This window comes from Neobacillus drentensis NBRC 102427 (genome assembly GCF_001591445.1).
In the GTDB taxonomy this organism is placed as follows: Bacteria; Bacillota; Bacilli; order Bacillales; family Cytobacillaceae; genus Neobacillus; species Neobacillus drentensis.
Window position 1 is genome coordinate 1 of record NZ_BCUX01000032.1, and the last position, 57,671, is coordinate 57,671.

At 37.6% G+C, this 57,671-nt stretch carries 48 protein-coding genes; 32 read left to right on the plus strand and 16 right to left on the minus strand.

Translation table 11 applies throughout. The features are described from left to right. Positions 1-341: 341 nt before the first annotated feature. Together BDR01S_RS25405 and BDR01S_RS16060 are read right to left on the minus strand one after the other, a co-directional pair. Positions 342-485 carry a hypothetical protein gene (locus BDR01S_RS25405; RefSeq protein WP_157406190.1) on the minus strand — a complete coding sequence of 48 codons (144 nt, stop codon included), beginning with the start codon at positions 483-485 and terminating at the stop codon, positions 342-344. 175 nt (positions 486-660) lie between these two features. Beyond that, a complete protein-coding gene (locus BDR01S_RS16060; RefSeq protein WP_235846586.1) occupies positions 661-1,875 on the minus strand; it encodes a HupE/UreJ family protein in 1,215 nt (404 codons plus the stop codon). A 246-nt stretch (positions 1,876-2,121) separates the two neighbouring features. Between BDR01S_RS16060 and BDR01S_RS16065 the strand changes: the two genes are divergently transcribed. After that, positions 2,122-9,498, plus strand: a complete 7,377-nt coding sequence (locus tag BDR01S_RS16065) for an Ig-like domain-containing protein (RefSeq protein ID WP_157412937.1) — start codon at positions 2,122-2,124, stop codon at positions 9,496-9,498. 82 nt (positions 9,499-9,580) lie between these two features. Here the strand turns inward: BDR01S_RS16065 and BDR01S_RS16070 are convergent, their stop codons facing one another. From BDR01S_RS16070 to BDR01S_RS16080, 3 genes are all read right to left on the minus strand, one after another. After that, positions 9,581-12,577 (minus strand): DEAD/DEAH box helicase, encoded by a 2,997-nt coding sequence (locus BDR01S_RS16070; RefSeq protein WP_066248532.1) that lies wholly within the window; start codon positions 12,575-12,577, stop codon positions 9,581-9,583. 579 nt (positions 12,578-13,156) lie between these two features. Continuing rightward, complete coding sequence (locus tag BDR01S_RS16075; protein ID WP_066259513.1) at positions 13,157-13,450, minus strand: RNA polymerase alpha subunit C-terminal domain-containing protein; 294 nt, start codon at positions 13,448-13,450, stop codon at positions 13,157-13,159. Between the two features lie 139 nt (positions 13,451-13,589). After that, on the minus strand, positions 13,590-15,248 hold the full coding sequence (locus tag BDR01S_RS16080) for a hypothetical protein (RefSeq protein ID WP_066259512.1): 1,659 nt from the start codon (positions 15,246-15,248) through the stop codon (positions 13,590-13,592). A gap of 308 nt (positions 15,249-15,556) precedes the next feature. Here BDR01S_RS16080 and BDR01S_RS16085 point away from each other — a divergent pair, with 308 nt between their 5' ends. After that, positions 15,557-17,542 carry a hypothetical protein gene (locus BDR01S_RS16085; RefSeq protein ID WP_066248530.1) on the plus strand — a complete coding sequence of 662 codons (1,986 nt, stop codon included), beginning with the start codon at positions 15,557-15,559 and terminating at the stop codon, positions 17,540-17,542. Positions 17,543-17,730: 188 nt separating this feature from the next. Here BDR01S_RS16085 and BDR01S_RS16090 read toward each other — a convergent pair whose 3' ends face one another. Both BDR01S_RS16090 and BDR01S_RS25810 read right to left on the minus strand, forming a co-directional pair. Continuing rightward, positions 17,731-18,561, minus strand: a complete 831-nt coding sequence (locus tag BDR01S_RS16090; protein ID WP_066248528.1) for a DUF4352 domain-containing protein — start codon at positions 18,559-18,561, stop codon at positions 17,731-17,733. 524 nt (positions 18,562-19,085) lie between these two features. Continuing rightward, positions 19,086-19,223 carry a hypothetical protein gene (locus BDR01S_RS25810; RefSeq protein WP_169801450.1) on the minus strand — a complete coding sequence of 46 codons (138 nt, stop codon included), beginning with the start codon at positions 19,221-19,223 and terminating at the stop codon, positions 19,086-19,088. 639 nt (positions 19,224-19,862) lie between these two features. Between BDR01S_RS25810 and BDR01S_RS16095 the strand changes: the two genes are divergently transcribed. Both BDR01S_RS16095 and BDR01S_RS26520 read left to right on the plus strand, forming a co-directional pair. Next, entirely contained in the window at positions 19,863-21,143 is a 1,281-nt protein-coding gene (locus tag BDR01S_RS16095) for an SH3 domain-containing protein (RefSeq protein ID WP_066248525.1), read from the plus strand. Positions 21,144-21,221: 78 nt separating this feature from the next. After that, a complete protein-coding gene (locus BDR01S_RS26520) occupies positions 21,222-21,350 on the plus strand; it encodes a hypothetical protein (protein WP_268874686.1) in 129 nt (42 codons plus the stop codon). A gap of 154 nt (positions 21,351-21,504) precedes the next feature. Here the strand turns inward: BDR01S_RS26520 and BDR01S_RS16100 are convergent, their stop codons facing one another. After that, the gene (locus BDR01S_RS16100; RefSeq protein ID WP_066248522.1) at positions 21,505-23,037 is read right to left on the minus strand and encodes a multicopper oxidase family protein; all 1,533 of its coding nucleotides are present in this window, start codon (positions 23,035-23,037) and stop codon (positions 21,505-21,507) included. A 131-nt stretch (positions 23,038-23,168) separates the two neighbouring features. Continuing rightward, entirely contained in the window at positions 23,169-23,297 is a 129-nt protein-coding gene (locus tag BDR01S_RS24970; protein WP_082797457.1) for a YjcZ family sporulation protein, read from the minus strand. Positions 23,298-23,611: 314 nt separating this feature from the next. Between BDR01S_RS24970 and BDR01S_RS16105 the strand changes: the two genes are divergently transcribed. Further along, positions 23,612-23,950, plus strand: coding sequence for a hypothetical protein (locus BDR01S_RS16105; RefSeq protein ID WP_066248519.1), 339 nt, complete (start codon positions 23,612-23,614; stop codon positions 23,948-23,950). 446 nt (positions 23,951-24,396) lie between these two features. Here the strand turns inward: BDR01S_RS16105 and BDR01S_RS16110 are convergent, their stop codons facing one another. Beyond that, positions 24,397-24,909 (minus strand): GNAT family N-acetyltransferase, encoded by a 513-nt coding sequence (locus BDR01S_RS16110; RefSeq protein WP_066248516.1) that lies wholly within the window; start codon positions 24,907-24,909, stop codon positions 24,397-24,399. Between the two features lie 147 nt (positions 24,910-25,056). Here BDR01S_RS16110 and BDR01S_RS16115 point away from each other — a divergent pair, with 147 nt between their 5' ends. Beyond that, on the plus strand, positions 25,057-25,698 hold the full coding sequence (locus BDR01S_RS16115; RefSeq protein WP_235846587.1) for a hypothetical protein: 642 nt from the start codon (positions 25,057-25,059) through the stop codon (positions 25,696-25,698). A gap of 264 nt (positions 25,699-25,962) precedes the next feature. Here BDR01S_RS16115 and BDR01S_RS16120 read toward each other — a convergent pair whose 3' ends face one another. Next, on the minus strand, positions 25,963-26,136 hold the full coding sequence (locus tag BDR01S_RS16120; protein ID WP_066248513.1) for a Fe3+ hydroxamate ABC transporter substrate-binding protein: 174 nt from the start codon (positions 26,134-26,136) through the stop codon (positions 25,963-25,965). A gap of 565 nt (positions 26,137-26,701) precedes the next feature. Here BDR01S_RS16120 and BDR01S_RS16125 point away from each other — a divergent pair. The 4 genes from BDR01S_RS16125 to BDR01S_RS16145 all read left to right on the plus strand — a co-directional run bounded on the left by BDR01S_RS16125 (position 26,702) and on the right by BDR01S_RS16145 (position 29,496). Beyond that, entirely contained in the window at positions 26,702-26,968 is a 267-nt protein-coding gene (locus BDR01S_RS16125; RefSeq protein ID WP_066248510.1) for an AbrB/MazE/SpoVT family DNA-binding domain-containing protein, read from the plus strand. Positions 26,969-26,974: 6 nt separating this feature from the next. Beyond that, positions 26,975-27,388: a type II toxin-antitoxin system death-on-curing family toxin gene (locus BDR01S_RS16130; RefSeq protein WP_066248503.1), complete on the plus strand. Its 414-nt coding sequence runs from the start codon at positions 26,975-26,977 to the stop codon at positions 27,386-27,388. 305 nt (positions 27,389-27,693) lie between these two features. Next, the gene (locus tag BDR01S_RS16135; RefSeq protein ID WP_174523457.1) at positions 27,694-28,134 is read left to right on the plus strand and encodes a hypothetical protein; all 441 of its coding nucleotides are present in this window, start codon (positions 27,694-27,696) and stop codon (positions 28,132-28,134) included. 594 nt (positions 28,135-28,728) lie between these two features. Continuing rightward, positions 28,729-29,496, plus strand: a complete 768-nt coding sequence (locus tag BDR01S_RS16145; protein WP_066248501.1) for a YhfC family intramembrane metalloprotease — start codon at positions 28,729-28,731, stop codon at positions 29,494-29,496. A gap of 208 nt (positions 29,497-29,704) precedes the next feature. Here BDR01S_RS16145 and BDR01S_RS16150 read toward each other — a convergent pair whose 3' ends face one another. Beyond that, complete coding sequence (locus BDR01S_RS16150) at positions 29,705-29,956, minus strand: hypothetical protein (protein WP_066248498.1); 252 nt, start codon at positions 29,954-29,956, stop codon at positions 29,705-29,707. Between the two features lie 757 nt (positions 29,957-30,713). On the opposite strand from BDR01S_RS16150, the gene BDR01S_RS16155 reads away from it, so the two are divergent. From BDR01S_RS16155 to BDR01S_RS16165, 3 genes are all read left to right on the plus strand, one after another. After that, positions 30,714-31,148, plus strand: coding sequence for a hypothetical protein (locus tag BDR01S_RS16155; RefSeq protein WP_066248496.1), 435 nt, complete (start codon positions 30,714-30,716; stop codon positions 31,146-31,148). A 15-nt stretch (positions 31,149-31,163) separates the two neighbouring features. Beyond that, positions 31,164-32,153 (plus strand): DUF3231 family protein, encoded by a 990-nt coding sequence (locus BDR01S_RS16160; RefSeq protein ID WP_066248491.1) that lies wholly within the window; start codon positions 31,164-31,166, stop codon positions 32,151-32,153. 311 nt (positions 32,154-32,464) lie between these two features. After that, entirely contained in the window at positions 32,465-33,091 is a 627-nt protein-coding gene (locus tag BDR01S_RS16165; RefSeq protein ID WP_066248489.1) for a cysteine hydrolase family protein, read from the plus strand. Positions 33,092-33,289: 198 nt separating this feature from the next. On the opposite strand, the gene BDR01S_RS16170 is transcribed toward BDR01S_RS16165, so the two are convergent. Next, a complete protein-coding gene (locus BDR01S_RS16170; RefSeq protein ID WP_066248487.1) occupies positions 33,290-33,877 on the minus strand; it encodes a hypothetical protein in 588 nt (195 codons plus the stop codon). A gap of 321 nt (positions 33,878-34,198) precedes the next feature. On the opposite strand from BDR01S_RS16170, the gene BDR01S_RS16175 reads away from it, so the two are divergent. From BDR01S_RS16175 to BDR01S_RS26525, 5 genes are all read left to right on the plus strand, one after another. After that, on the plus strand, positions 34,199-34,720 hold the full coding sequence (locus BDR01S_RS16175; protein ID WP_066248485.1) for a GNAT family N-acetyltransferase: 522 nt from the start codon (positions 34,199-34,201) through the stop codon (positions 34,718-34,720). Between the two features lie 177 nt (positions 34,721-34,897). Then, positions 34,898-35,155 (plus strand): hypothetical protein, encoded by a 258-nt coding sequence (locus BDR01S_RS25815; RefSeq protein WP_066248483.1) that lies wholly within the window; start codon positions 34,898-34,900, stop codon positions 35,153-35,155. A 122-nt stretch (positions 35,156-35,277) separates the two neighbouring features. Further along, entirely contained in the window at positions 35,278-35,661 is a 384-nt protein-coding gene (locus tag BDR01S_RS16185) for a type II toxin-antitoxin system MqsR family toxin (RefSeq protein WP_066363249.1), read from the plus strand. Positions 35,662-35,783: 122 nt separating this feature from the next. Continuing rightward, positions 35,784-36,830: a type II TA system antitoxin MqsA family protein gene (locus tag BDR01S_RS16190; RefSeq protein ID WP_066248477.1), complete on the plus strand. Its 1,047-nt coding sequence runs from the start codon at positions 35,784-35,786 to the stop codon at positions 36,828-36,830. 374 nt (positions 36,831-37,204) lie between these two features. Next, on the plus strand, positions 37,205-37,339 hold the full coding sequence (locus BDR01S_RS26525) for a hypothetical protein (RefSeq protein WP_268874690.1): 135 nt from the start codon (positions 37,205-37,207) through the stop codon (positions 37,337-37,339). Positions 37,340-37,893: 554 nt separating this feature from the next. Here BDR01S_RS26525 and BDR01S_RS16195 read toward each other — a convergent pair. Together BDR01S_RS16195 and BDR01S_RS16200 are read right to left on the minus strand one after the other, a co-directional pair. After that, positions 37,894-38,244 carry a DUF805 domain-containing protein gene (locus tag BDR01S_RS16195; RefSeq protein ID WP_066248475.1) on the minus strand — a complete coding sequence of 117 codons (351 nt, stop codon included), beginning with the start codon at positions 38,242-38,244 and terminating at the stop codon, positions 37,894-37,896. Between the two features lie 116 nt (positions 38,245-38,360). Further along, a complete protein-coding gene (locus BDR01S_RS16200; RefSeq protein ID WP_066248471.1) occupies positions 38,361-39,593 on the minus strand; it encodes a C40 family peptidase in 1,233 nt (410 codons plus the stop codon). Between the two features lie 489 nt (positions 39,594-40,082). Between BDR01S_RS16200 and BDR01S_RS25410 the strand changes: the two genes are divergently transcribed. The 14 genes from BDR01S_RS25410 to wecB all read left to right on the plus strand — a co-directional run bounded on the left by BDR01S_RS25410 (position 40,083) and on the right by wecB (position 56,813). After that, on the plus strand, positions 40,083-40,238 hold the full coding sequence (locus tag BDR01S_RS25410; protein WP_157406192.1) for a YwzD family small protein: 156 nt from the start codon (positions 40,083-40,085) through the stop codon (positions 40,236-40,238). 333 nt (positions 40,239-40,571) lie between these two features. Beyond that, entirely contained in the window at positions 40,572-41,321 is a 750-nt protein-coding gene (locus BDR01S_RS16205) for a YveK family protein (protein WP_066248468.1), read from the plus strand. Further along, positions 41,311-42,012 carry a CpsD/CapB family tyrosine-protein kinase gene (locus BDR01S_RS16210; RefSeq protein WP_066248466.1) on the plus strand — a complete coding sequence of 234 codons (702 nt, stop codon included), beginning with the start codon at positions 41,311-41,313 and terminating at the stop codon, positions 42,010-42,012. Before BDR01S_RS16205 ends, BDR01S_RS16210 begins: the two co-directional genes overlap by 11 nt. An 87-nt stretch (positions 42,013-42,099) precedes the next feature. After that, the gene (locus tag BDR01S_RS16215) at positions 42,100-42,864 is read left to right on the plus strand and encodes a tyrosine-protein phosphatase (RefSeq protein ID WP_066248462.1); all 765 of its coding nucleotides are present in this window, start codon (positions 42,100-42,102) and stop codon (positions 42,862-42,864) included. A 322-nt stretch (positions 42,865-43,186) separates the two neighbouring features. Then, positions 43,187-44,080: a UTP--glucose-1-phosphate uridylyltransferase GalU gene (gene galU / locus BDR01S_RS16220; RefSeq protein ID WP_066248460.1), complete on the plus strand. Its 894-nt coding sequence runs from the start codon at positions 43,187-43,189 to the stop codon at positions 44,078-44,080. Positions 44,081-44,096: 16 nt separating this feature from the next. Continuing rightward, a complete protein-coding gene (locus BDR01S_RS16225) occupies positions 44,097-44,774 on the plus strand; it encodes a sugar transferase (RefSeq protein ID WP_066248457.1) in 678 nt (225 codons plus the stop codon). Between the two features lie 75 nt (positions 44,775-44,849). Then, positions 44,850-46,760, plus strand: coding sequence for an alginate lyase family protein (locus tag BDR01S_RS16230; protein WP_066248455.1), 1,911 nt, complete (start codon positions 44,850-44,852; stop codon positions 46,758-46,760). A 26-nt stretch (positions 46,761-46,786) separates the two neighbouring features. Beyond that, positions 46,787-48,073 (plus strand): glycosyltransferase family 4 protein, encoded by a 1,287-nt coding sequence (locus BDR01S_RS16235; RefSeq protein ID WP_066248452.1) that lies wholly within the window; start codon positions 46,787-46,789, stop codon positions 48,071-48,073. Beyond that, the gene (locus tag BDR01S_RS16240; protein WP_235846589.1) at positions 48,063-49,232 is read left to right on the plus strand and encodes an O-antigen polymerase; all 1,170 of its coding nucleotides are present in this window, start codon (positions 48,063-48,065) and stop codon (positions 49,230-49,232) included. The genes BDR01S_RS16235 and BDR01S_RS16240 overlap by 11 nt, the downstream gene beginning before the upstream one ends. 32 nt (positions 49,233-49,264) lie before the next feature. Then, positions 49,265-50,761: a murein biosynthesis integral membrane protein MurJ gene (gene murJ, locus BDR01S_RS16245; protein ID WP_066248450.1), complete on the plus strand. Its 1,497-nt coding sequence runs from the start codon at positions 49,265-49,267 to the stop codon at positions 50,759-50,761. A gap of 32 nt (positions 50,762-50,793) precedes the next feature. After that, positions 50,794-51,864 carry a glycosyltransferase family 4 protein gene (locus tag BDR01S_RS16250; protein ID WP_066248446.1) on the plus strand — a complete coding sequence of 357 codons (1,071 nt, stop codon included), beginning with the start codon at positions 50,794-50,796 and terminating at the stop codon, positions 51,862-51,864. Positions 51,865-51,908: 44 nt separating this feature from the next. Then, positions 51,909-52,349 (plus strand): serine O-acetyltransferase, encoded by a 441-nt coding sequence (locus BDR01S_RS16255; RefSeq protein ID WP_066248443.1) that lies wholly within the window; start codon positions 51,909-51,911, stop codon positions 52,347-52,349. A gap of 240 nt (positions 52,350-52,589) precedes the next feature. Further along, complete coding sequence (locus BDR01S_RS16260) at positions 52,590-53,867, plus strand: nucleotide sugar dehydrogenase (protein ID WP_066248441.1); 1,278 nt, start codon at positions 52,590-52,592, stop codon at positions 53,865-53,867. 1,794 nt (positions 53,868-55,661) lie between these two features. After that, positions 55,662-56,813: a non-hydrolyzing UDP-N-acetylglucosamine 2-epimerase gene (gene wecB / locus BDR01S_RS16270; RefSeq protein ID WP_066248433.1), complete on the plus strand. Its 1,152-nt coding sequence runs from the start codon at positions 55,662-55,664 to the stop codon at positions 56,811-56,813. Positions 56,814-57,061: 248 nt separating this feature from the next. Here the strand turns inward: wecB and BDR01S_RS16275 are convergent, their stop codons facing one another. Continuing rightward, positions 57,062-57,388 carry an NUDIX domain-containing protein gene (locus BDR01S_RS16275; RefSeq protein ID WP_066363251.1) on the minus strand — a complete coding sequence of 109 codons (327 nt, stop codon included), beginning with the start codon at positions 57,386-57,388 and terminating at the stop codon, positions 57,062-57,064. Between the last annotated feature and the right edge of the window lie 283 nt (positions 57,389-57,671).

Below are 57,671 nucleotides of genomic sequence, written 5' to 3' on the forward strand. Positions count from 1 at the left end.
CCTCCGCTTATATCCCCCGAAACGGGCTCGATTTTGCATTTAACCGGAAAATCTCCGCTTATTATACTTTTACAGCCTACTCGATTAAGGACAAGATATCTTATTTAAAAAGGAGTGAGTTTTATCTCAAAAATCCAAAGGAGCCGCATTTTGACGCATCACGGGGAGTATTATAAAAAATGGTTTTTGAATTCCTATTAAAAAAACCCGCCAATTACTATGGCGAGTTTTACTCTTTTATATACCAATACGACTGTCATTTCGGCACGTATTTTATGAAAAACACCTCAAAATGGAACCCTTTATTCTTAAGAAGGGGCTTACTTGAATGGTAAAATGGATTAATGAACACGAATAATTTCGTTCAGATATTGATCATGGTGAACTCTGGTATGTTTGGATTCAAGCCGTTCAAATTCCTCTGTTTCATCAAATGACTCGCCAAACCACCAGTTTTTAAGTTCGAATAAAAAGTCTGTAAGCATCTTAATTTCCTCCCTGAATTAGGTAATTAGATTCTTTATATTTTCATTATACATGTGAATTACTTCACATGAAAGCGATTACCTAATAGGCGGAATAGCAAAATTATACAGAAAAATTAATTAAGACTACCCCAAATCCCGCTCGTTCTAGCGGGAAAGGACAGTCTTTTTCTTTTTAAAAAAATAGTCTTTGAATTAACCAAATGGCACCCATCGCAACAATCGCATACGAGCCATAGATGACAATTTTTCGGGAGCTTTTTAATTTGAACATAAATGACAATAATGGAAGCAGTAAAAGGACTAGTGAGAGCTGAACAGCCTCAATCCCTAAATTGAAATTCAGTAAAGCGACAGCCAGATGGCTTTTTGGGATCGACATTTCGCGTAAGATACTAGCAAATCCTAGTCCATGAATTAACCCGAATAGGAAAGTGATCGTCCAACGGTGGCGAATTTCCTTCCTGAAAATATTTTCTGCAGCCACATAACAAATACTAAAGGCAATCACTGCCTCGACAAAACGGGAGGGCAGCGTGATCCAGCCTAATACGGCCAGACTTAGCGTGATACTATGAGCGATCGTAAACGATGTAACAATAGCAGCATATTGCTTAAAGGTTTGCTTGCGAAGTAACAAGGCAAACAGAAATAATAGGTGGTCATAGCCGGTGAGGATATGAAGAGTTCCTAGTTTGAAAAAGGAAAACCACGTAGAAGTCGCTGACTTTTCAACAGGTTTAGCTGCCTTAGCTTGATCTTGCACAGTACCAGTATCAGGCTGAGTGGTTTGACCTTGGCCTTGCTCCTGCTGCACTTCTGTTAATAAAATCGTCCAAGTCCGTTCCTTCCCCTGTATGACTGCCTCACTCGTCTGGCCCATCAAGTCGGCGGAAATGAGGTCAACATAATTGGCCCCGGTATCGTTAAAATAAAAGCCATCATTATAGACGATCGTGTCACCTGGCGAAAAAGCAGGAAATATCAGAGTCGTGGAAACAAATTCTTTGTTCTCCTTTTTCACAAGCTTCATATTCTCGACCTTAGGTGTTACTTCTTTGTTGTTCTTGTCCAACGTCAAACCTTCAGTAATTAATTCCTCTATATGATGCCGATCCTTTTTCAGTTCTGATTTTTCGAGGACCCAGTTTTTATTACTATCAATATCAGGCAATAATTCGATAAGCGATAAAGTATCAAGCGTAAATACCAATTCGGTTTTCTTGTCATCCATCGTTATTTTTGTATAACTCGCGCTATATGCGTGTGCATTGGCAAGCACAGGAAAAGAAATGAATGCAATAAAGAAAATAGCAAGAAAACTACAGAATTGGCGACGTCTATCGAAAAAGCTCCCAATATGTCGGATTGTGGAGAGAGATGAAAACACAGATGAACCTCCTGAATGTTATTTTAAAATAGTTAACTGAATTTACCTAAAACATTAATAATGGTAAAACCTCCTTAATATAATCACATTCTATCAACGGTTGTATACCTTATTAAAAAATATTGTAGTCTATTTAACAATAATTTAATAAATAATTATATATCCATAGTCCTAAAAATTTTGTAGAATAATAGAGTAATTGAAAACATTCAAAAGTGGCAGTTATGTAAGCGCTACTTTCGGTGTTTGAAAAAGCAAATTACGACAAAGGGTGGTAAATGGATGAAAGCTAGACAAAGGAAATATAAGAGCTGGACAAGCACGTTCATGGCAGCACTTCTCTTGATCAGTACCTTTTTGCCAAGTGGTCTAGGAATTAGAGCACATGCAGAACAGGCTGATCATATTGTTATCTCGCAAGTTTATGGTGGGGGAGGAAATGGTGGAGCAGTATTTACCAATGATTTTATTGAATTATATAATCCAACAGATAGTGATGTTTCATTAGATGGATGGTCAGTTCAATGGACTAGTGCTACTGGACCAGTTTGGACAGCTACTCCACTTGCAGGCACAATAAAATCTCATGGATTTTATCTAATTCAAGAAGCAGCAGGCACTTCTGTAAAAGATAAACCACTACCGACACCAGATGCAACTGGTTCATTAGGTATGGGAGCTGGTACAGGAAAGGTTGTTCTTGTTAATAGTACTACTCTCGTAACCGGTCAATATCCTCAAGGGGTTGTAGATTTTGTCGGATACGGTACTGGGACAGTAGGTTTTGAAGGTACTGGACCTACCAAATCTCCAACAGCAAGTCTTAGTGTAATGCGTATACCATATGCAAATACTGCTCCTGCTTCAGGTTTAGGTAATGCTTGGGATACGAATGATAATGCACTAGATTTTGTAACAGTTACTCCTAATCCTAGGAATAGCTCGACACCAGTCGAAGCCCCAATGGTTCCAGTGATTAGCTTGCAACCAAAAGGCAATGTTATTCAATTTTTATTACAAGATACAACAGCAACAGTTAAAGGTGGAGCCCTAGCGGCAGAACCTGGCTCAACTGTTAATGTATATGGAGCTTCAAAAAAGGGAGCAGTACTTGGCACTGCAACAGCAGGGGTTGACGGTTCCTTTGAAATCATCTTTACATCTGAAACAGCACCTGTAGCTGTTTATGTTGCTGCCAAACAAGGCGACTTGGATGAAAGTACAACTATTCAAATTGATAAAGCAATCACATCAACAAGCGTTGCTGTTGATCAATTAAACTACATGGTAACAGGTGGTGTAGGAACATTAATCGGCAATGCCGGTGCAGCTGCAAAGGATTCTATTATCAATGTATATCCGAATGCAACGGCAACTGCAGCTGAACTCCTTACATCAACAACAGCAGGAACAACTGGAGATTTTAACGTTAGAATTAACAGCAATGCTCCTGATAAAGTCTATGTAACACAACAATCAACATCAAATAAAGGGATCATGCTTCCAAGTGCTCCTGTAGCCGTTGAAAAAGCAGTGTTGACTACCATTACACCGCTTAACGAAGTGAAAGCAACGGACTCAAAAGGGATTTTAGCAAACCTAAACGGTTTCTTTACTGTTGAAGGTGTCGTCACGATTCAAAATGGCATTCTTGGTACACAGAAAAACAACTTCTACATCCAAGATGCAACAGGCGGGATCAATGTTTTTGGTAACTTTGATTCTGGACTTACCGTACAACGCGGTGACAAGTTACGAGTTACAGGTAAAGTCATTGTTTATAATGGTATGACTGAGTTCGAACCAACAGCGATTCAACGACTTGACGAAGGTCTTGCCCTTCCAACAGCAAAAGACATTACGATTCTTGATTTAAACACTTTTACAGCAGCTGAACCCCTTGAAGGAAGCCTTGTAAAAGTAACAGGAAAGGTTTCAGCCGTAGTAGCAACAGGAACTAATTACAACGTAACGTTCTTGGATGAAAATAATAAAGCAACTACTTTACGTGTTATGGGGGCAACTGGTATCAAACCTGATACCGACCTAGTAATTGGTAAAAGCTACTCGATTACAGGTATTGTTGGCCAATACACAACTAATGCCACTCACGTTAGTGGATACCAAGTATTCCCACGTGACGTGAAAGATATCGCATCAATCTTAGGAATCACGCACACTCCATTAAAACAAGTATACAAAGATACAAATGTTGAGTTTGTAGCCAATGCTGATGGTGCTGATAGTGTAACAGTTTACTATCGTGCCAAAGGAGCTACTGACTATACTCCATTAATAATGGGGAACGACGATACCGGCCGTTACACTGCAACATTGGATGCAGCGAACGTTCCAGTAAACGGCTTCGACTACTATATTGAAGCAATAGCTGGTATGAAGGTACAATCTGCCGGTACAAGTGAGGCACCAAATTCTGTAGCAGTAATCGAAGATATAACAGGTCCTGCTTTCAGCGGGGAGACACCTCAAAAAGGTGCAAAAGTGGAAACTCCACATCCGGAAATTAGCGTATTAATTAATGATCCAAGTGGAGTGAATGAGTCATCTGTTCAAATGTGGCTTGATGGAACGGAAATAAAAGCTCCGGAAGCGACACTTACAAAAATGCAGGTGAAATATACACCAACTGCGGATCTAACAATTGGGGTCCATACGGTAAAGGTATCTGCAACAGATACAAAAGAAAACACGAATACAAAGGAATGGACGTTTGAAATCGTTCCACGTTTCGCTGGCGGAAACCACTACCGTGGGACAACACACAACCATACCAACATTTCACATGATGGTGCCGGTTCACCAGAAGCAGCATTACAAGCGGGTCAAAAATACAATTACGATTGGTTTGCCTTCTCTGACCACTCACATGATATCGATCCTGAAAAATTAGGAACCGATACAGTCAACCGTCCCTCTAAAGATGGCAAAACTGTCATGCAGGAGCGTTCAGGTGGTACACAGTGGCAAACGACGAAAGACCTTGCTAAACAATATACAAAGAACGGTGAATATGTAGTATTCCCAGCATTTGAAATGACCTCAACTACATGGGGCCACTCAAATATCTTTGGAACAGATAATTTCATCGACCGTAACATTAACGGAAAGCAATACCAAGACTTAAACCAATATTATGCATGGGTATTAACGTATGACAATATCGTGGGTCAATTTAACCACCCGGATATGTCAGCAAATGCCTTTAACAACTTTAAGCCGTACAATAGCGATGTCGATAAATTATTTACCATGCTTGAAGTAGGTAATGGTTCTGGTCACTACGGCTATGCCAATGCCGAAACGAAATATTTCTCAACACTAGATTTAGGCTGGCACCTTGCTCCTACGTATGGTGAAGATAACCACGAAGGAACATGGGGTCAAATCAATGCCCGTACAGTTATCGTTGCAGACGATCTTTCACAAGATTCCTTAATGAACTCGATGCGTAATATGCGCGTCTACATGGAAGAAGATCCGAACTTCACATTAGATGTTTCTGCTAATGGCTATTATATGGGTTCAACAGTTGATAGTAAGAAACTAAGCTTTGATATTAAAGGCAGTGACTTAGTTGCGGAAGCAAAAAATAGCACAGACTATAATTATCTTCCAGCCTCTTATAAGTCAGATGATAGAATTGCTAAAGTTGAATTAATTTCAAATGGTAACAAAGTAGTTGATTCGATTACACCAATGGAAAAAGATTTCACATGGAAACCAAATTATACGGTAACAAGCGGCCAGCAATGGTTTGTTGTAAAAGTTACCCAAATGGATGGCGAACGTATTTACTCTTCTCCAATCTGGTCAAAAGAAGAATCAGTGGATGTAAAAGTAAACGGAATTGATATTGATGGCGGAGTGATCGTTGGCGGCAACCCTGCGACATTAAAAGCAGCAGTTGCAAACAATGGTACTGAAACTATTAAAAATCTAAAAGTAGATTTCTATTATGATGAAGTAAAATCTGATAATTTAATCGGTACAAATAATATTTCATCTATTCTATCTAAAGCTTCTGCAACAGCAACAGCTACATGGACAAGCCCAATCAAAGGCGACCATAAGATCATTGCTGTGGTTACATCTTTAGACGGACTTGATCTTGGTGATGTTCAATACACATTACCTGTAAAAATCAAAGAGCCGCTTGGCATTAAAGTATTAATTGATGCGAACCATGCCAACGAAAATACAAGTGGTGACAGCGGAACGTACAAGGATAACTTAAAAGCCTTTACACTTATGCTTCAAAAAGAAGGCTACACGGTGGCTGAAAACAAAACAGCCTTAACAGACGACGTGTTAAGCACAGCAAAAGTATTAGTGCTTACACATGGAAAAGCTTTAACAGCGGATGAAAAAACAGCTGTTGGCAAGTTTGTGAAAAATGGTGGTTCCTTATTAATGGCTGGTAAGAGCAATAACAGCACAGACCCTACTATTAATAACGGAGTACTCAGCGAAATGGGTTCAAGCATTCGTATGGGTAATGATGGAGTATTTGACGATAGCAAGAGCGGAAACTTCTGGAGTGATCCAGCCATTAGCCCATTTGCAGTCAGAGTACATCCAAAATTAGTAGCCAACCATATCACCGACCGCGTTTCGTTTGTTGATTATTACAGCGGAACAAGTCTTTCTGGTGTGGATAATCAGGCACTAACAGAAACGGGTAAAGTAACGATCCTTGCAAAAGGAAATGAAACAACCTACCAAGGAAAAGTATTAGGCGGATACAGCTACGATGTAGTGTCCGATGCAACTGGCGGTTCAGCGATTCCGTTAATCGCATCAGAAGAAATCGGTGACAATGGCCGTGTGGTTGTTTCAGGGATGAACATCTTTAATGACAAACAGATGGATGAATCTTTTGAACCAAAAGGCAATGATGAATTAATCTTTAACGCAGTCAACTGGTTAGCACATCGTGAAATGAAAGTAGCAACCATTGCCGATGTTCGTAAACTAGCCGAAGATACAGATGTAGTCGTTGAAGGAACCGTTACAACCGGATCAGGCGTCTTCTTCGATGCATTCAACTTGCAAGATGAGACTGGTGGAATCATGGCATTCCAAGAGGTTCCAGATGGTGCCTTAAAACCAGGTGACAAAGTCCGTGTCTATGGACACATGAAGACTTTTGATAACAACAAAGAGTTAGAGTTTACTAGCTTTGCAAAAGATGTTATTAAAATTGGATCAGGCGCACCTGTTGAACCGAAACTAGTAGCCACTGGGGAAGCAACATCTGCGGCCAACCAAGGATTCCTAGTGAAAGTTAAAGGTCAAGTCGTATCCAAGTTTGACGAAAACTCTTATGTCATCAACGATGGTTCTGGTGATGTGTTAGTGTTCACCGATGGATACATTGTCAACCAAAGCAATGTCCAAGTACCAGCTCTTAAAATAGGTGACACCTTAGAAGCCGTCGGTTTATCTGGTGCGTTTGCACAAGGTACGCGGATTCGTGTAAGAGATACAAGAGAATTAGTTGGAACGATTGCTCCTGATACGACAGCTCCTGTTGTCACAGGTGTAGAAAATAATGGTCTTTACAATACCAATGTGAAAGTATCATTTAATGAAGGAACAGCAACATTAAACAATGAAGCTTTCGCAAATGAAACAGTGGTTTCTGCTGAAGGAATTTACACATTAGTGGTAACAGACGAAGCAGGCAACAAAACTACAGTTACATTCACGATTGATAAAACAGCACCAGTCGTAAGCGGTGTGAAGGATGGAATTTACAATCAAGATGTAACGATCACGTTTGATGATGGTAAGGCAACATTAAATGGTAATGATTTTATTAGCGGAACTACGGTATCTGCTGATGGAGCATACACCTTTGTCGCATCAGACGAAGCAGGCAACAAAACTACAGTTACATTCACGATTGATAAGACTGCTCCAGTCGTAACAGGCGTTGAGGACAATGGTCTTTATAATCGCGAGGTAACAGTATCCTTCAATGAAGGAACAGCTACAATTAACGGCAAGGAAATGACAAGTGGAACAGTGGTTTGGGAAGAAGGAACTTACACATTAGTCATTACCGATGCAGCAGGCAACAAAACAACCATCGAGTTCACAATTGATACAACAGCTCCAGTCGTAACTGGTGTTGAGGATGGTATCTATAATCAAGAGGTAACAATCACGTTTGAAGATGGTACGGCAACATTAGATGGTAAAGATTTTACAAGCGGAACTAAGGTATCTGCTGAGGGAACTTATACGTTAGTGGTAGTCGATAAAGCAGGAAATCCAACGACAATTCATTTTGTCATTGATAAAACCGCTCCATCGATCATTGGTGCAGCAGACGGTAATGCTTACAATACAAATGTATCGATTACGTTTGAAGAAGGAACCGCAACATTAAACAAAGTAGCCTACGCAAGTGGAGATGAAATTTCTGCTGAAGGAGCTTACACATTAGTTGTCACTGATAAGGCAGGCAACAAAACAACAGTTTCATTTACGATTGATAAGACTGCTCCAGTCGTAACAGGAGTAGACAGCAATGGTCTTTACAATCACAATGTAACTATTTCCTTTAACGAAGGAACGGCTATATTGAACGACAAGGAAATATCAAAGGATGAAGTTGTTTCTGCTGAAGGAACTTACACATTAGTAGTAACAGACGAAGCAGGCAACAAAACAACAGTTACATTTACGATTGATAAAACTGCACCAGCAGTTAGCGGAGTTACCAATAATGCTATTTACACCAAAGATGTAACCATCTCCTTTACTGAAGGAACAGCTACATTAGATGGTAATCCAGTAGTTAAAAAACCAGTTGTTGTCACAACTGAAGGAAAACACACATTTGTGTTAACAGATGATGCAGGCAACAAAACAACGGTTTCGTTTACCATTGATAAAACAGCTCCAGTCGTAACTGGTGTGACTAACAATGGTCTCTACAATAAAGATGTCACCATTTCCTTTAACGAAGGAACAGCGAAGTTAAATGGCACAACAATCACAAACAAAGCTCTCGTTAAAGCACAAGGAAGCTACACATTAGAAGTAATTAATGCAGCAGGACTGAAAACAATCATCAAGTTTACGATTGATAAAACAGCTCCAACTGTAACAAAAATCTATGAAGTTTCTGATAAAGCAGTAAAAGTAACAGGAAAAACAGAAGCATATGCTACCGTTAAGCTTTACATTGCAGGGAAATATCAACGCAGTGTGACGGCTGACAAAAATGGCAACTTTAGCTTCTCGATTTCTAAACAAAAAGCGGGAACAGAAATTAAAGTTTACGCAATCGACAAAGCCGGAAATGTTAGCAAAGCGGTTTCTGTGAAAGTAGTAGACAAAACCGCACCTGCAACACCTAGCGTGAACAAAGTAACGGTGAAATCTACAAGCGTAACAGGAAGAGCAGAAGCTGGCTCAAAGGTAACAGTAAAAGTTGGAAGTAAAGTACTCGGAACTGCAACTACTGATAAATACGGTAAGTTCTCGGTGAAAATTTCTAAACAATTAGCTGGTAAAGTTCTCTCTGTAACAGCTAAAGACAAAGCTGGTAATACAAGCGCAGCGAAGAAAACTACAGTTAAGAAAAAATAATTACAAGTAGACCCTCGAATTTTTTCGAGGGTCTTTTCATACGTTATTAAAATTGTTTTTGGAGGTTGACCTAGAGCCAACCTCATTTTCCTAGATACACTAAATCCTTCAGTTCATCCGTCGACAACTCGGTGATCCAGTTCTCGCTTTGGATAATCTGGTCGTTCAAGAATTGCTTCTTCTCCAGCATCGCGTCGATTTTTTCCTCAAGCGTCCCCGTGCAAATCATCTTGTGGACATGGACGAAGCGCGATTGGCCGATCCGGTAGGCACGGTCCGTAGCCTGGTTCTCAACGGCCGGATTCCACCAGCGGTCGTAGTGGATGACGTGGTTAGCGGCCGTCAGATTCAGCCCCGTTCCGCCCGCTTTCAAGGACAGTAAGAACACTGGGAACTCCTGATTCTGGAATCGCTCAATCATCTCATCACGCTTCACTTTCGGAACACTTCCATTCAAGAATGGCACCTCAATGCCAAATTTCTTCTTCAGGGTGCTTTTGATCATTTCGCCCATTTCGATATATTGGGTGAAAATCAAACAGCTTTCGCCCTGTTCCAAAACCGCGTCGATCAATTCGACCAGTTTCTCCAACTTATTTGAACGTTCAAGCAACTGGCGACTGGCTGATTTTTCCTTCAGATAAAGAGCCGGGTGGTTGCACAACTGCTTCAAACGGCTAAGCAATTGCAAAATTAGCCCCTTACGCTCAAAGCCGGAAAGTTTTTCAATTTCTGCAAATGTATCATGGATGAGCTGCTCATACAATGAGGCCTGTTCAGCGGTGAGCGGGCAATATTCCTTTTGCTCAAGCTTATCAGGGAGGTTGAGGGCAACCTCTTCATCCTTTTTCGTGCGGCGCAGTAGAAACGGGCGGATTAACGATTGAAGCTGCTGCACCTTGTCTTTCTTCTCATCTTTTTCAATCGGAATCACGAACTTTTTCTGGAATTGTCCCAAGCTGCCGAGATAGCCATGATTGGTAAAATCAAAAATCGACCACAGCTCCGATAAGCGGTTTTCCATCGGCGTTCCCGTCAGAGCGATGTGATGTCGGCCGCGCAGTTTTCTAACCGCCTTCGATTGCTTCGTTTGCGCATTCTTAATATTCTGCGCCTCATCAATCGCGATCGAGCTCCATATCAGCGACTCAAACTCCGCAAGGTCAATGTGGCTGAGCCCGTACGAAGTCAAAACAATATCCGCATCCTTGGCCATGGAGGCAAAAGCTTCCTCTTTCAGGCGATTCGAGCCATAATGCAAATACACCTTCAGCTCCGGTGCAAAACGCTCCAGCTCCTTCTGCCAGTTTCCAAGCACTGAAGTCGGGCAAATAATCAGCGCCGCCTTCGTCGGAACCTTTCCGGCAGGGTTGGCGTCCTCATCCTTTTTGGAGCGCTTTTTCGTTACAATTTCGGTGTCAGGCACCACAGGTTTCATGTCAGCACTTTTGGTGTCAGGCACCACAGTCAATTCATCGCCGACGACTTCTTTCACTTTCAATAGATAGGAGATTAGCTGGACGGTTTTCCCGAGACCCATGTCATCGGCGAGGCAGGCGCCAAATCCGTATTGGCGCAAGAACCAGAGCCAACTCATCCCAAGCTGCTGGTAAGGGCGAAGCTCACCTTGCAGTCCTTGCGGCACGTCCTCGAGCGGAATTTCGTGCACTTCCGACAGCTGCTTGATCATTTGCTTCCATTGCCGGTTCAACTCAATTTGAATTTTCGCAAATGCCATCGGATTTTCCAGCTCATCCTCAGTCGCATCCTCCTCAATTAACTCCTGCTCGAGCAAATCGCGGACGTGCAAGCCTTCTTTTTCTGCACGTTTCATCATATCTTGAATCTGTCGAATAAACTGCGGATCCAGCTTCACCCAGCGGCCGCGAATGAACACAAGCCGTCTTTTTTCCTCAACAAGTTTCCCAAATTCATCTTCGGAAAAGTCGACACCATTCATCGAAAAGCGCCAGTTAAAGTCAAGCATCGCCTGGAGCCCGACGAAGGATGGGCGATGACTCGAAGTGCCCTTCAGCGACGCCTTCACCTTCAAATTGGCATTTTTCATCGCCTGCCACCAAGAAGGAAGGAGGATTTCAACATCTAAGGCAACCAAGGTTTCACTCGCCTCTGTCAAAAACATCCACGCTTCTTCCTCACTAAGATGCGTCTTGAAGGAACCCTCCTCGCCCAACCACGGAATCAATCGTACCCAGCGCTCGCGCTCACGGTCGGCTTTTTCCAAAAAGGGACGCCACTTCGCCGGTATCTTGGCGGAGCCATCCACATCATGAACCTCATCGACATTTTTCTTTCCTCGTAAAAATAAATCCAAGCTCCACGCGCCTTCGCCATCAAGCGGCTCATCGAGACGGAGCCCGATCGTAAATGGCGTGTCACTTTCTTTAATCCCGACCCATTCCAGCCAGCTTTCCTCATCAAAATAGCGTGCGAGTTCGCCGCCCGAAATATTTTGTTTGCGGAGTAAATCGAGCTTCGGCCCGAACAGCTCCTTCATCGCTGCATTCCGCGTGAGGTAGCCATCGAGGGCCTCGTTGTAGAGGTCGGAGATATAAGTCTTGGTCGTCCCTAGGTTTTGGTCTCCGAGCTCGTCATTTGGGGCTTCGCGGGGTTCTTCGGAGTCCTCAATCTGTTGTTCCCAAAACGAGGGGTCAAACTCTTCCTTCACGCGCTCTGGAAGCTTCCAACGGAAATCACCATGCTCCCAAACTGAAAAGTCAGGCAGCCAATCTTTTTCTAAAATACCTTCAAAAAGTGAATGGGCGGCCGCTAGGCAAATCTCAGATTGCTCATTCCAATCCCATTCGATATAGCGGTTAAACGACTCCTTGGCAAAAAGCGAAACGAGATGCCAGCCGCTCAGCACCACACCTTCCACGCCGTTTGCGGTCTCCGTTTCAAGGAGCGTGCCAAAGAAGCTTTCTTCATGACTGCTGAAAACGAGATTCTTCCACTGAAACGGGTTCATCGTCCGTCCTTTTTCATCCTCAGCCGTAAGAAGGAAGCGGCCGTCCCCTAATTTAGTTGTCATCAACTTCATAAACCTTGTTTTAAGCATCGATACAAAAACTCCTTTGCTGGGGAGAGAACACAATAGGCTAAAAACTAGCTGGTAATTTCCAATAAATGTCTAATTGTACAAAACCCCTTTAAAAATGAACAAAAGTCCCCTAAAATTGCACAAAACCTTATAAAAAATGAACAAAACTGTTCCATAAATGTCCACGACCGGTGCCTGACACCATAAATAACGCCATAGAGAAACCATCATGACACTATGAATATCACCAAAATGGCATATAAATGATAAAATAATTGCCTCCATAAAAATCCATATCCTCTATTATACCCAAAAATTTGCGGTTAGAGGAGGGCGATGCCTGAATTATCCCGAAACCAGAATGATTGATAGTAAAAAGGGAAACATTTAAGTGATTCCGGGACCAACCCAAAGTCTTTTTCTATCATAATAGTCAAACTGACACTCAAGTTGATAATGTACCAACAATCAAACAAAAAAGCCCTCTGAAATCCAGACGAGCTTAATTTAAGATAAATAACATAGGAATCATTTTCATTAACAGCCCCGGTTAAATACGGTGCTTATTTTCTTTCCCCTGGTCTAGGCAAAAGGTATCTATGGTCTAAATGATAACCCATCTTCCTCCAAAGCCTTCCGAAGTTTGGGCAAAGAACCAGGGCCCATCCCGTGAAATTGCAAAATCTCTTTCTCGGAATAATTGGATAGCTGTTGCAAAGTGGTTACCCCATTGTTTTCCAATGCCCGTCTCGCTGGGGCTGAGAGTACGGATAGAAATCCATGCTCAGGCTTGCGTTCTTGTTCACAAGTGGGACAGGTTGGGCAGTCGCTGCTTTTATAATATGTGTGTCCATTGTTGCAAGTCCTTAACTTTTTTTCAGAAGTAGTCATTGAAAAAACCTCCTTTTGTAATGAAATTATCTGTGGAGCCTTCACAAATTGCAATAGTAAAGAAAAAGCGCTGCCCGTAAGAATTGATGCAAAAAAACAAAAATAAAAGGTGCCTAAACCACCAGCACCTTCAAAGCCATCAACCCTCAATCAACTTACTCCGCTTGCACTCCTCATGAAACGCCCGCAGCCGCTTCGTCCGCTCCATCAACGTGTCCAAGAAATACTCCCAATCGTCAACCCGTTTCAGCTTCTTATACAGCGTCCGTAGTTTCTTCAAATGGCGCACCGCCAACCGGTAGCTCGCTCGGTTCTTTTGATCAATTTCCTTCTGCGCCGTCTGATGCAGCATCCCGAGCAGCACCTCAGGCTGCTCCTTCTCAATCAGCTTCAACCGGTCCTTCGGCAGCTCATAATAATCCAAGCCGACAAACGCCTGGAGCTCGCCCCAGCGGTCATACTGCTTCCGCTCAAACAACACATACTCGTAATCGCTAAAGCTATAAGGCAGCATCGAAAGCATCGCCCGCTCATACAAATCGACCCTGTCACTCTCCGTACAATAAGGTGCCACCGTCCGCAGCGCATTCCGCACAAACGTCGCACAGCTATGATAACCGCCGAGCCACTCCAAATACCCCTTCACTTTTTGCAAAAACAACTCAACGACCGGGCCGACGCGCTTCCACGCCTTCAGTCCCGACAAATACTCAATCCAATACACCAAATAGGGCGCAATCTCCTCATCATTAAACGGACCCGTCAGCTTCAACGCCGCCTCATCATCCCCAAGCAAGAAATTCAAATGAATCCCAGCCAAGAGCAGCGGCGCAGGGCTCTCCCAATCCTGCAGCGACTTCAGCCGCGTCTGAATCTTCACCAGTTCTTCCTCACGCCACGCCTTCTTTTTGAAAAAATGAATCCACAACAGCCGGTACAAGAAAATCCGCTCATACGCTAGCCCCTGCGTACACGTCAGCAGCTCAAACGTATCCTCGCGCAATTTTTCGACAAATTCATCAAAATCAAACGGCAGCGACTGCACGCCAATTTTCAGCGAGAGCTCCTCGGCATCATCCATTAAGTTATGGAACAAATGCAAATAAGCCCGCTTCACCATATCCTCCTCATGGCCGAGGTCATCACTCAGCCGCGCCAGCTTCCGGAATGACACGACAATCCCAACCAGTTCATACAGCAAGCGCCACTCCTGCTCGACCGGCGCGCTCGCATGAATCCGGCGTTCATAAATCCCGAACAGCTCTGGAATCACATACGGACTCGTGTACTTCTTCGTCGCCAAGAGCGTATCAAAGCTCACCTCAAATGAATGAACCCAGCGGCCATAATCCGGCTTCGACACCCCATTCTCCTTAATCAAATCCTTCGCCGTCTGCAGCCCCCAACCAGAAATCGACTTCGACTCTCGCATCGGCTCCCGCCAATCCGTCACCCAATCAGCCACACTGCGGACCCGAGCATACGCACCAAAAAACACCGCCATCTGATGACGGCAAAATCCCTCCGTCGGGCACGAACACTCACTCTGCGACAAAAACTCAAAATTCAACTTCACATAACACGGAGTCACATCCTGGACCGTCGCCGTAATTTGCTCATTCCATATCTGTATCTGCTTCACCAGCCCTTGCCGGTACAACATCAAACCCTTCTGAACCAGCCGTGCATTCTCCGTCACCGTCGGGTGCAGCAGCTCCCGCACCTGATCCCCAAAAAGCTCAATCCGTTCACTCGCAGGCGTCAACTCCAAAGCCACAACCCCCTCAAAAAAATCCATATCCTCTATTATACCCAAAAACCCTTCATTAGAGGAAGGTAAGCCTACAACCAAAGCACTTTTTTGAAAAATGAACCTGATTTGGTCCTCGCAACCAAACCAACGTAAGGAAATATCGAGTATACCCTAAATAGTTTGCTCTTCATCAAACCAAGACACCAGAAAAGATTTTTTTATATCATTTTAATGATACAAACCTAAAGAACCTCCGAAGGAGCAGACAAAGAGGAAGTACAGGGAAAATAGATTGTTAACTAAATATCAAACTATTATAATGAAATAGAAAAAATAGACAGGGTGGGGAAAATATGGGAGTAATAAAGAAAACAAGTAAAATACTATTACTTTGTTCAGTGGCAATATTATTTGCTATTTTACTAGTGCCAAAAGAGTATAGCGCAGAAGGAACAATAACGTATTTAGATGAAATGGAACCTATAGAAAAGGGTGGCAACTTTTTCAAGAATCAGTGGTATTACCAATGGAAGTATCAAGCATTCGAAGATCTTGATGGCAATATAATAGATAGGGGAATTTCCTTTTATACCAGCTCCAGCTACGCCGCCCCCTTTGCTGTTTATAACATTAAAGGGATGAATTATTCCAGCTTCGAGACACAAGTATCCATTGATAAAAAATGGATAGAAGGGGACCTTGGAAAAACAGCAGTCGCCATTTTTGCCGATGACCACCTGCTCTTGGAACGACAAGTGTCCTTAAAGAGTGGAGTAATGAATATACATCTCAACCTGCCAGAGGGTGCTAGTAAGCTAAAAATTGTTGTTCGACAATTTATAGGGGCAAAGGGAGTATACGGAATTATTTTTGGTAACGCCCGCCTATCAACAGGAGCCTCGCAGACAATCTTAGATGATGAAATGAGCTTAAACACGCTGGGTGCTTTTCAATCCACAGCCTATATTAATAAGGACCATTGGGATTCACAACCATTTCAAGACAAAAATGAAAATATAGTTACTACAGGAATTGGCCTTTATGGGGACAATTCTGCCACCGCACAGTATCAAATAGATCAGTTTGCCTATAACGTCTTCGAAACCAAGCTTTCACTCGATCCCAATTGGACAAAGGGTGACTATGGAAAAACGGCGGTAGGCATCTACGCAGATGACTATAAACTCTATGAAAAGCAACTGACAAAAGATACACCAATCCAATCACTTAAATTAAGAATTCCAAAAGGGTCTAAAACACTTTTTTTAGTTACCAAAAGTATCTCAGGAGCACAAGGTACGCATCGGGTTATTTTTATCAATCCTGTACTGAAAAAAACAAAGGATGCACCATTTGTCGTTACAAGGAACAGTAGCGTGACAACCGTTGGCGCATATGAAACCAGTGGGTACTACGGGCAAAATCTTTGGTCATATTGGTTGGCGACTAAACCGACATTTCAATACATAAATGGTGATTTAGTAACCTCTGGCGTGGGATTCAATGGAGATGGATCTTATGCTGCCTATAATATTTCTGAAATGAACTTTAATACCTTCACAGCTAACCTATCTCTGGATTCCAAATGGGTGACAGGTGATTACGGAAAATCAGCCATTTTCTTTTACGCTAACAACAAGCTAATCTATTCTCAGGCGGTCACTAAAGGAACGGGAGTGAAGCCATTATTCCTACGTTTGCCAAGTAATACGACTAGTTTTAAAGTGCTCATCAAACAAACAAAGGGTGCGTTAGGAACTCACGGTGTCGTCTTAGGCAATGCGCAATTTAAATATTATTCATACACACCAAATTTAAAAACAACTCAATTAAAAGCCATCAACAACACGGGTAAAAAAGACGTTGTTACCATTTCGAAGGTCTTAAGAGGGGACATCATCAAAATTTATAATAGTTCAGGAAAATTATTAGCGTCTCCAAAAGCGACGGGTTCAACAGTAACAGTTTATCTGCCGCAAATCGGCCCGAAAAGCGGCCAGCTCTATATTGCTGCCAAACGAGGCACGTATTTGGACAGCGCAAAAACAGCCGTAAGCTTTGGCGGCGAAAAAACACCAACATCCAAGCTGAAAAAGGTAATCATCAAAAACAACAAGAAAAAGTCCGATACCATCACTGTGAGCGGCTTGCAAAAATACGATACGGTTTATGTCTATAACACAAGAGGTACAAGCATTGTCACCAAACAAGCCAGCGCCTCAACTACAACGATCTATGTCAAACAACTAGGCACGAAAAAGAGTTACGTCTATCTAGCAGTAAGAGGCCTAGGAATGACAATAAGTTCCAAAGTTAAAGTCAGTTTTAAAAGCGAGTAATAGTAAGACTCAAAACTAAAATGCCAACCCCCATGGGGTTGGCTTAATTTTCGTTTTCACTATGAAAAATAGTACTTTAAAATAGACCACCCTCAATAATTTGGGAGAGGGTTCATTAGGGCAAATAAGGAATCCTTCAATGCCGCTTAATAGGATGTGTTCTTTGTTAAACTACTCATAAATCAAAACTATTTCAATTTAATAGTTTTATACTTGCCGCCGGACCAGCCAACACCTGATGACACCTCAAGACTGTAACTCTTTACATCTGTCGGCAGTTCAAATACGATCTTCCCTTTTCTACTTAGCCCTGGATTGACGTCCTCTAAGAATAGGTTACTATCACCGAGCAGCATCATAATATCGCCATCAACCATCGGCTCATACTCCCTATCCTTGCTATCCTTAATTAGAAACAAGCTGCTGTCAACCATACGAGCCTCTTTATCCAAATTCATAACTGTAAAATCAATGATAGCAAATTTACCTTGTGTTTCTTTATTTTTTATAAACTGATTATCACTTTTGATCACACGATCTTCCTTAATAGAAGTGATCACATACTCAAAATCGCCGACCTTAAACTTGTTGCCAACTTTATAGGTGGCTTTTTTGGCTGCATCAGCTTTCTTTTTTTCTTCGGCTTTCTTGGTAGCGGCATCTGCTTTAGCTTTTTCTTCGGCCTTCTTCTTGGAGTCGGCATCCGCTTTAGCTTTTTCTTCAGCCTTTTTCTTCACTTCAGCATCGGGCTTTGCTTCGGCTTCCTTATCCTTGTCGACTTGTTTGTCTTCACTTGAAGAACTGCTGGCCACTTGCGAATCTACTTTTTTCGAAGCGGTTTGATCTTCGGGACTAACAATGATTGAAATAATTGCTAAAACGACCGTCAATAAGAACGAGATTCCCGTCCATTTAAACCTTTTTTTAGCCGTCCCATTCCGTTTGATTAAACCAACAAACGCCAAAATTAATAGGACAAATGTAACTAATGATAGAATTGCACCGATATTGTCTAACAAAAAAACTCCCCCTATTTTCTTTATATATGGAAAATTATATCATAAAAACATAATAATGGTATATTCTAATTAAATTGACCTATTCCTAATGGTCTATAAGGTGGGTTGTCTTTTTAATCGAAGGGGAAATAAATAGAGTTTGATGGCTTGTACAAGGCTTCTTTATTCAAAGAGCAATCCGATCCGCTGAAGACCAGTCACATTAAGGTCACCAATAATAAAGGAAAAAGCGACATCATCAAGGTCACTGGACTGCAAAAATCTCAAAAAAAGTAACCCAATCCAGGTTCGAACACCTGGATTTTTAGGTGGTTTGAGGTTGAATGAAGGGAGTGGATAGTAAATATCAATCTTGGGCAGTAAATCCGCACATCCTAGGGGATTCTTCCCTTTAAAACGACCGAAATCCAGGCCAGATCCATCTTAAAATAGGTATCTAAAAGGGTTTGGCGGAAAACGCCACCAAATCGGCGGAATCCACCCCCAATCCAGTGAAATAAAAAAAAGAGCCACCCCTCACGAAATTACGGGGTTGGCTCGATCTTCACATCTTCATTTTTCGACAAACTAGAAATATACTCAAATAAACTTGTAAGATAGCTATTAAGCTCAAAACCTTCGTCACTCGCAAACTCCGACAATAATAACTGACCATCTTTCATCCAGATAACCCCCTCGAATAAGGTACGACTATCCTCATTATCGCCAAACTACCATTCTCTTATACATCCAATCTCAAAAAGATGACCTAATCCAGGCCGGATGCCTGGATTTTTAGAGTGTGACGTTGCATAGGGGGGAGTGAACATATAAATCAAAATTTGGCCAGAAAATCCGCACGCCCTAGGTGATCCTCCCTTTCAAAACTCCCGAAATCTAGGCACAATCCACCTTAAAATAGGTATCTAAAAGGGGGTTGGCGGAAAAGTCGTTGAAGTTGGCGGAATTCCTCCGCAGTTTGGCGGAATCAATCCGGGAATCGGCGGAATCCCACCGCAGTTTGGCGGAAATCGCCACGAAATCGGCGGAATTCCCAATCCGTAAATAGGGAAATACCTTTGAAAAATTTGCCATGGTAATTTAGTCAGTCTCTAGTATTTTCGTATATTTCAAAAAAATAATGAAAATTGGGACAGAAAATGATGGAAAATGTCGAACAATACATAGGGGAGGTAATTGGTCGTGGGTCGCATTTAGTATGAACCATGATCGTCTACCTTAATAAAAATACATAATCGTCCATTTTTCTTAAATGAAAACAAATGAATGTCCCTAAACATGAAATAGGAGAACAAGTTATTATGACGAAAGCATTATTTGAAAATGGTGAATTAACACGAATCAGAAAAGAAACCCACGGAAAAAGCAAGCAAAACAAAACAGTACCAGATTTCACCACAAGGATGGAAAAACGCGAATATTATCATGGCGTCAATTATTTTGATATTCGAAATGTATTAGATGTCAAAGGATTCCTAAAAGATATTCATGCCAATTGGAGTACATATGTGTCACAGGTTAACCAATGGATACAAACTAGCCCAGTAAAAAAACTTGTCGTGACGGGCATTTTTACCGTAGTCCTTAGCTTTTTTGCAAGCACATCCAATGCTGCATTTATTCAGGAATATACATATCAGGTAAAAAGCGGCGAAAAAATTGAAAATATCGCCGCAGCACATGGAGTAACAGTAGAAGAAATAGTAGAGGCCAATGGGCTAACTTCGATTAACGGTAAAAAAATTCTTTTACCAAAAGTACATAACAGAACAGTTACCGCCACCACACTTAATGTTCGCTCAAGCCCGACGACAAAAAGCAGTATCATTGGAACCTATAAACAAGGGGAGGTTGTGAAAGTTTCATTCGTAGAAAACGGCTGGGCTGCCATTCTGATTAAAGGAAGAGTTTGTTTTGTGAGTGCCAATTATCTTACCACACAAGAAGAAACGACGAAACCAGCGATCACTCAAGCCAAACCTATGTATGTAACGGCCACTTCATTGAGAGTGAGAGAAGCTGCCAATACGAGTAGTGCTGTAATAGGTACGCTACTATTAAACGATCTTGTTTCTGTCAAATCATCTATAAATGGTTGGGCTCAGATTAATTTCAAAGGCAAAGCAGCGTATGTGAGTGAAACCTATTTAACTACTAACCTACCAGCAGCAACAAAACCAAAACCAAGTACATCAGTGTATGTGATTAAGCCCGGTGACAATTTTACAAAAATCAGTAAAGCCCTAAATATCTCTGTCGCATCGATTCAAGAACTAAATCCAACCGTAGACTCAGCAAAGTTGAAAATTGGCCAAGCAATCAAAATCCCTGCCAAAACTGGAACTGCTACTGCTACTGCAACTGCAACTGCAACTGCTACGAATCAAATAAAGGTTGCAGCAAATATAGGAAGGGTGGACCCCCAAGGAACTTTTCGGTTTATCACATCTAATGGGATCACGTATACTGCCAAAGCATCAGGCAGTTTGTTAAATGAATTATTCAAACATCAAGGGGAAAAAGTAACCCTCACACTTGAAGGCAAAAGAGGTCAACAAATGACTTTACTTTCTTTAAAATAAATCGTACAAAAAAATTAGCCTCAGGTTTGAGGCTAATTTTTTTTGAGCTAAGAATAAGTTAGGCAGCAAAAAACAAATATGGCACCCTGCCATCCAAAGGGGTTTGGCGGAATAGTAGCTGAAGTTGGCGGAATCCCACCGCAGTTTGGCGGAATAAATCTAGAAATTGGCGGAATCACGCCACAAGTTGGCGGAAATCACCACTAAATCGGCGGAATCCCCAATCCAAGGAACCCCCGACCCGTCCGCCAAGAGTGTATAAATAGCAATCGTCCTAATAGTAAGGATAATACCCAGGATAACCATAAACATAATAAGGGGTACCATAAAGATAGGGGAATGTCTTTAAAAAAGCGGCCATTTACCTGATCACGATAAACGGCCGCATCATCTCATAATCCTCATGCTCCAGCATATGACAGTGCCATACATACAAGCCTGTAAATGGACCAAACTTGATAATAATTCGCGTGACTTGATTCGGATCGGCGCGAACCGTATCCTTCCAGCCGCGTTCGTGCGGTTCGGGCGGATGCGCCGGCCCCGTATAATGGATTGTTTTCTCTTTTTTATACCTATCCACATCAAAATCCCGGCGGTCTAACACTTGAAAATCAATTAAATGAATATGAATCGGATGGGAATCATTAGTTAAGTTAATCAGATACCATATTTCCGTCGACCCCAATTTTGGATTTTCAGAGATGGACGCATCCCACGACTTGTTATCAAGCAGCATCCATTCGCGGCCGTACGCATCCATCCTGTCATCTAACGTGAGGTAGCGTGTCTTCGAAGACACCTGATCATTAAGCAGCGGAACAGGCATCAGAGACGCAGGAATCACACTCGTATCCACATGAGCCAAGGGAAGCACCACTTGAAACTGCATCACAGTGCCCGTATCTTCAGTGACCGGATCTCCCGTTGGAAAAGCAGCAGGTGCATCATTTTTCATGATAATATTTTTCCCCTCAAGATTCGTGAAATCAATGATCACATCCGCTCGTTCAGCCGGTGATAATAGGATTTCAGTGACACCAATCGGCTGCTGCATGAAGCCACGTTCCGTCGCAATGAGATACATCCGCTGCCCCGAATCCAGCTTCAACCGAAAAAAACGACTATTGGCTGCGTTGAGGAGCCGAAATCGATATTTACGCGGTTCCACTTTTAAAAAGGGAAAGACTTTGCCATTCACAAGGAGGGTATCCCCAAAAAATTCAGGAACAATCGACGTTTCCAATTCAGGGACAGGTTTTTCGGGCTGTTTCGGGTAAGAAAGCGACCCATCGTGATGGAAAGTCTTATCTTGAATCATCAGCGGGACATCATATACCCCGCTTGGTAAATTCAATAACCGCTCCCGTTGATCTCGGATCAAATAGAATCCGGCTAAGCCCGCATAGATATTGAGCCTCGTAATCCCGAGGGTATGGTCGTGATACCAAAGGGTGCAGGCACGCTGACAATTATCATAGCGATTGACCTGTTTTCGAAAGTAAGGCCCCACCTTTTCAAAGTCCTTCGTAAACCAAGCCTCCGGGTAGCCATCACTCTCCCATTCCACACAGGCGCCGTGAACATGAACCACCGTCCGGACCTCCGGCACATCCTTATGGGCGCCATGCACCGTAAAGTCAACTGGCAAAAGATGTTTAGCCGGCAGATCATTGATCCAGTTGATATACACCTTTTCACCGCTTTCGGCCTCAATCGTCGGGCCCGGATAGCCCCCTTCATAGCCCCACACCGTCGTATCCTTCAACTCACGATGAAAGGAGTGCTTGAATTCCGTCATCTTCACTTCATAATAACTGGAGGCCGGATCCCTCCACCGAGGCTTTAACATCGCAGGAATCGGAAGTTCATCCACAAACTTAGCGAGTTTCATAGGTCCGCACCTTTCCTCCCTTGGAAGATTACCATGATAGTAATGTATGAAACATAAATCAAAAATATATTAAAATAGGAAAAAGGACAGGTCACTTCAACCTGTCCTTCATTACTTAGTCACCTGCTAAATTAGTATCCGCTCATTAAAGAAGCACCAACAATGATCAACAAAATGAATAGTACAACGATTAAGACAAAGCTGTTTCCGCCGCCATAACCGCTACCGCCACCGTATCCAGATTCATATCCATATCCCATATATAATTCACCACCTAATACAACTAGTAGGATGCCAACAACCATCCCACATATAGTATATTTTTTCCAGAACAACATGATTGGACAAGTTCACATTTCATATAAAAATCCGCAATTATACTAGAAAATCAGATATTTGTTCTCCATAAATTGTCTAACTGTACAAAACAGTTAGATTTTCATAAACATGCCTGTTGAACTTCAAAACAGCTGGAAATGTAACTGTTTTTTTATCTTAGGACAAGTAACCACACTATGATACAAGTCCAATCATAGCTTATCTTAGAGAGTAAAAAGGGAGGTGGAAGAGGTAAGTGGACGGGAAGAATCAACATCAAAAACAAAAATCGACGAGAGAAATAGACCCCTTTTCAAAATTTATGTTTGGCAACCGTAAGCCAAGAGGCTCAAACCATTCACAAGAAAGTACAGAACAAAAAGGCGATTGGTTTTTCGGGCGAAGAAGAAAGGGGAATGAAAACAAGGAAACTCTAACGACTCAGAATAAACTAGAAAACATGATGAACAATGTGGATATAGAGCAACTTTTTGAAACCTATGACACCCTCATAACAACAACCGAACAATATAAACCGTACTTGAAAGGAATCACACCGTTTTTTAGTAAATTCACTAATAAATTCAAAAGGTAATTTTAGTGGGGCTGCGTGTGGGAAAAGGCAAGTGGATATATAATAAGCGGAGAATTTCCGGTTAACTGCAGAATAGAGCTCAGTTCGGGGTAAATAGGCGGAGGATTTCCGCTTAAGCAAAGCAAAGTTACCCATTTTCATGGTTTTCGAGTAAATAGCCGGAATCCCTCCGTCTATTTAGGCTATTTTCAGAGCTATTTCCTAAATAAGAGGAATTTCTCCGCTTATTTATCAAACTCGCTTTAGCGGCTAATGAACTTGTACAATTTAGGGATCCTTTCCGTATCAGAAATTCAAAAAAGGCTTAGAGATATTTGTGTCTCTAAGCCTTTTTGACTATGAAATATACTGTGAAGTTTATGTAACTTGCTATATAATTTGGCTTACGATTTACCGTTTTGCACCTCACAAGTAAACCCATTAATTCGAAGTGAAGTTATTTCTGTTTAAAATTCCACCCCATACAACTTAAGCTCCTCAGTATCATTGGGGAGTAAAATCATCTTTTCGTACTTCATGCCAACCTTCTCAAGAAGCCTTGATGACGCAACATTATCGACAGTGGTAATCCCGACAATCCGCTGCAGTCCGATTTGATCCCTTCCAAACGCTAATGTGGCAGCAGCTGCCTCTGAGCCGTAACCCTTCGAATGAAACCGTCCTAGAAAACCAAAACCCAGATCAACATCCTCTAATCCATCCCGCTTGATCAATCCGCACAGCCCAACCGGGGTCCTTTCCGCATCCTTAAGTTCCGTCAAAAAGAGACCAAAGCCCAGGCGGGAGTACATCTCCATGGGGCCTGTTACAATATAGTTACCTGCATCCTCTAAAGTCCGCACACCGCGATCACCAATGAAACGAATCCAAGAAGGATCATTCAAAAGTTCCAGAATAAACGCTGCATCATCGGTTGTTAACCAGCGGAGAATTAAATGTTCTGTTTCTATTACTTTCACCTAAAATGCACCTCACTTTAATGAAAAATTCTTACTCAAGTCAAACTATATCATGTATCCTAAAATGGAGGAACTTCATTCCTGTGGAGGCAATGAAATGGAAAATACCATCTTTGTTACTTTTCCCTCCAATTGAGTTTTTCCACGATGATTCCATTAATATTGGATGGATCACAAATCAAAATGATTAAAACAGAAAGAGGGAAAACAGTGCGGCCTCAAAGAAGATTATTAATTTTAGCGTTGGTCAGCAGCATGTTAGTTATATTAATTGGCTTTTTCCAATGGAATCTGATCGAAATCATCACCCCTTTTCTCATGATGCCAGTGTGGCTAGTGGTGTTCGGGTTTTTTATAGTGATAACAGTAAGAGCAATTTTTCAGCTAGTTAAATATAAAAATTGGCTGCCATTAGCGATTCAGATTGTCACAATCCTATTCTTTGTCTACTTTCCGTTTACAAAAGTGATGCTCGATTTAGACTTTAAGATGCACAAAACCGATCGAGAAAAGGTTGTGAGCATGGTGGAAAGTGGGAAGCTGAAACCGAATGTTCCAGACAGTCCGTCGCTCATTCAGCTTCCTAAACGTTACGACCAGCTCTCAAAGGGCGGTGGGGAAGTGATTGCTGTGCAAAAAGGCGAGCGCCTTACTATTCTGTTCTTTACCTATCGTGGAATACTAGATAATTTCTCAGGATTCGTTTACTCACCCAATGGTCAAAAGTTGATAGAAAAGGACCTTGATGAAGACTTCGTAGAAATAGAAAGGCTAGCAGAACATTGGTAGTTTGTCAGTTCAAACTAGGAGGCAAATATGAAGATTAATTTTGTTGAAGCTTGTTTTATCTTATTATATATCGTGGCTTTCATCGGCATTATTGCTGCTAGCGTGATTTTATTTATTCATGGGTAATACATTTAGGCTAAATAACATTAGAATTTGCAACATAAATAACATATTAAATAGTAAACAAAAAAGCTCAGGGTTACGACTCTGAGCTTTATCTTTTAGAAGACTTATTTCATTAAAAGTCCCTTTAATGAAATGGTATTAGTAGGATTTATTGTTAAAACAATTTTCACAAATGAATTTCCCTTCATTTCTCAAAAATGCTTTTATTTCAGTGAAGCCTTTTCTTTTAGGGTATCGCATTTTTACAACGACAACATCATCTTCTTTAATTTCCTTTTCACAAACGATACACTTTGGTTTATCCCATAACATTACAAAAACACCCCTCTTATATATCCTTACGAAAAACTTCAATAAAAGTTTCATCCTTTACCCTGCGTCTTTAACGGAATACAGACTGTTCCTTTATCTCTATGCTTTAACACTTATTAGCTACTTCCTACGAGGTTTTTTAACACCACAAATAACAACCGAAATCGTACCGCCTAGTCATAAAATAAGGTAACTTAAAAGGGGTTTGGCGGAATAGTCATCGAAGTTGGCGGAATCACGCCACTGTTTGGCGGAATAAAATCAAGAATCGGCGGAATCACACCACAACTTGGCGGGATTCCTCTTCAAGTTGGCGGAATCCTCACACCAAACGGAACCCCCCTAAAAAACTATCCTAATAAAAATACATGGTGTTTGGGTCTTTTATTTTTTTTAAAAAATTAATCGACTTCTTTATAGTGTTCACAAAGGAAAGAGGTTTGACTGTGAAAGTAACGTTAGTATGCTATTATCGTTATAACGTTAAAACATTAGAACGGTTATTTTTGCTTTATTGGTTATAAACCACTAAAAATATGTTTATAAATAGTGAGGAGGAATGATTATGACTGTAACGGTGGTGAAAGAAGTGGAACGAAAGGTAACAAGAATCGGGAATAGTTTAGGGGTTACGTTTCCACAGGAAGTATTGGAACAATTGAAAATTGGTCAAGGTGATGAAGTACGTTTTGAAATAGTGAATGGTCAAGTAACCATTAAGAAAAAAGTAAATTTAAAACTGCCAAAAGGAATTGACGAAGAATTCTTAGAGCAGATGAACGATATGATTAATGAATACGACCAAACCTTTAAAAACTTGGTCGATAGGTAGGTAGTCATGGATGAAGTGAAATATTTAACAGAGCATCAAATCATATTTCTGAATGCTCACCAAATAAGATTGAATTCTCCAAAAGAACCACAAGGTGTGAAAGATAAAGGTCTTTTAAGTAGCGCAGTTAATTGTCCGAAGCCGAGCGCATTTGGAGAAGATGCCTATCCTACCATTTATGAAAAGGCAGCGGCCCTTTTTGAGAGTTTGCTAAAAAATCATTGTTTTTATAATGCAAATAAGCGAACTGCTTTTGCTAGTTTGTATATGTTTCTAAGACAAAATAAATATAGGTTAATTGTCCATCCGAAAAGGGCAGAGGATTTCTGCGTTCAAATCGTTGATCCCGAACAGCCAGATGTATCCTTTGAGCAAATTGTTACTTGGATTCACGAATGGACGGAAAATGATGATTATTAAAGGTGTACTATTTGGTACATCTTTTTTCCTATTGATTGAACAAAATGGGGAATGCCGGAAGAGGTCTATGGGGAAAAAGGATTTGGCGGAATAGTTATCTAAGTTGGCGGAATCACGCCGCAGTTTGGCGGAATAAATTCCAGAATCGGCGGAATCCCACCACATGTTGGCGGAATTCCTCTCCAACTTGGCGGAATCCTCTCCCCAAACTACTATTCCCTTACTAATAAAAATACAAAAAATTACAAATGGGCATATTTGGGGTTAGCTTTGAGTGTGGTGCTGTACTACAATGGAGGGAAGGAGTGGTAAAGTTGAAAGAAATTATTCTTATGCTTACAGAACTTTTAAATAACGTTCATGATTTTATAAATGTCTATGCCAATCAATCTTTAAATCTTGGTTTAAGTGATAAAGACCTGCACTTTTGGATTATGGGTATCATCGGAATCTTTGTATTTCTGATCGTCCTGGTCATCTCTAAATTCATATCAAAATTGCCCTATGGGATCACGATCCTATCTTTTCTCTATACGTTTACCTTCATGGTAGTTTTAGTTTTTGCCATCGAAATACAGCAAGCGATCACGAATCGAGGCAACATGGAATTTCAAGATGCGATTGTCGGATTATGGGGATACGTAGTATTTTTCCTAGTCTTCGCCATCATTGGATTTGCCTTCCTGACCGCAAAAAGGTTTATAACTAAACTTTTCAAAAATGATTCTAGCAAAAAAACTTACTAAATAATCCACCCCAAAAGCCCTTTGCACCAAGCCATGGTGCTTTTTTAGTTGGATGGATAATAATAAACAGGCCTCTCTTAGCAAAGGGAGGCCTGGCATACTAGAGTTGTAATAAAAGTTAATGAATCTTAATAAAAATATTGATAGATAAATATATACATAGTGCTGATGCTGTAAAGAAGAGGACAGAAGTAACTCGATTACTCTTAAATTTCAGTCCATAAGCACAAAAAAAGACAGCCGCCGCTAATTTGGAGCCGCTTTGATAATAAGGATTATAGGAAAAGTAGGAGCTGCTAAAGATGATTGAAATAAGCAAAGTGGAAGAGATAAGTATTTTAAACCATAAAGGCTCGTGGAGGAACTGTTGAATCATAAATTTGACCCTCTGCAAACGGATAACCCCCTTCAAGGAAACTTTGATTAAGCATATGGTGTTTCTTTCAAAAGTATCACAACGCTCGATGCAATCCAACAGCCAGAGGGTATTTTTTTAGCTAAAAAAACTATTGACAGTTAATGGCAATATAAATTATTATTATCATTATCGATAATGATAATAATAAAAGAAGGTTTTATAAGGGGGAGATAGCCATGGTTAGTACGGCAACAATTGTTTCGATGTTTGTTCCGATTGTGTTTGCGTTTGTGTTATTTATTGGGTTGATTTTGTATTATCGCAAAAAGGCGGATATTGCTGTAAAGCCGTTAATTGCCGGTGCGCTTGGCTTTGTGGTATTTACACAGGTCTTGGAAAAAGTGCTCCATCTTGCGGTCGTTACGGCTTTTCCTAATTATGCGGATCACCCGTGGCTATTTGGGCTCTATGGTGGGATGGCAGCGGGTATATTTGAAGAGTTGGGCCGCTTTCTCCTATTCACATGGCTATTGAAAAAATCCCATGACTACAAAGGCGGTATTTCATTTGGAGTCGGCTGGGGCGGTATTGAGGCAGTTCTGCTGATGTTAATGATGATCGTGCCAAACATTCTGTTTGCGATGATGATGAATTCGGGTACACTTGAAAAAACGCTGGCAGGACAAATCCCAACGGACCAGATCGCAGCGATTAAAGAAACCGTGTTAAACAATGGTGTATCCTTCTATTTATTAGCCTGTGTCGAACGGTTCTTCGCAGCGTTCATTCAGATCGCCTTTAGTTTATGGGTCTTGATTGCGGTCGTAAAAAAGAAAATTGTTTACGTTATTTATGCTATTCTTATTCATGCAGCATTTGATTTCCCGCTCGTATTCGCGCAGACCGACGATTTTACAAATTTATGGGTTGTGGAACTTTATGTAGCCATCGGGGGGCTGATTGCCTTTTGGTTGATCAAGAAGGCCAGGGGATCGTTGCAATAACTAGGAAAGGACCTTTACTTAGTGCGTAACGGGTTCTCTTTAGGGGGACAAAAATTAAAAAAACAACAGAAATCGCACAAATTTCAGTATCAAAAAAGCATCGGTTTTAGCACCGATGCTTTTTAATCGCTTTAATATTTAGGATAAAAAATCACCAATTTTATCTGCTATTCGTAAGCCCCATATTTGGTACACCTGCTAATGGGATTTAAAGAATTAAAAATATAAAAGCTATATGTCCCACTGATGTAATACCTACAACTGCCTGTCCGATAATACTAATTACTTTAGAAATATCACCTTTCCAATCTTTCCCCATCATATAACCGAGATAAAAAATAGATACAATCGGACAAAAATATCCTAAAATCGCCAATACGCTATTCCATTCAGTATACCTATCGACGGAAAAAATCACTAACAACGCAATATTAAATACTAACAATAGGTAATTTTTCAACTAACTTCACCCCTTCACGACTTTTGCTATTTATATTTTAATTTTAGCATATATTCCCAATGACCTTTAATAATTTCAGTTGTCTATTTACCTGAAATACAATATATCTTTAATTTTAAATCTCTTGTCTGTAATACCCAAACGCTGTGCGGGAGTCAACTTTTGTTTATCAAATGATTTATAGGGAAGGCAGAAATTGTATATAGCCAGTAAAATCGCACATAATACGCGTTGTACAATGGTTATTGTACAAGAAATTTCATCTGCTAAAACCAATGCTATTTTTACTTTAAATTTTGGATAATGGCTATATATCAATGAAAAATGACCTACCCGCTATTGCGAATAGGTCTGCGATTTTATATGCTATTTTATTGTTTTGTCCCCCAAAAGAGAACCCGTTAACTTAGTGCGTAGGGGTCTTTTATTTTTATAAAAATTGGTTGCATTCTTTATAGTTACCACAAGGGAGTAGTTAGTGGCGTCTGCGCACGAGGTTTAAGGGGGAAAAGGCAAGTGGCAGATAAAATGGTGAAAGTGGCAGATATATTCGTAAAGCGGCAGATAAATCCTGAAAGTGGCAGATAAAAAATTCCAACCTAAAAAACTGGCAGGGTTTTTCCGAAAAAAGGTAACTTAAGAGGGGCGAACACTTGGAATTCAGCCCGTTTAAAAGTTTTTCTCCCCAATAAAGGTTAAATTTCAATTTTATGCAGAAAATAACTTGAAGTTTGGTCTTACATGGGGGGATTCCTACTTGTACTTTGTCTGGGGCATGATCGGCTTACTTTTACTAGCGACACTTTTAATGCCAAAAAGATTAACATGGAGAGAAGATATCATTACTTTTCTAATCGTAGGCTATGTTGCTTGGGTTTCACATATCCTGATTGGGGTAATCTTCGACTGGATCGACTTTGGCCCAACGAAGAACGTGGAATACACGGATTGGGCCCTGGTTTCATTAGTGCCATCATTACTGGCTGTCGTATATTTAAACTTCAAAAAGGAAAAGTGGTCCCTGCTTTATATTATTATTTGGACAGTCTTGTCTTTTCTGATTGAATTCCTATTAGCAAAAATAGGCTATATGAAACATCATCAATGGAAGATCTGGTACTCGGTTCCTGTTCATTTCGCAGCTTATTGTGCGTTGAATTGGTTTTTTTACAGGGTGATTAAAAGTGAGTAAAAGGGGGGCATTCCAATGGGGATTTTCGGGAAATCAAACACCAATAACTTAACCGCTGCAGAGGTATCTGCTCTTTGGCTGCAGTATTTGGGTGATAGTATGGCCATATGTATTTTTAAATATTTTCTTCACATTGTTGAAAATGAAGAGATAAAACCCATTTTAAAAAACGCATTACAGCTCTCTGAGAGCCATATTACGAAAATTACCGAATTCTTAACTCGTGCTAATTTCCAAATCCCAATAGGATTTACGGAGAATGACGTGAATGTTAATGCCCCTCGTCTGTTTTCTGACCAATTTCTCCTATTTTACTCCTATATTATGACGATACATGGGATTACAGGTTATAGCTTGGCTTTTACAAACTCCGAACGGCCAGATATTCAAAATTACTTTTCAGAATGTCTAGTTTCAGCTAAAGAATTGTTTCAAAAAATAGTGGAATTGTCTAAAAAACAGCCAAAATATACAAGTGTCCCCACTATTTCTTCGCCTCATGGTGCTGAGTTTTTGAAATCGCCAGGCTTCATTTCTAATTTAATTGGGGACAAAAGACCACTAAATAGTTCGGAAATCAGCACCCTTTTCTTTAATTCAACGAAAACTGGATTTGTCAGGTCGTTAAGTTTGGCTTTTAGTCAGGTGGCGGTCCGTGAAGATGTTCGTCAATTTATGTTAAAAAACATTAAATTAGCAGGGAAAGATGCGGAAAGCTTTGACACGCTATTACAACAGGATCATTTACCGATACCAGAGAAATGGGATGACGAGATTACAAATTCTACTGTTAGTCCATTTTCGGACAAATTGATCATGTTTCACGCAGGGTTTTTAGTCAATTCGGCGCTGACTTATTATGGTGCATCCATAGGCTCCAGCTTAAGATCGGATCTCATCGTAAACTATAGTAAAGTATTTACCCATGCCATGGAGGCAGGTGCAATTTCCTACAACATAATGGTTAAACATGGATGGATGGAAAAACAACCTGAAGCTGATTGAAGGAAGGTACTATTAAAAAACTAATTAGAAGTTAAGAATTAATTAAGAATCATGAGCTATGATTAGGATAATCTTTTTTCAAGACCCCCTTTAGATATATTAATTGATGTCCTCGACGATTGTTTCCGAACAATCTTGAGGGCTATTTTTTTGGAATCATGAAGTAGGCTACTTCTGTGAATGCAAATATATTAATACCATACCCCATTAAAAACAGAATGTGTCCAAGCACCTATCAATATATATTCATCAAAGAACAAAAGTTGAATTAATATGCAGGTGCTTATTTATGTGAATGGGAGGAAACAAGAATGTTTAAGCCTAATCCCGGTAATACAGCAATTGTCATAACGGACCCACAAAATGACTTTCTGTCCCCTGGAGGTAAAGGATACCATTTAACAAAAAAAATTATTGAGCGGTACAACACACTTCGTAATCTTGAACTTCTAATAAGTACGGCTATGAGTAAAGGATATCAACTTTTTATTTCCCCCCATTATATTTATCCGCATGATTATAGTTGGCAATTTACTGGAGCTGAACAAAAAATGTTATTAAAGCTTCGGGTATATCAAAAACAAAATGCATATACTTCTCCTACTATAGGCGCTGACTGGGTTCCATCACTTAAGCCCTACATTTTAGATAACCGAACAATCATTGCTACCGCCCATAAAATTGCTAGCCCACAGACCAATGATCTAGTTTACCAATTACGTCAACAAAGGAAAGAAAAGGTTATTTTGGCAGGAGTCCTATCAAACGTTTGTGTGGAATCGCATATGAGAGACCTAATCGAAAATGGATTCCAAACAGCTGTTGTTTATGATGCCACTGCCACGATAAGTGATAAAGACTTTCAAGCAGCAATTACAAATTATCAGGCATTTAGCAGTGCCACGTGGTCCACTCAACAGGCGATCTCTCAATTATGAATCTATCCAGTAACTCCTCCGAGGAAGTTTTGCATACCCCGTGAATGAAGAAAAGGGAGCCAATACAATAAGGCTCCTCAATTACTGAATTCCGTTAGAGCTAAGTAGAACGATAAGCCGATATGCGCACCCCTTACTTTTAAAAATGAATAAATCCATATGTATTCCTTGTTAAACTATTATTCCTTGAAGCATCATCTAAATCATTAATTTAGGTCTCTCATTTTCATCTTGCTCGAATTTGAGAATTATTTCATACATTTCATTCGTTAGAAAAATGGCAATTAAATCATTCCAACCATACAAACCAAATAATCTTTCCTTCGATCCAGCTCCCTCTAATAATTTGTTAATAATTGAAAAGGCTCGTCGAGTATTGATTTCTACATATTTATCATTTTCTACATCAACCTGTGTATAGAGAGTATATTTTTCACCGTTCACTTGTATTTCATATCTTTCTTCATTAAACACTTCATTATTTATGGTCAGCTCTATGCCCTGCTTCTCTAAAAAGGGTGAAATTTCCTCGAAAAATGTTCCTACGCCGCCTTCTGACAAATCTTCTTCATCAGCTAAGAAATCTCGCCCAGTATCGCCGTATAAATACCCAGACGTAATCACTTCATCCTTTACCTGATTGATTTTATCTGAATCTATATACTTAAAAAATCCAACCAATTCGAGTTCATCTACTAACAAAGAAAACTCTGAATCTGATTTTGTTTTTTCATTCGATTCCTCGGTTACATTTTCTTTTATTCCAAATAACTTCTTCCAATTCATATTCCGTCCACTTCCTTTATCTTTATAAAATATAAGATTTCCAAAGCTATTAATAGTTCCATACCATTAGGATCAAATTGCAGCTTCCCATTTAAGAATATCCTATAAAATTTGGTTTAGTTATGAATTTTTATTGAAAATTGGAACTAGGCCCGATGGATAAAGAAATAAAAGTTACCTGATCCAGGCCAAATGCCGGTCTTTTTAAGTGAGTTCAATATAAAAAGACCCTACCCAAGCCAAATGACATCCTGTATTCTAAAAAGGAAGATAGTAACAATTTATTCCAGTGGTACGTTTTGTATTTAGGAGGAGCGCACAATGACTACTAATTTTATCAAATTAACTGAACCCAACTCTAGCATACTAAAGGTATTAAATCGATGGGATAACGACCCAACGCTCATTCCGTTAACCCGCCCTAACCCAAACCAAGCCGAGCTGGATCGGCGGGAAAACATGTCCTTGGCGGATTTAACCAAGCGCATGGAAGACCATCATATCTATCTTATCTATCACAATGACCAATTGATCGGAGAAATGAACTACGTCGTCGATCCGCCCTATCTTTTCAAAAAAGAAGCTGGGACTGCCTGGATCGGGATCACGATTGGTGAGGCAATCGGACGGGGCCAAGGGATTGGCTATGCAGCCATTCAATATATAGAGGAACAGATTAACAAGCAGGGGCTTCATCGCGTGGAATTAGGCGTGTTTGAATTTAATCAACAAGCACAGAAGCTCTATCAGAAACTCGGCTACAAAGAAATCGGACGGGTCGAAAAGTTTACCTATTGGCAAGGTCAAATGTGGACCGATATTCGAATGGAGAAGTTTGTTTGAAATTGGCGGGTAGAAAAAGTATCATTCCCGCTAAATATGATAAAGCACGAGCATGAAGCATTATTGATTAGTTGAATACTATCCTCATTCGTACATATATCAGTTAAAAAAGTCATAAAGTATTCTCAAAAATGATTAAACAGAAGGCTGTCGAAGCAAACCTCGACAGCTTTACTAATGCAATCTTCTCAACATGCCAGCTCACCCTATTATTTCTGCCGACTAATTTTATCTGTAAAAAGTGAGGATGATGAAGTAGATAAGATTTCAAAGAAATTCCACTATAAGGACCCTGTCCTTTTTCTCCCTTTATTCCTATATGAGAAGGTGAAGAGTATGTATGTAACTAATGAATTTAAGTCGGTTTTAAAAGCAAACAGAAATGGTGGAAAGCTGCCGTTTTGGTGGGAGAGGATGAATAATCCAAGTATTTAGGAAAATATTTACTGATTTTTTTACAGTTATATGCTAAAATGTTACTGACCGATAACATTTTTTGTTCTCGATGAATAATAATATGTTAATTAGGTATAATATTTTGTAATGGATGTGGTATTTTGGCTTCTGAAGCAGATGTGGAACGTAAGTTAAGACACATTAAATACCTTATATCTCGTGGTAGTGATTATTTTGTTTTCCGGGAAGATTTAGAGAAAAACAAAGCAACATTAAAGGCTTTAGGATTTCTCCCTGAACATGCTGTCGAGATTCTATCTGAGTTAGAAGTCCAAGATTATTCAAAGGGCCCCGAAATTAATAAGAGTGAAACGAAGGTTCGTTCTGTTGATGAAGAAGTATGGGTCTTTGGTAAAGAAATTGTGGGTTTGGTCACAATGGAGGTATATGTAAAGTTCAGCTTGGTTGATATAGGGTCTGATACGTCTTGTTGCTGCATCTCCTTTCATAAAGCTGACTTTGTAATCGAATACCCTTTCAAGTAAGTTATGAATTTAACTTGAAACATGACGTTTACGCTAAGGGGATGGAATTACCCTTAGCGTATAAAACGTTTTATATATTGAGTAAAATTGAATAAATTCGCGATTCGAAAGGATGAATCTGAATGCTTAGGAAATTGTGTGTTAATTGTTATGAACATACACCAGTTGAAATTGTTGTAATACCCACTAAAGAAATGGTCCAAGATGAAGAAATTGTATATGATGCGAAACATTATAAATGCAGTCAGTGTGGTGAAATAATTCCTAATAATGAACTGGGTAATGAAAATTTTAAATTAATGTATCGGAAATACAGAGAGAAAAAAAGTATGTTACAGCCAGAGGACATAAACTATATCCGAAAAAAGATATATGGCATAAGTATACGTTTATTGGCTCAACTCATTGGATGTAGTCCTGCAACACTTTCTAGATATGAAAATGGCGCACTACAATCTAAACAACATGATAATCAATTAAAAATGTTAAGAGACCCAAGAAATATGAAAACACTTTTCGAGAGCAATATGGATGAAATACCTGAAGGAAAAGATAAACAAGAGTTGAGAGAAAGGCTCGGATTTTTACTAGATATTTTAAAGTCTGCAGATATACTCAAGGGTTTTGATGATAAGCTAAATCTTATTGAGATTCAACCGGTAGATAGTTGGAATGAAGTAAGTGTTGAAGAAGTTGAAAGGTTTTTTATTATTAAAGGACAGGAGATTGAGGAAAATGAAAATTTAAAGGTATCTCCATTAAAATTACAGAAATTAATGTATTATGCACAAGGTTGGACGATTGCATATACTGATCACAATTTATTTAATGCACAGTTTGAAGCTTGGCAGCACGGTCCAGTAATACCTGACGTTTATCAAAAATATAAAACATATGGATATAGTCGGATTACTAATGACTTTAATGTCAATATTGAAGAATTAAATTTAACTCAAGATCAATTTAGAATAGTAGAATGGGTGTGGGATAAGTACAGTAAATATGAGGCTAAATTTCTTGAAGACTTGACACATATGGAATATCCTTGGAGGATAACAAGGGGTGACCTTCCAAGTGATGCGAATTGTAATTGGATAATTGAGAACGAATATATAAAGAAATTCTTTACTTCTATGTCTAATACTTTGAAGTTGTTACAAAAAGTTTAGTATCAATCTATCCATGCAAGAACGAAGGTGAAAAAGTATTCTCAAATGATTAAACTACAAGGGTTTACATCTTGAAATTCGTCCGGTCTTTTGGCATAAAAGATACCTGATCTAGGCTTAAACGCCTGGATTTTTTAGTTGGTTCGAGTGTGGATTGAGGGAACGGATAGTAAATCATTAATAGTCGACAGTAAAATCAATAAGCGGACATTACTAAAGACTTTTTATATTAAAATTTCCCTAAATAAGGAATAATTTCCACAGTAAAAAAGCACGATAACAAAGGCTACATAAATTAAGGAAGTTAACCATCCGAATCATGTTACTTCATCCAGTGGCTAATTGGAACGCTATTTTACGAAGGAGGAATCACGATGACAAACCGCAACAACAATCGAAATCAGCCCCATACGGGTGGAAGCAAAGCTGCCGATACAGAATTTGGAGCTGAGCTGACCCAAAGTAAAAAGGCCCGGAAGCAAGCCGCAAGAGACAGTAAGAAAAAGTAACACATAAAAAAACATGCACGGGTCTCAACTTACAACCCATGCATGGATATGAATTAAATATGAGCAGTACACCAACATAATAAAGGCGGTGTGAGCAGAGTTAAGCTACACTTCAATTAACCCAGGAATATTTGTATTCTCACTACGACTGGTTAAATTGACTCGCTTATGCGGCGCTCCGCCCCTTTTCCACAAAAGGAGGATGACTCGAGGGCGCAAGCATCCGCCCCAGTCATCCTCTATTCAACCCAGCTAATCCACCTTCACCTTATTCCCTGCCGCCTATCTCTTAATCGAGATTGAACAGCGGCCTTCCTAAAGTAAATCTTCCCTTGCTTTAAGGCATTTTTATGAAATGAACTCTAGCTCCGTTCCTTGAACCTCAAGCACGGTTGCGACCCGTCCGTGGCTCTGAAAACCATCCCAGACTCATGAAACCTATACTCCACCTAAGACCTTGCACCGTGTTCAAAACAGGGCTTTGCTGAGGGAAATCTCCCGATTTCCTCCAAAACAAAAACCGCCCTCATAAAAAGGCGGTTAAAATTTGCTGGCTAAATCGTTGCTTTAGGATTGGGACCATATTGGTTATCATTTGGTTGACTATCTGAACATGTAAAAATGAGTAAGACAATCGCACCAACAAAAGGAATCAGAGCAATTAATATCCACGCACCACTTTTGCCGGCATCGTGCAGACGACGAATCGTCACAGCTAGCGATGGTAACAGGACGGCTAATGAATAGAGACCATAAAGTAATGGGTATATTCCTAAGACATTATCTACAACGGCTAAGATAATCATGGCAATCATATTGAAGAGAACAAACATCCAATATTCCTTCCGCTGAGCCCTGCCTGAAAAACCTACATATTGCTTTAACACTTTTAAATACCATTCCATTGATGAACCCCCCTAGATGATTAGAATAAGATGATTAAATATTTACTATTGCATTATTAGTTTAGTATTCTGTGAGAATCTTAAGAACAAAAAATTAAAAACGAAACGTAAAAGGATTAATAAAACCGTTTAAAGCTCTCAAAGTGGGCCTGGTAATAGGCACCTTGCAAGTTGGAAATCATCACACCGGAATCATTGGCGTGGATGAACTGGTTGTTGCCGAGGTAGATTCCGAGATGGGAAATTCCTTTTTTATATGTATTTTCGAAAAAGACAATGTCGCCGGCTTTCGGTGTGTCGACATAATAGGTGCGGTCGTAGAAGCCTTCAGCTGAATAACGACCTATTTTCATGCCTGCTTGATTGGCCACATAGTAAACAAATCCGCTGCAATCAAAGCCAGAAGGCGTGCTGCCGCCCCAGACATACGGAATCCCGATATGTTTCTTTGCACTTGCGATCATCTTCGCAGCGAATTCTGTATCAACGGTTGGTTCGGTTTTCGTTCCAGGAACCTTCAGCTTTTGGCCGACATAGATTCGGTCGGAGCTTAGTTTGTTGAGCTCTATTAATTCCTTGACCGAAAGCTGATATTTACCAGCGATTTTCCCTAGTGTATCGCCACTTTTTACGATATAATCCGTCGTTTCAGGCTGCTTAACCACTGGTGTGGTCGGTGCTGCTGTTTTCGGTGGCGTCGTTTTTACAGGCGTTGTGGTTTTTACTGGTGTTGTTGCGGCTGCCTTCCCAGGAACCTTGAGTTTTTGCCCAACATAGATCATATCTGATGTCAGTTTGTTCAGTGTTTTCAAGTTCGGTACAGTTGTTTCGTGTTTCCCGGCAATCTTGCCAAGATAATCGCCGCTTTGGACCGTATAGACACCCGTTGCGGCTGTTGTGGTCTGCGGTTTTGTAGCTGGTGTCACCGGCTTCTTCGCAGGTGTTGTTGTCGTCGCTGTCTGTTTCGCTGCGGATACCTTGAGCTTTTGGCCGACATGAATGATTGTCGTATCGAGCTGGTTCCATTGCTTCAGTTCACCAACAGTTACGTGAAAACGGTTGGCAATCTTAATTAAGGCATCGCCTTTTACCACGGTGTAGGTAGTAGACTGGGAGAGCTGCGTCATTTTGCTGGCTACGTTGATCTTAAGCATTTGATTGACGGAGAGAAAGTCCGACTTCAACCCGTTGGCTGTTCTGATTTCATTGACAGTCGTATCGTATTTTCCGGCGATTTTCGATAAGGTATCGCCTTTTTCCACCTTGTATGTATCGGCCAGGGCAGTTCCTGCATATACGGTCGAAAGCAAGGCGGCTGTCGATAAGGCACGAACAATAGTTTTCTTCATCTAGCACATCACCTCTTTTTTTTTGGAAAAGGGGCGGAGCGCCGCATAAGCGATTCATTTGAACCAGTCGTAGTAATAATACAAATTTTTCAGGGATAAATGAAGTGTAGCTTAGCTTTGCTCACACCGCCTTTATTATGTTGGTGTACTACTCATATTAAGTTCATTTCCATGCATGGGTTATGAGTTGAGACTCATGCAAGTTTTTTGACATTTTTAATAATTTTACCATAGTTTTCTAGTGTTTCGGACAAAAAGTTGTAAATCTTTCCTGAATTGTCAGCGAATAATGTTATATTAGTGGAATTATTAAAAAATTAGGGAGAAAAAACGTTAGGGAAGAAACGTCTCAGCCTCATTCCTCCTAACTTGGAACAAATCTTTACAATATTCACTAATTTATTACAAATTCCGCTGGAAGTCTATTTACATCTTTCTGGAGGTCTAGTAAAATTGTCAATTAGAGTAGACTAAAGGAGGAAATGAAAGGTGGATCGGACAGTAGAGGATCATAGCTCCCAAATGGCCAATTTCTCAGAGATTGTGAGAAAGGCATATGAATCAGGCACAAACGAGAATGGCATCACCCTAGAAAAACTAATCGCGGACTTAAAAGCGGACCTGAAAAATTTGATGGTTGGCTAATTATATAAATATAGATGATGAATTGAAGGCCAGCGAGTGATCCTCGCTGGCCATTTGTGTGTTTTGGGAACGATTTGCTGATCATTTGCTAAGTGGGAGCCATATAAATCCTAGTTTCTACTATATAATACGATTATTTGAATAACAACGTTTTCATTTTGAAAATGTAATCATCTGTATTGAAATTACTACCAATTGTGTAATAACTCTTCAAATTTATGTAAAAAGGGTGTTTAATAGATAGAGTAATAATTAATTAGACAAAAAAACTAAAAAGCTGACAAATTATGATATAATATACAATGTTTTGTATCGAAATTATAGGAGGAAGACATGGAAGAGACTATTAGTTTAAAAGAGTTGCTCGAGACATTGAAAAAACGATTGCTATTAATCGTATCGATAACTGTAATTGCTGCCATCATTAGTGGAGTGGTTAGTTATTATTTCTTAACCCCGATTTACCAGGCTTCTACCCAAATTCTTGTGAACCAAAAGAAAGATGCACAATCTTTATACAACTCGAATGAAGTACAAACCAACCTTCAATTAATTAACACCTATAACGTAATCATCACAAGCCCAGCCATCTTAGATATCGTTTCCAAAGAACTTGATTTAAGTATGACAGCTGCCCAATTAAAAGAAAAGATTACGGTTGGGAGCGAAAAGGATTCCCAGGTTGTTAACTTATCCGTTCAGGACCCTGATGCTACTGTAGCTGCACAAATTGCCAATAAAACAGCGGAAGTCTTTAAAAAAGAGATTGCTAATATCATGAATGTCGATAATGTGAGCATTTTGGCAAAAGCAGATGTTTCTGAAAATCCAACCCCGATTAAACCAAGACCCTTATTAAACGTGGCGATTGCGATTGTTGTTGGGTTAATGGCCGGTGTCGGACTTGCGTTCTTACTTGAGTACTTTAATAGCACGATTAAAAATGAGCAAGATGTTGAAAAAATCCTAGGTCTACCAATCTTAGGTGTGATTGCAACCATTGATGATCAAAAGCTAGAAGAATCGATTGCACGTCGTGCAGCAAAAAAAAATGCAGTAAGAGGTGAGAACTTTGGTGCTTAAAAAGAAAAAACTGAACAGTAAAGATGCAAGCCGAAAGCTTGTGACGGCACTTGACCCGAAGTCACCGATTTCTGAACAATACCGGACAATCAGAACAAATATCCAATATTCCTCTATTGATAAAGAAATAAGAGCGATCATGGTTACTTCTTCTGGACCTGCGGAAGGAAAGTCGACAACAGCTGCCAACCTGGCGGTCACCTTTTCTCAGTTGGGTAAAAAGGTATTACTAGTCGATGCTGACTTACGTAAACCCACGGTTCACCATACCTTTGGTGTGAACAACTTATTTGGCTTTACGACTGTATTAACAAAGCAGAAGACACTTGATAAAACGATTCTTGAAACAGAGGAACAGGATCTATATATCCTTACGAGTGGTCCCATTCCACCGAATCCTGCTGAACTATTAAGCTCGAAATCAATGGAACAATTTATTGAGGATGCGAAGTCTCAATTCGAATATATTATCTTTGATACCCCGCCATTATTGGCAGTAGCTGATCCGCAAATTCTTGCAAATCAAGTGGATGCCTCGATTTTGGTTGTGTTTAGTGAAAAAACAGAGATCGATCAAGCGAAAAAGAGTAAAGAATTGCTTGAGAATGCACAAAGCAAATTGCTGGGTGTGGTCTTGAATCATAAAGAAGTGCAAAATGGTGATTATTATTATTATTATGGCTCCAAGTAACAAATTTCGACAAATTTCTCCCTTCCCAAGTGATATATTTAAAAAGTCACAGAAAAATAACATTAAATTGGAAAGAGTGTGCTACTAATGATTGATTTGCATTGTCACATCTTGCCTGATGTTGATGACGGGGCGAGGGATTTGTCGGAAAGTATCAAGATGGCCCAGAAGGCTGTCGAACAAGGGATTCATACGATTGTCGCAACACCACATCATTTGAATAACCGTTATGAGAATCCGAAACAGACAATTATTGATAGAGTAAGGGAATTAAATAAAGTGTTACTAGAAGAAAAGATTGAATTAAATGTCCTTCCGGGTCAGGAAACAAGGATCTACGGTGAAATGGTTGAGGGCTATGAAGCTGGTGAAATCTTGTCAATCGATAATTCACAATATGTATTGGTCGAGTTTTCGTCTAGCCAAGTGCCGAGATACGCAGAGAAGTTGTTTTATGATTTGCAGATGGAGGGGCTTGTACCGGTGATCGTCCATCCGGAACGGAACCAGGAAATCATCGAACGGCCAGAACTTCTGTATCAGCTTGTGAAAAAGGGAGCATTATCTCAGGTTACGGCAGCTAGTATTTGTGGAGATTTCGGGAAAAAGATTAAGAGTTTTTCTTTGCAATTAATTGATGCCAACCTTACTCATTTCATTGCTTCAGATGCTCATAATACGAGCAATCGTACGTTTAAGATGAGAGAAGCGTATGATATTGTTCAAGCAAAGTATGGGAATGACATGGTTTATCTGTTTAAAGAAAATGCAGAGCTTGTGATTGAAGGCAGTCATGTTTATAAGGAAGTACCTGAACGGATAAAAAAGAAGAAGTTCTTTAATATTTTTTAACCGACTAAGCCGATGAGAGTTTGCTGATATTAATTACAACTTTATCAGGCAAAGTGCCTGATCGGCGAGGCTCCCTGCCCGTTATCGATGGGGGCACTCGATTGTGCTGTGGGTTTTTTCTGGGACCTTAGACGTATGTCGTCATAAGCAGGATGTGAGGCCGGGTTAGATGCCCGATTTTTAATAAAACATAAATATCTAATGAAAGAATAGGTGTGAAAGCACTTGCAATTCTATTAGGTATTTATTTTTTTGCCCACGTACTTTAGCAAGTGAAAGGGTTTTTTTAGATAAACGAAAAATATATTGGGGGATGATAGTCATGAAAAGAGTAAGAAAAGCAATCATTCCAGCTGCAGGGCTGGGGACAAGATTTTTGCCAGTAACGAAAGCAATGCCAAAAGAAATGCTTCCAATTGTTGATAAGCCCACAATTCAGTACATAGTGGAAGAAGCAGTCGCCTCTGGAATAGAAGACATTATTATTGTTACGGGTAAAGGGAAACGCGCGATTGAAGACCATTTTGATAATGCGATCGAGCTTGAACAGAATTTAATTGAGAAAGAAAAGTACGATTTATTAGAGAGAGTGCAATACGCTACAAATCTAGCAGATATTCACTACATCCGTCAAAAAGAACCTAAAGGTCTTGGACATGCGGTTTGGTCTGCTCGAAACTTTATAGGCAATGAACCATTTGCTGTCCTTTTAGGTGATGACATTGTCCAAAGTGAAACACCTTGCTTGCGCCAGTTAATTAATCAATACAATGAAACCTTTTCATCGGTGATTGGGGTGCAGCATGTACCTGAAAACGAAACGCATCGTTACGGAATTATTGATCCATCTTCTCAAAAGGACCGTCGTTATCAAGTAAATAACTTCGTTGAAAAACCTAAGCCAGGAACAGCTCCTTCTAATTTAGCAATTATGGGCCGTTACATCTTAACACCAGAAATTTTCATGTTCCTTGACCGTCAGGAAAAAGGTGCCGGTGGAGAAATTCAACTAACAGATGCGATTCAAAAGCTAAATGAGATCCAACGCGTGTTTGCTTATGATTTCGAAGGACAGCGTTATGACGTTGGTGAAAAGTTTGGCTTTGTAAAGACTACAATTGAGTTTGCGCTGCAGCATGAAGACCTCCATGATGATATGATAGTTTACTTACAAAGCCTAGTTGCTTCATTAGAAAAAGAAAAGGTTATGTTATAGAAGGTAGGGGTCGAGGTTGTCCAATCTAGCGAATCAAGAGGTTGCTTTTTTAGATAAACAAAAAACAACAGTCAATGTAAACGATCGAAAGCTATACCTCATCACAAAAAGATTAATGGATATTATCGGTGCATCATTTGGAATTATCTTGTTAAGTCTTCTCTTTATAGTTATCGGCATTTTAATCAAGATCGAAGACCCCAAAGGGAAAGTTTTTTTCTCGCAAAAGCGGGTAGGGTTAAATGGGAAAGAATTTAAGATGTATAAATTCCGATCGATGGTATCTAATGCCGAAGAAAAGCTTGCTGAGTTATTAAAGCATAATGAAGTATCTGGTGCAATGTTCAAAATGAAGGATGATCCGAGGATAACAATAGTAGGGAAGTTTATCAGAAAGACCAGTATTGATGAACTACCACAACTTTTCAATGTCCTAAAAGGAGAAATGAGTCTAGTTGGCCCACGGCCACCGCTAATGAGAGAGACTGCGGAATATTCGGAGTATGACAAACAACGCTTGATGGTTAAGCCTGGATGCACGGGGCTTTGGCAGGTAAGTGGGCGAAGTAGTGTTAGTTTTAAAGAAATGGTTGAGCTTGATCTAATATATATAAATAAACGATCAATAGTGTTTGACCTGAAGATAATTTTAAAAACAACATTAGTTATGTTTGGCTCAAAAGATGCATATTAATATAGTTTTAAAATAAAAAAGCTTGTATTTTTAATTAAAGATACTAAGTATCTAAGGTGGTGAGGCAATTTTATTATGAATAAAATAATTCTAATTTTTAACACTGTGAAATATCTAACCTTTAGACAATGGTTTTATCGTTTAAAATATATATCTATAAAAAGGTATAAAAGAAAAATAGATATAAAACATAACCGTGAATATAATCAGAATTTTCAATACTATGATGCTAGTAAGTTTCTTAATATTTATTCTAGTAAAGCTTGTTTTTCGAGTTCAAAAATTAAAGCTGATAACATTATTCAAAATAGATTTACGTTCTTAAATAATTTAACTTACCAGTTCACGGGTGAAATTGATTGGAAGAAGGACCCCTTTGAATATAGGTTGTGGAGTTTTAATTTAAACTACTTCGATTATTTAGATGATTTATTAAATGCATTTTTCTTTACAAGTGATAAAAGGTATCTAGACAAGGGATATGCATTGATTGATGAATGGATAAAAAAAAATTTAACCGTTTATGATAGTGATTTATGGGATCCCTATGTAACATCAAAAAGGTTAATAAATTGGGTTAAATTTATTAGCTTTTGTTCCATCCATAATAATACTAAAATAACAAATTTTTATGTAAAAGCAATATCCACACAATTAAGCTTTTTAAAAAGTAATATAGAGTACTATCTTGGCGCAAATCATCTTATTATGGATGCTAAAGGACTAATATTTGGTGGATGTTTCCTTGGTGATGATAAGGCAATTAAACAAGGTTTAAAAATATTAAGAAAAGAATTTACTGAACAAGTATTAACAGATGGGGCACATTATGAAAGATCCCCATCATATCAGGTTGAAGTAATTGAACATTACTTAGAGGCTGCTCTTGTTTTGAAAAAAAATGGATATAAAAAGATAGGTGAAGAAATTCTTGATAAGATTGAATTAATGTTTGATTATTTATACAACATAATAATGCCAAATGGGGAAATACCTTTATTAAATGATTCTACCTTAGATTATCCAATGAATGCATTAAACCTATTGGAATGTGGAGCAATTCTTTATAAGAAAAAACATTACTTAAACTATTGCAAGGGAGACTTTAGTGGATTTACATCCAAATTATTTAAAGAGGAAAAAGTTGATATACTTAAAGGGATTAGTGATGATACTAACATTGATCCAAAATATAGATCAAACTATGCATCGGGGTACTATGTTTTAAAAGATAATGTGGATAATAATCAATTATATTTTCTTTTTGATTGTGGTGATTGTGGTCCCGATTATAATTTAGGACATGCACATGCAGACTCATTAAATGTCATACTTACAATTGGAGCCAAAAAGATCTTAGTTGATTCAGGAACGTATACCTATAAGAAATGTTCAGAAAGAGATTACTTTAGGTCAACTATGGCACATAACACTATCAGTATAGACGGTAAGTCAAGTTCTCAAGTGTGGGCCGCTTTTAGGACGGCAAAACGTGCAAAAACTAAAGTATTAAAATATGAAGAAGATCAAGATTTTATCTTAATAACAGCAGAACATAATGGTTTTTGCAAAACACTTGGTTCTGAAAAGATCCTACACAAAAGAACAATAATATATTTTAAAGAGAAATGTTTCATAATTGTAGACAATATATATGGTGAAATTAATAAAACGCATAAGTTTGATTATAATTTATATCTTGGAGAGCAAGTTGAAATAATAGATAAAGAAATTGTTTTAGAAAATGACAATAAAATTTCTATAAAAACAAATAAGTCAAACCAGATTTCAGAAGCAGAAATTTCGGAGTACTTTAGTCTAAAGAAAAAAGTCCAACGCCTAATTGTTACAGATTACTTTAATAAAAACGAAAATATATTAACTGTAATTAATTTAGATAGGAACAAAAATAAAGTAGAAGTAACAGAGCTGAAAGGTAATATACAAGTATATATAAATGACAAAAAATATAATTTTATGGTTTAAACAATAAATTAAAAGAAGTGAATAATATGAAGATATTATATGTGTCACAGTTTTTCTTTCCTGAGAGAGTAGCTGCTGCTTTTAGAGCATATGAAAATTCTTTGATATGGGCGGAATTAGGAGCAGATATCACTGTTTTTACAACAACTCCTAATTTCCCTACAGGAAAAATTTTTAATGGTTATAAAAATTCTATCTTGAACAGGGAATCCATTGGTGGATTTGAAGTACTAAGAAATAAAATAATTGCTAGGCAAAATACAAATATATTTAATAGGTTAATTAATTACTTGAGTTTTCCTTTTTTTTCATTGTTTAATATCTTGTTTAGACAAAAAAAAATAGGAAAAGACTATGACATTGTTCTAGCCACAACAGGAACAATTTTTTCCCCTATTATTGGTCTTGTTTTTTCTAGAATAATTAAAAAACCATTAGTGGTGGAATTTAGGGATTTAACTTATAAACAAATGCTAGCAAATGGTACTAAAGAAAATGCCCTTTCTTATAAATTAGTCAAAAAATTGGAACTCTTTTTTTGTAATAAGGCTAACCATATTGTTACTGTTACAAATGGTTTTAAAAAAGTATTAGAGATGGAGGGAATAGATTCATCTAAGATATCTGTTATATATAACGGGGTTGAAATAAATAGCAAAGTTAATAGTATGAATATAAAAAGTAAAGAGATTCATAGTAATAGAAAAAAAATTATTTTAGGGTATTTTGGAACATTAGGAAAATCACAAAATTTATATTACTTGGTAGATGTAGTAAATAGTATAGAAATTCCTAATAAAGAAATCGAACTAATCTTTATTGGGGATGGTGCGGAAAAGGAAAATTTAAAAACTTATATAAATGAAAAGAAGTATAGGGGAATTCAAATATTAGGAAATATGCAAAGAGATGAACTTGACAGATATTATGAAGAATGTGATTTTGTTTTGGTTTCACTAAATAATAATTCTTCGTTTAAATATACTGTTCCATCAAAAATCTTTCATATTATGAGTAAAAAGAAACCAATTTTATACTTTGGACCTCGGGGAGAGGTAACAGAAATAATTAGTGAATCTGAATGTGGTATTGTGATTGATGAAAAGCAGGATACTAAAGCAAGCAATCAATTATCTTCTGTTTTAAATGAATTTTACTCAAAAAATATCCAAAATGGTGAACTGGATCAAATGGGGATAAATGGATACAACTATGTTGCCCGAAATTTTAATAGAACTGAACTTGCCAAGAATTATCTGGAATTATTATTGCATTTAAAGGAGGAAAATGAGCGTGAATCAAATGTATTCTAGAAAAAAAATTAAGATACATTTGATTCCGAGGAGTCACTTTTTGCTTATCGGGACTTTGATTGTATACTATTGGAATACTCTGTTCGGAAATTCCTTAATTGAAAAGGTAGCTGTCATTTTATTTATTTTAGGAATATTAATAGGTCGTTTTTATTCAAACATTATTCCAATATTTAGGGTGCCGAACCTTAGTGAAACTAGGATAAACAATTTATTAGTAACTCGGTTAGGGTTATTTATCGCTGGGATTGGACTCTTTAGTCATCTTCTATACTATGATTTATCCGTGTTTCAGGGTATTGAATACTCTGAGAACTATATAAATAGCCGCGGAAAAGGATATATTACGGTTTTTTTTGATTGGTTGCCTATTGGAATGTTACTGACCATAAGTGCTAGCAATAGGAAAAATAAATGGATGATTTTTGTGATTACTGTATTGCTTTTATCTTATTGTAGCTTTTACTTTTTAATTTTGATGAAAAGAAGACAAGTAATATTAGTATTAATATGTTTAGTTGCAATATTTCTAAATAAGAAGATTAATATTAAACATGTCATTTCAATGTATTTACTTGCATTTGGAGGATATTTTATTTTTAGTCTTTTTGGGAGAGTACGGGAAAAATTCCAAAGTGCAAGTTTTTTAGAAACTTTAAGTTATATAAAAGACAACTTTTCAATAGAATGGATTTCTCTTAATAATGGATTTGAGGGAAAATATATCTCTATGATACTTAGTGATACTATGGGTTATGTTGATGCAAATGGCTTAAATATATCAGTGTTATTTGGTGCATTAACTATAATTATTCCCAGATCTTTATTGGGTTTTAAATTTTTAGCTTTTCCTGATTGGTATACATTTATTTTTCATCCATATGAACACAGTTTGAATATAGGCTATGCAGGATCGATTGTGGCCGAGAGTTATTTGTATTTTTCATGGGCTGGTATATTACTGTTTTCGATAATAATTGGTTACACATCCAAAGTTGTAGATCTTCTCAGGGAAAGAAAACATAACATAATATATGGTGTTTTTATTTATATATGTACTATTCTTCCGAGACTAGATTTTGGGTCTCTTATTATTATGATATTATTTACACTATTACCTATTTTTTTGGTATATAAAGCTTCTGTTATTCGGAATTAACCTTTTTTAAGATAAAGTTTGGAGATAATTTGATGAATAAATTAGTTAAATATATGGGTATAGTGGCCATTGGGAATATATTAATAAAATTGATGGGGTTTTTTAGAGAGGTTCTACTTTCCAATAAATTTGGTGCATCTCCTGAAACTGACGCTTACCTCACATCCTATGTTATTCCCTTAATTTTATTTCAATTTTTAGGTGTGGGTTATGCAACGGCAATTATTAAAACATTATCCCAACTAGAAAATGAAAATGAAAATCAAAGTGAGTTTATTAATAAATTATTTTCATTTACCCTATTAATTTCAGTGATCTTATTAATTATTTTTTATATTTTTAGTACCGAAATAATAAGAGTCTTTGCACCAGGTTTGAATAAGGAAACAGTGGATTTGGCGTCAAACTTATTAGAAATATCGCTACCGATGGTAATTAGTAGTATGGTAATTGCAATTACTAGTGGAATATTACAGTATACTAATAATTTTGTTACTGATATTTGGTCTAACCTTCCTAATAATTTAATTATTATTGTATTTATTTTATTTTTTACGAATCAATTTGGAATTTATGGAGTTACTTATAGTAGTGTATTTGGGTCCTTAACAGTATTATTAATTCATTTTTATAAAATCTCTAAAGAAGGATATTCTTTTAAACTGAGCTTTAAATTTGATAAAAAATTGTTAACATTCTTGAAAGTATTAATACCAGTCACTTTTTTTTCAATGATGCAAATGATAGGAACTTTAGTTAATAGATTTATTGCTTCATTTATGGAAGAAGGAAGTATTTCTATACTATACTTTGCAGATCGATTATACAATCTGCCTTATTTAATTATTGTTTTGGCAATAACAACAACATTATTCCCAAAACTAGTAAGTGTTTATAATTCAAATGAAATTGTTAAGTTTAAAAAGTATATAAATAATCTATTTAAGATAATAACCTTGCTTTTAACCCCAGTTGTTATAATAATGTTTACATTAAAGCGTGAGATTGTAGAAATAGTATATATGAGGGGCAGCTTTTCAGAAAATGATGTTACTATTACTGCACTGTGTTTTGCTGCATACACTCTGGGCATATTATCATTAGGGATAAGGGAGTTGTTTATTAAAGTATTTATTTGTATTGGAAAATCCACACCTTTATTCATAAATACAGTTTATATGTTTTTAATTAATGTTATTTTAGGTTTTATTTTATCAAATGTATATGGAGTAGTTGGACTTGCAATTAGTACTTCAATCGCTTTTTTAATCTCTTCAATTTACCTATATATTAAATTGAAATCATTGAACTACATTTCTATAAGTAGGAAGTTCGCTTTTAAATATATAGTAATTTTTACTTTATTATCTTTTATAATTCATTTTATTTATAATTATATAAAAAATATTAATCCTAGCAATATAATAACTCTATTTTTAGTTTCATTAATTACAATAATATTATATATTCTTCTCCTCTACTATTCGAAAATTGTACCAAGGAAAATTATTACCTTAAAAAAGAGATAATGATCAATTGAAAATTTAAAGGGGTTTTTATTATGGGTAAAGATTTGCTTTTAGTTGGACCGATTTCCCAAAAGTTAGGTGGAGTTGCTACTCATATTAAAATATTAGAACAATGTTTTATTAATACTGGGTATGATGTTAGATTGCACGATATAAGTGATAATAATAAGAATAATCTATTAAAGAAAATTAGGGAAATAAAAAAAATTATAGACCTTAGGAAGATTTCTAAAAAGAATCCTGATAGTATCATACATTTAAATCCGTCAATTTACTTGGGTTCATTATTTAAGTTATTAATTATGCTAACATTAATTAATAATAAGAATATTATAGTCCAATATCATGGAGGCTGCTTTTCTTCATTATCTTTTTTTAGAAATCCTCTATTTAAATTTTTGTTTAATATTATAAATAAAAAACCAAGGAAAATTATTTTTCTTAGTAATTCACAAAAGAATGCATATTCATCACTTTTCCCTGCAACCACTGATAAAATTAGGGTTATACCTAATTTTATTGACATAAAGCCGGATGACAAGGTTAGGAAAAATACCGAAGTAACGAATATTCTTTTTTTATCAAGATTGGTTAAAGAAAAGGGTATTATGGAATTCTTAGATGCTGCAAAATATCTAAAAGAAAAAGCTTTGTTAGAAAATGGTAAAGTGAAATTTCAAATTATAGGTGATGGGCCAGCTTCAGTAGAGGTAAGAGACTATATAAGGGAAAATAAAATTGAAGATATAGTAGATTTCCTCGGTCCAAAGTTTGGTGTGGAAAAAGAACAATATTTAAAATCTGCACATATTTTCATCCTACCAACTAGTTGGAAAGAGGGTGTACCATATTCTGTACTGGAAGCAATGAAGTATTCTGTTGCTGTTTTATGTACTGATATTGGCGGATTAAGCGATATTATAATTGACGGTAGTAATGGATTCTTTATTACGAAAGACTCCCAAGATATATGTATAAAACTTGAAAATTTAATTCAAAATCCCAGAAAGGTAAGAGAGATTGGGGAAGGAGGCTTTAATTATACTTTAGATAAGTTATCTTATGAACAAGCACTAAGGACATTTATAAATATATATTCTTAATATTTGAAGTATGTATGTTTAGAATAACAATGGGAGGTAGTACTATGAATGTATATAACTGGTATTTATTCTCAAGAAGACTTGCTATTATTAAAATTCCTTTATTACCCAATCTAGTAACTTATTTAATACGCTTTATTTTTGGTTGTTATGTTCCTTATACTGCCGATATAGGTAAAGGAACAAAACTAGGTTATGGTGGGTTAGGAATTGTAATACATCGAAGAGCAACAATAGGTAAAGATTGCACAATTAATTCAGGTGTTACAATTGGAGGAACAACAAAAAAATATGAAGTACCTATATTAGGTGATAACGTCTATGTTGGAACGGGAGCTAAAGTTATTGGAAATGTTAAAATTGGTAGCAATGTAGTTATTGGTGCAAATGCTGTTGTACTTAATGACATTCCAGATAATTGTTTAGCTGTAGGGGTCCCAGCAAAGATAGTAAAAGAAAATATTGAAATAAGTAAATATATATAATCTTTTTAAATAACCCTTGTTTAGTATTAGTAATCTTTATAGTATTGAACTTTTAAATGTAAAATTATTCTTTTAACATATTCTTAGTAAAGTAATTTACTATTAAATCATACTATTGTTTGTTTTAATCTAAGAAAATATTTATTGCAATTCTCTTACACATAATTTAAATTTTTAAAAATAATATGGATATTAAATTTCTGTTTTAAAGCGATTTAATTTGATCTGGAGGACGAGTAAATGAAGAAAATCTGTGTTGTCGGGTTAGGATATATTGGTTTACCCACTGCAGCAATGTTTGCAAAATCTGGTTTTGAGGTTGTTGGTGTTGATATAAACGAAAGAGCAGTAGAGCTTCTAAATAGGGGAGAAATTCATATTGAAGAAGTTGGTTTGGGAGCATTAGTTAAAAAGGTAGTTGAGGATGGTAGGTTAAGAGCATCTACTTCCCCTGAGACTGCTGATGTCTTTATTATTGCGGTACCTACTCCTAACTATTTTGATAATACGGCAAATCTTGAATATGTAAGAAATGCAACTATGAATATCCTACCATACCTTAATAAAAGTAATGTCGTAATTGTAGAATCAACGATTCCCCCTAGGACAATTGATGATTTTGTTGCTCCAATAATTCAAGGTGATGGATGGATAATTGGGGAGGAAATTTATTTATCACACTGTCCTGAAAGAGTATTACCAGGGAGAATATTGATTGAGTTAGTTGAGAATACCCGTGTAGTAGGTGGAATAAATGAGATTTCTGCAAATGAGGCTGCACTAGTGTACAGTTCTTTTGTAACTGGAGAAATTATTAAGACAAGCGCTGTTACTGCTGAAATGTCAAAGTTAATGGAAAATACTTATCGCGATGTCAATATTGCACTTGCAAATGAACTTGCTAAAATATCAGATAGTCTTGGGATTAATGCTTTAGAAGTAATCCAACTGGCAAATAGGCACCCAAGGGTTAATTTACACCAACCAGGACCAGGTGTTGGTGGACATTGTTTAGCTGTTGACCCTTATTTTATAATTGAAAAAGCTCCAGATGAATCCCCCCTAATTTCTAACGCGAGAAAAATAAATAATTCAATGCCTAAATTTGTTGTAGAACATGTTGAGAAAATTGTTGAAAAACATGGTAAGGTAGCTGTATTTGGACTTACTTACAAAGGGAATATTGATGATGTTCGAGAAAGTCCAGCATTAGAGATAGTTAGTTTATTAAAAGAAAAAGAATATGAGGTCTCAATTTTTGATCCACATGCTAACCAAGTACAAGTAAGTTTTCCACTATCAACATTCGATGTTGCAATTGAAGATGCAGATTGTATATTAGTCCTAACGGATCATAATGAATTTAAGGGCTTAGATGAAGTGAAAATCCATACAAAAATGAGAAATCCTATAATATTTGATACAAAAAACTGGGTAAAGATTAATAGTTCTTCTATTAAATATTATAATTATGGGAACTTATACAAAATGTTTGAAAAGCAAGTAACGTTGGTTTAGGTAAATAGTTTTCTATGAATTGCATTAAATAATTAATTAACAATATAGGTGACGTGTACCTCTATTTAAAACTTTAAGAGGGATGTCACCTTTTTCTGTATAAGTTAGAATAATTGCAGCTATTATTTAATAGGGATAAATTATTTGGCAGTAGTTACTGTTGCTTATAAAATTAATTCAATTGAATTTTACTATTTATAAATTTGGTTAGTAGGATAGAAAATTATGTTTTTTACTTTTCAAATTTAAACTGTAAATCGTCTAGTTAAATGTTTGGAAAGGAGTGTAATTAAAATTCATAAAATTACCTGTTTTATTTTTTAATTGATTATTGGTCTCAAATATCTTTGATATCTATCAGCTCATCTTGATAGGCTGGCATGATTAACAACTAGGAGACATAGATAAATTTATGCAAAGTCAACAACTGAAATCATTACAGTTGCACGAGGATTAGCTGCAATATTACTGTTATTTCATCAGACTACTTTTCTTGCAAAAGAAAAGAAAAACTACAATTTTTTAAACGGGATATTTGAGCCAGGATCTATGGGAGTTGATTTGTTTTTAATTTTAAGTGGTTTCATTATTTATTATATTCACTATAAAGGTATTGGAAAAAGACATAAGTATAGATCTTTATTACTAAACGAATAATACGGGTTTATCCAGTATACTGGATTATAGCAGGAGTTTTGTTACCTATTTATTTTATAGTTCCTAACGTTGATGAAAATCACTTTAAAAACCCTTGGTTTATTATAAAAAGTATATTACTCTTTCCTCAGAAAGTTCATCAATTTGTTGGATCTGCGTGGACATTGACACATGAAATATTTTTTTATTTAATGTTTAGTCTACTTATAGTTCTAAAACCCAAGTATTCATATCCTATCTTGTTCATTTGGATAACTGGGTCTTTTCTGTTATTTATTTCATCCTTTTATGTTAATACCCAAAATTATTAAATTTATTTTTAGTTCATAAAATTTGGAATTTGTGATGGGTACTCTATCTGCTTATTTAGTATTAAAATATAAAGGGCGTTTTAATAGAAAGCTTTTCCTTGGTTTAATATTTCTTTCAATTTTGTGGATTTTAGATTATATCGATTTTAAAAGTATAAATGGAGTGCTTTTTGGGAGGATTCCTTCTGCTTTTATTATTCTAGGATGTTCATCATACGAAATGGATAAAAAGATAATGGTTCCACGTGTTCTTAATTTTTTGGGGAACGCCTCTTATCCATATATTTAATACATGGCTTTGCTTTACTAGCTGGGCACTATATATTTATATATTTTAATTTATATGAGAGGAGTATGATATCTTTTATCATTTTAAGTGTTTTTTCACTGTTTTGGGGTTGTATCTTTCATTCATTTATTGAAATACCTTTACAGCGCTACTTACGATAAAGAACAAGATTAATATTAATTCAGTATAACCTAAAGAAAACTAGTTAGAATTAGAAGGGTATTCTTTTATGAAATTATGTTCAATTTAAAAGATGGCTAATGTTCTTACTATTAATGTGATCCCATTAAATTAGAATAGAAGTCATATTAATTAGACTACTACTACTACTGTGGTGATCTTTATGGGTAAAATAATTGTCATTTTTTACACCTATGGTTGAAGTAATTGATTTGGACTACCAACACCTCCTTTGTTCCTCTTACAACAGTAGCCCAATATGTTTTTATTGCAATTTATTGATTAGAGAAATAGATTGAGGTTTCGTCTTGAGAAAGGACAAATGAAAGGTATATTTGAAGAGAGTAGGAGTTTTTTATGGGAAATAAATTAAAGGTAATGACTGTTTTTGGAACTAGGCCTGAAGCAATAAAAATGGCTCCTCTAGTGAAAGAATTAGAAAAGAGCTATGAAAAAATTCAATCAATTGTCACTGTAACTGCTCAACATAGGGAAATGCTTGATCAGGTGCTTAACATTTTTGAGATTGTCCCTGATTATGACTTAAATATTATGAAAGACAGACAAACTTTAATTGAGGTTACAACACGTAGCCTTGATGGATTAAATAGAGTTTTCCAAGAAGTGAAACCGGACATTGTGTTGGTTCATGGTGATACGACAACTACATTTATAGCTAGCTTGGCTGCATTTTATAATTCCATTCCTATTGGACATGTTGAGGCAGGTCTACGTACAAGAAATAAGTATTCCCCTTACCCGGAGGAAATGAATCGACAACTTACTGGAGTATTAGCGGATCTCCATTTTGCCCCAACCGAACAATCCAAGGAAAACCTTGTATTAGAAAATAAAAAGGAAGAAACAATCTTTATTACTGGAAATACCGCAATTGATGCGTTAAAGACAACAGTCAAAAATAACTATTCTCACGCTGTACTAGAAAAAGTTGGTGAAGATAAATTAGTCCTATTAACAGCCCATAGACGCGAAAATATAGGTAAACCAATGGAGAATATGTTTAATGCAATAATGCGACTTGTTGACAAGCACGAAGATATCCAAGTTGTATATCCAGTTCATATGAACCCGGTTGTCCAAGAAATTGCAAATAGAGTACTTGGAAATAATGATCGAGTCCATTTAATTGAGCCGTTAGATGTAATTGATTTCCACAACTTTGCTTCTAAAGCATATTTAATACTAACCGATTCAGGAGGAGTTCAAGAAGAAGCGCCATCATTAGGAGCTCCTGTATTAGTTCTAAGGGATACTACTGAACGACCAGAAGGGGTTAAGGCTGGTACGCTAAAGTTAGCCGGAACTGATGAGGAAACAATCTTTAAACTTGCTGATGAACTATTAAAGGATAAAAGTGCCCATGACCAAATGGCAAAGACTTCTAACCCATACGGAGATGGAAAGGCCTCTAAGAGAATAGTGGAAGCGATTCTTTTCTATTTTAGACATCAAAATGAAAGACCCATGGACTTTATAAACGAAGAATAGTGTATCAAAATATATAATTCCAGTGAAATATTTACATTGGGTTATTATTTACGCGGAAAACTAGTGTTACGAATAAGCTAGCTTTCCGTAGAATTTTTTTCAATTAGTTAATTTGTTTCACTTTAAATGTAGATACTTCATTAGTATTTCTTTTGTAATATTTGTTAAATTTAAGGGAAAATTATTTATATCAAAAAATTCAACATGGCAGATTTCTTTATTACCACAATTACATGTTTGTAATTTTCTTAAGTGGTGTATATTGAAGGTACATTAACCACTTTATCTCCATTTGGATATTCACTATAAAACTCTCTGCCCGAAAATATACTTAATAAGGTTAGGTTATTAACTTCTATGCCGATCTTTTCCATTACTTCCCTTTTAGCAGTGTCTTCAAATTTCTCTCCAGGCACCATATAACCACCTGGTAATCCCAAATTATTAGTGCCCTTTCTATAGAAAAGGGAGATTTTACTATCTGAATTTTTTACTATTATTACTGAGGAGACTAATATCAAAGGATAATTTTCCACAACTTTTCTTATATCCTCAATATATCCCGTAAGAATCACTTCCTTATTTCCGAAAGTATAAACCCTTGATAAGATATTTATATTTCTTTAATAAAGATTTAGAAGGCTTTTTTTCTTCTTATCCCTTATTGTTTTTGACACCAATAATTACCCATAGTTAGCGGTATTCCTGTCCGGAAGTGGACGAGTAAAATGGCTCTATGTATGTCCAGAGCTGCTCTAATTTTTGTCTCAAGTGGCTCTAACAAATGTCAGAGTTGTAACATTTTTATGTTTTTATTCAACTGATTTAAGGTTTAGCGCCAGCCGTAATTGAGGAAAA

Bases quoted from the DNA above. Each gene is read 5' to 3' on its own strand.
- BDR01S_RS25405 (WP_157406190.1), bottom strand. From the start codon at position 485: ATGCTTACAGACTTTTTATTCGAACTTAAAAACTGGTGGTTTGGCGAG.
- BDR01S_RS16070 (WP_066248532.1), bottom strand. From the start codon at position 12,577: ATGCTTAAAACAAGGTTTATGAAGTTGATGACAACTAAATTAGGGGAC.
- BDR01S_RS16075 (WP_066259513.1), bottom strand. From the start codon at position 13,450: ATGACTACTTCTGAAAAAAAGTTAAGGACTTGCAACAATGGACACACA.
- BDR01S_RS16080 (WP_066259512.1), bottom strand. From the start codon at position 15,248: ATGGATTTTTTTGAGGGGGTTGTGGCTTTGGAGTTGACGCCTGCGAGT.
- BDR01S_RS16085 (WP_066248530.1), top strand. From the start codon at position 15,557: ATGGGAGTAATAAAGAAAACAAGTAAAATACTATTACTTTGTTCAGTG.
- BDR01S_RS25810 (WP_169801450.1), bottom strand. From the start codon at position 19,223: ATGAAAGATGGTCAGTTATTATTGTCGGAGTTTGCGAGTGACGAAGGT.
- BDR01S_RS16095 (WP_066248525.1), top strand. From the start codon at position 19,863: ATGACGAAAGCATTATTTGAAAATGGTGAATTAACACGAATCAGAAAA.
- BDR01S_RS26520 (WP_268874686.1), top strand. From the start codon at position 21,222: ATGGCACCCTGCCATCCAAAGGGGTTTGGCGGAATAGTAGCTGAAGTT.
- BDR01S_RS16100 (WP_066248522.1), bottom strand. From the start codon at position 23,037: ATGAAACTCGCTAAGTTTGTGGATGAACTTCCGATTCCTGCGATGTTA.
- BDR01S_RS24970 (WP_082797457.1), bottom strand. From the start codon at position 23,297: ATGGGATATGGATATGAATCTGGATACGGTGGCGGTAGCGGTTATGGC.
- BDR01S_RS16115 (WP_235846587.1), top strand. From the start codon at position 25,057: ATGATTCCATTAATATTGGATGGATCACAAATCAAAATGATTAAAACA.
- BDR01S_RS16120 (WP_066248513.1), bottom strand. From the start codon at position 26,136: ATGTTATGGGATAAACCAAAGTGTATCGTTTGTGAAAAGGAAATTAAA.
- BDR01S_RS16125 (WP_066248510.1), top strand. From the start codon at position 26,702: ATGACTGTAACGGTGGTGAAAGAAGTGGAACGAAAGGTAACAAGAATC.
- BDR01S_RS16130 (WP_066248503.1), top strand. From the start codon at position 26,975: ATGGATGAAGTGAAATATTTAACAGAGCATCAAATCATATTTCTGAAT.
- BDR01S_RS16145 (WP_066248501.1), top strand. From the start codon at position 28,729: ATGGTTAGTACGGCAACAATTGTTTCGATGTTTGTTCCGATTGTGTTT.
- BDR01S_RS16160 (WP_066248491.1), top strand. From the start codon at position 31,164: ATGGGGATTTTCGGGAAATCAAACACCAATAACTTAACCGCTGCAGAG.
- BDR01S_RS16165 (WP_066248489.1), top strand. From the start codon at position 32,465: ATGTTTAAGCCTAATCCCGGTAATACAGCAATTGTCATAACGGACCCA.
- BDR01S_RS16170 (WP_066248487.1), bottom strand. From the start codon at position 33,877: ATGAATTGGAAGAAGTTATTTGGAATAAAAGAAAATGTAACCGAGGAA.
- BDR01S_RS16175 (WP_066248485.1), top strand. From the start codon at position 34,199: ATGACTACTAATTTTATCAAATTAACTGAACCCAACTCTAGCATACTA.
- BDR01S_RS25815 (WP_066248483.1), top strand. From the start codon at position 34,898: ATGCAATCTTCTCAACATGCCAGCTCACCCTATTATTTCTGCCGACTA.
- BDR01S_RS16190 (WP_066248477.1), top strand. From the start codon at position 35,784: ATGCTTAGGAAATTGTGTGTTAATTGTTATGAACATACACCAGTTGAA.
- BDR01S_RS26525 (WP_268874690.1), top strand. From the start codon at position 37,205: ATGACAAACCGCAACAACAATCGAAATCAGCCCCATACGGGTGGAAGC.
- BDR01S_RS16195 (WP_066248475.1), bottom strand. From the start codon at position 38,244: ATGGAATGGTATTTAAAAGTGTTAAAGCAATATGTAGGTTTTTCAGGC.
- BDR01S_RS16200 (WP_066248471.1), bottom strand. From the start codon at position 39,593: ATGAAGAAAACTATTGTTCGTGCCTTATCGACAGCCGCCTTGCTTTCG.
- BDR01S_RS16205 (WP_066248468.1), top strand. From the start codon at position 40,572: ATGGAAGAGACTATTAGTTTAAAAGAGTTGCTCGAGACATTGAAAAAA.
- BDR01S_RS16215 (WP_066248462.1), top strand. From the start codon at position 42,100: ATGATTGATTTGCATTGTCACATCTTGCCTGATGTTGATGACGGGGCG.
- galU (WP_066248460.1), top strand. From the start codon at position 43,187: ATGAAAAGAGTAAGAAAAGCAATCATTCCAGCTGCAGGGCTGGGGACA.
- BDR01S_RS16230 (WP_066248455.1), top strand. From the start codon at position 44,850: ATGAATAAAATAATTCTAATTTTTAACACTGTGAAATATCTAACCTTT.
- BDR01S_RS16235 (WP_066248452.1), top strand. From the start codon at position 46,787: ATGAAGATATTATATGTGTCACAGTTTTTCTTTCCTGAGAGAGTAGCT.
- BDR01S_RS16240 (WP_235846589.1), top strand. From the start codon at position 48,063: ATGTATTCTAGAAAAAAAATTAAGATACATTTGATTCCGAGGAGTCAC.
- murJ (WP_066248450.1), top strand. From the start codon at position 49,265: ATGAATAAATTAGTTAAATATATGGGTATAGTGGCCATTGGGAATATA.
- BDR01S_RS16250 (WP_066248446.1), top strand. From the start codon at position 50,794: ATGGGTAAAGATTTGCTTTTAGTTGGACCGATTTCCCAAAAGTTAGGT.
- BDR01S_RS16255 (WP_066248443.1), top strand. From the start codon at position 51,909: ATGAATGTATATAACTGGTATTTATTCTCAAGAAGACTTGCTATTATT.
- BDR01S_RS16260 (WP_066248441.1), top strand. From the start codon at position 52,590: ATGAAGAAAATCTGTGTTGTCGGGTTAGGATATATTGGTTTACCCACT.
- wecB (WP_066248433.1), top strand. From the start codon at position 55,662: ATGGGAAATAAATTAAAGGTAATGACTGTTTTTGGAACTAGGCCTGAA.